Origin of the sequence: Luteibacter sp. (assembly GCF_009912395.1) — a bacterium.
Lineage (GTDB): Bacteria > Pseudomonadota > Gammaproteobacteria > Xanthomonadales > Rhodanobacteraceae > Luteibacter.
This window is the reverse complement of record NZ_WNDO01000005.1, coordinates 55,814-110,103: the sequence shown is the minus strand read 5'-3', so window position 1 is coordinate 110,103 and position 54,290 is coordinate 55,814. Positions and strand designations below refer to the sequence as shown.

At 66.1% G+C, this 54,290-nt stretch carries 61 protein-coding genes and 1 tRNA gene (2 of these 62 running past the window's edge); 19 read left to right on the top strand and 43 right to left on the bottom strand.

Annotated features, from left to right (window positions below; translation table 11 throughout):
• Positions 1-415, top strand: partial view of a DUF1456 family protein gene (locus GAK28_RS07175; protein ID WP_291776598.1) — the 3' portion only. The gene continues 50 nt to the left of window position 1, outside the view; the window shows 415 of its 465 coding nt (coding positions 51-465); its start codon lies off the left edge, out of view; the stop codon is at positions 413-415.
• A 50-nt stretch (positions 416-465) separates the two neighbouring features.
• Here the strand turns inward: GAK28_RS07175 and GAK28_RS07170 are convergent, their stop codons facing one another.
• From GAK28_RS07170 to GAK28_RS07155, 4 genes are all read right to left on the bottom strand, one after another.
• Complete coding sequence (locus tag GAK28_RS07170; RefSeq protein ID WP_291776597.1) at positions 466-795, bottom strand: hypothetical protein; 330 nt, start codon at positions 793-795, stop codon at positions 466-468.
• Positions 796-798: 3 nt separating this feature from the next.
• Positions 799-2,175 (bottom strand): tryptophan--tRNA ligase, encoded by a 1,377-nt coding sequence (locus tag GAK28_RS07165; RefSeq protein WP_291776596.1) that lies wholly within the window; start codon positions 2,173-2,175, stop codon positions 799-801.
• Positions 2,176-2,362: 187 nt separating this feature from the next.
• Complete coding sequence (gene rocF, locus GAK28_RS07160) at positions 2,363-3,283, bottom strand: arginase (protein WP_291776595.1); 921 nt, start codon at positions 3,281-3,283, stop codon at positions 2,363-2,365.
• Positions 3,284-3,299: 16 nt separating this feature from the next.
• The gene (locus GAK28_RS07155; RefSeq protein WP_291776770.1) at positions 3,300-3,668 is read right to left on the bottom strand and encodes a rhodanese-like domain-containing protein; all 369 of its coding nucleotides are present in this window, start codon (positions 3,666-3,668) and stop codon (positions 3,300-3,302) included.
• A gap of 149 nt (positions 3,669-3,817) precedes the next feature.
• Between GAK28_RS07155 and GAK28_RS07150 the strand changes: the two genes are divergently transcribed.
• Positions 3,818-4,714 (top strand): LysR family transcriptional regulator, encoded by an 897-nt coding sequence (locus GAK28_RS07150; RefSeq protein ID WP_291776594.1) that lies wholly within the window; start codon positions 3,818-3,820, stop codon positions 4,712-4,714.
• Here GAK28_RS07150 and GAK28_RS07145 read toward each other — a convergent pair.
• Positions 4,711-6,153: a serine hydrolase domain-containing protein gene (locus tag GAK28_RS07145; protein ID WP_291776593.1), complete on the bottom strand. Its 1,443-nt coding sequence runs from the start codon at positions 6,151-6,153 to the stop codon at positions 4,711-4,713. The genes GAK28_RS07150 and GAK28_RS07145 overlap by 4 nt on opposite strands.
• A 275-nt stretch (positions 6,154-6,428) precedes the next feature.
• On the opposite strand from GAK28_RS07145, the gene GAK28_RS07140 reads away from it, so the two are divergent.
• Positions 6,429-6,866 carry a helix-turn-helix domain-containing protein gene (locus tag GAK28_RS07140; protein ID WP_291776592.1) on the top strand — a complete coding sequence of 146 codons (438 nt, stop codon included), beginning with the start codon at positions 6,429-6,431 and terminating at the stop codon, positions 6,864-6,866.
• A 21-nt stretch (positions 6,867-6,887) separates the two neighbouring features.
• Here GAK28_RS07140 and GAK28_RS07135 read toward each other — a convergent pair whose 3' ends face one another.
• The 5 genes from GAK28_RS07135 to GAK28_RS07115 form a co-directional block, all read right to left on the bottom strand.
• Positions 6,888-7,298: a DUF6165 family protein gene (locus GAK28_RS07135; RefSeq protein WP_291776591.1), complete on the bottom strand. Its 411-nt coding sequence runs from the start codon at positions 7,296-7,298 to the stop codon at positions 6,888-6,890.
• A gap of 82 nt (positions 7,299-7,380) precedes the next feature.
• Positions 7,381-7,456 (bottom strand) — tRNA-Thr (locus tag GAK28_RS07130).
• 16 nt (positions 7,457-7,472) lie between these two features.
• Positions 7,473-8,252, bottom strand: coding sequence for an SPOR domain-containing protein (locus tag GAK28_RS07125; RefSeq protein ID WP_291776589.1), 780 nt, complete (start codon positions 8,250-8,252; stop codon positions 7,473-7,475).
• Positions 8,253-8,319: 67 nt separating this feature from the next.
• Positions 8,320-9,078 (bottom strand): type III pantothenate kinase, encoded by a 759-nt coding sequence (locus GAK28_RS07120; protein ID WP_291776587.1) that lies wholly within the window; start codon positions 9,076-9,078, stop codon positions 8,320-8,322.
• Positions 9,075-10,055 (bottom strand): biotin--[acetyl-CoA-carboxylase] ligase, encoded by a 981-nt coding sequence (locus GAK28_RS07115; protein ID WP_291776585.1) that lies wholly within the window; start codon positions 10,053-10,055, stop codon positions 9,075-9,077. The genes GAK28_RS07120 and GAK28_RS07115 overlap by 4 nt, the downstream gene beginning before the upstream one ends.
• 206 nt (positions 10,056-10,261) lie before the next feature.
• Between GAK28_RS07115 and GAK28_RS07110 the strand changes: the two genes are divergently transcribed.
• Together GAK28_RS07110 and GAK28_RS07105 are read left to right on the top strand one after the other, a co-directional pair.
• Positions 10,262-10,615 carry a hypothetical protein gene (locus tag GAK28_RS07110; protein ID WP_291776584.1) on the top strand — a complete coding sequence of 118 codons (354 nt, stop codon included), beginning with the start codon at positions 10,262-10,264 and terminating at the stop codon, positions 10,613-10,615.
• A gap of 19 nt (positions 10,616-10,634) precedes the next feature.
• Positions 10,635-11,399 (top strand): M90 family metallopeptidase, encoded by a 765-nt coding sequence (locus GAK28_RS07105; protein ID WP_291776583.1) that lies wholly within the window; start codon positions 10,635-10,637, stop codon positions 11,397-11,399.
• Between the two features lie 68 nt (positions 11,400-11,467).
• On the opposite strand, the gene GAK28_RS07100 is transcribed toward GAK28_RS07105, so the two are convergent.
• The 10 genes from GAK28_RS07100 to GAK28_RS07055 form a co-directional block, all read right to left on the bottom strand.
• The gene (locus GAK28_RS07100; protein ID WP_291776582.1) at positions 11,468-12,853 is read right to left on the bottom strand and encodes an ATP-binding protein; all 1,386 of its coding nucleotides are present in this window, start codon (positions 12,851-12,853) and stop codon (positions 11,468-11,470) included.
• Between the two features lie 55 nt (positions 12,854-12,908).
• Positions 12,909-13,601: a response regulator transcription factor gene (locus tag GAK28_RS07095; RefSeq protein WP_291776581.1), complete on the bottom strand. Its 693-nt coding sequence runs from the start codon at positions 13,599-13,601 to the stop codon at positions 12,909-12,911.
• On the bottom strand, positions 13,601-13,810 hold the full coding sequence (locus GAK28_RS07090) for a hypothetical protein (protein ID WP_291776579.1): 210 nt from the start codon (positions 13,808-13,810) through the stop codon (positions 13,601-13,603). The genes GAK28_RS07095 and GAK28_RS07090 overlap by 1 nt, the downstream gene beginning before the upstream one ends.
• A gap of 158 nt (positions 13,811-13,968) precedes the next feature.
• Positions 13,969-14,949, bottom strand: a complete 981-nt coding sequence (gene dusA / locus GAK28_RS07085) for a tRNA dihydrouridine(20/20a) synthase DusA (protein WP_291776577.1) — start codon at positions 14,947-14,949, stop codon at positions 13,969-13,971.
• A 378-nt stretch (positions 14,950-15,327) separates the two neighbouring features.
• Positions 15,328-16,920 (bottom strand): alpha/beta fold hydrolase, encoded by a 1,593-nt coding sequence (locus GAK28_RS07080; protein ID WP_291776576.1) that lies wholly within the window; start codon positions 16,918-16,920, stop codon positions 15,328-15,330.
• Between the two features lie 210 nt (positions 16,921-17,130).
• Positions 17,131-17,430: a hypothetical protein gene (locus GAK28_RS07075; RefSeq protein ID WP_291776574.1), complete on the bottom strand. Its 300-nt coding sequence runs from the start codon at positions 17,428-17,430 to the stop codon at positions 17,131-17,133.
• A gap of 7 nt (positions 17,431-17,437) precedes the next feature.
• Positions 17,438-17,722 (bottom strand): hypothetical protein, encoded by a 285-nt coding sequence (locus tag GAK28_RS07070; protein ID WP_291776572.1) that lies wholly within the window; start codon positions 17,720-17,722, stop codon positions 17,438-17,440.
• A gap of 614 nt (positions 17,723-18,336) precedes the next feature.
• The gene (locus GAK28_RS07065; protein WP_291776570.1) at positions 18,337-18,567 is read right to left on the bottom strand and encodes a hypothetical protein; all 231 of its coding nucleotides are present in this window, start codon (positions 18,565-18,567) and stop codon (positions 18,337-18,339) included.
• Between the two features lie 40 nt (positions 18,568-18,607).
• A complete protein-coding gene (locus GAK28_RS07060) occupies positions 18,608-18,895 on the bottom strand; it encodes a hypothetical protein (protein ID WP_291776568.1) in 288 nt (95 codons plus the stop codon).
• Between the two features lie 70 nt (positions 18,896-18,965).
• Positions 18,966-20,141 (bottom strand): hypothetical protein, encoded by a 1,176-nt coding sequence (locus GAK28_RS07055; RefSeq protein WP_291776566.1) that lies wholly within the window; start codon positions 20,139-20,141, stop codon positions 18,966-18,968.
• Positions 20,142-20,676: 535 nt separating this feature from the next.
• On the opposite strand from GAK28_RS07055, the gene GAK28_RS07050 reads away from it, so the two are divergent.
• Both GAK28_RS07050 and GAK28_RS07045 read left to right on the top strand, forming a co-directional pair.
• Positions 20,677-21,642, top strand: coding sequence for a hypothetical protein (locus GAK28_RS07050; protein WP_291776564.1), 966 nt, complete (start codon positions 20,677-20,679; stop codon positions 21,640-21,642).
• A gap of 195 nt (positions 21,643-21,837) precedes the next feature.
• Positions 21,838-22,512 carry a class I SAM-dependent methyltransferase gene (locus GAK28_RS07045; RefSeq protein WP_291776563.1) on the top strand — a complete coding sequence of 225 codons (675 nt, stop codon included), beginning with the start codon at positions 21,838-21,840 and terminating at the stop codon, positions 22,510-22,512.
• Positions 22,513-22,633: 121 nt separating this feature from the next.
• Here the strand turns inward: GAK28_RS07045 and GAK28_RS07040 are convergent, their stop codons facing one another.
• Complete coding sequence (locus GAK28_RS07040; RefSeq protein ID WP_291776561.1) at positions 22,634-23,530, bottom strand: LysR family transcriptional regulator ArgP; 897 nt, start codon at positions 23,528-23,530, stop codon at positions 22,634-22,636.
• A 110-nt stretch (positions 23,531-23,640) separates the two neighbouring features.
• Between GAK28_RS07040 and lysE the strand changes: the two genes are divergently transcribed.
• Positions 23,641-24,258, top strand: a complete 618-nt coding sequence (gene lysE, locus GAK28_RS07035; protein ID WP_291776559.1) for an L-lysine exporter — start codon at positions 23,641-23,643, stop codon at positions 24,256-24,258.
• Positions 24,259-24,261: 3 nt separating this feature from the next.
• On the opposite strand, the gene GAK28_RS07030 is transcribed toward lysE, so the two are convergent.
• The 8 genes from GAK28_RS07030 to GAK28_RS06995 form a co-directional block, all read right to left on the bottom strand.
• Positions 24,262-24,639, bottom strand: a complete 378-nt coding sequence (locus tag GAK28_RS07030) for a VOC family protein (RefSeq protein WP_291776557.1) — start codon at positions 24,637-24,639, stop codon at positions 24,262-24,264.
• 6 nt (positions 24,640-24,645) lie between these two features.
• Positions 24,646-25,074 carry a DUF1801 domain-containing protein gene (locus GAK28_RS07025; protein WP_291776556.1) on the bottom strand — a complete coding sequence of 143 codons (429 nt, stop codon included), beginning with the start codon at positions 25,072-25,074 and terminating at the stop codon, positions 24,646-24,648.
• Between the two features lie 88 nt (positions 25,075-25,162).
• Positions 25,163-26,962, bottom strand: coding sequence for a peptidoglycan-binding protein (locus GAK28_RS07020; protein ID WP_291776554.1), 1,800 nt, complete (start codon positions 26,960-26,962; stop codon positions 25,163-25,165).
• A gap of 45 nt (positions 26,963-27,007) precedes the next feature.
• Positions 27,008-27,451: a lysozyme inhibitor LprI family protein gene (locus GAK28_RS07015; RefSeq protein ID WP_291776552.1), complete on the bottom strand. Its 444-nt coding sequence runs from the start codon at positions 27,449-27,451 to the stop codon at positions 27,008-27,010.
• 185 nt (positions 27,452-27,636) lie between these two features.
• Complete coding sequence (locus GAK28_RS07010) at positions 27,637-27,951, bottom strand: hypothetical protein (RefSeq protein ID WP_291776550.1); 315 nt, start codon at positions 27,949-27,951, stop codon at positions 27,637-27,639.
• Complete coding sequence (locus GAK28_RS07005) at positions 27,952-28,164, bottom strand: helix-turn-helix transcriptional regulator (protein WP_343161846.1); 213 nt, start codon at positions 28,162-28,164, stop codon at positions 27,952-27,954. It abuts the gene before it with no gap.
• Positions 28,157-28,564 (bottom strand): hypothetical protein, encoded by a 408-nt coding sequence (locus GAK28_RS07000; RefSeq protein WP_291776549.1) that lies wholly within the window; start codon positions 28,562-28,564, stop codon positions 28,157-28,159. The genes GAK28_RS07005 and GAK28_RS07000 overlap by 8 nt, the downstream gene beginning before the upstream one ends.
• Before the next feature lie 89 nt (positions 28,565-28,653).
• Positions 28,654-29,472, bottom strand: a complete 819-nt coding sequence (locus tag GAK28_RS06995) for a DUF5694 domain-containing protein (protein ID WP_291776548.1) — start codon at positions 29,470-29,472, stop codon at positions 28,654-28,656.
• Between the two features lie 214 nt (positions 29,473-29,686).
• On the opposite strand from GAK28_RS06995, the gene GAK28_RS06990 reads away from it, so the two are divergent.
• Complete coding sequence (locus GAK28_RS06990) at positions 29,687-30,076, top strand: hypothetical protein (protein ID WP_291776547.1); 390 nt, start codon at positions 29,687-29,689, stop codon at positions 30,074-30,076.
• Between the two features lie 4 nt (positions 30,077-30,080).
• Here GAK28_RS06990 and GAK28_RS06985 read toward each other — a convergent pair whose 3' ends face one another.
• The 3 genes from GAK28_RS06985 to GAK28_RS06975 are packed head-to-tail and all read right to left on the bottom strand — an operon-like array spanning position 30,081 to position 32,252.
• Complete coding sequence (locus GAK28_RS06985) at positions 30,081-30,695, bottom strand: hypothetical protein (protein WP_291776545.1); 615 nt, start codon at positions 30,693-30,695, stop codon at positions 30,081-30,083.
• Positions 30,692-31,402, bottom strand: a complete 711-nt coding sequence (locus tag GAK28_RS06980; protein ID WP_291776543.1) for a hypothetical protein — start codon at positions 31,400-31,402, stop codon at positions 30,692-30,694. Before GAK28_RS06980 ends, GAK28_RS06985 begins: the two co-directional genes overlap by 4 nt.
• Before the next feature lie 7 nt (positions 31,403-31,409).
• The gene (locus GAK28_RS06975; protein ID WP_291776541.1) at positions 31,410-32,252 is read right to left on the bottom strand and encodes a DUF2167 domain-containing protein; all 843 of its coding nucleotides are present in this window, start codon (positions 32,250-32,252) and stop codon (positions 31,410-31,412) included.
• A 219-nt stretch (positions 32,253-32,471) separates the two neighbouring features.
• Between GAK28_RS06975 and GAK28_RS06970 the strand changes: the two genes are divergently transcribed.
• Both GAK28_RS06970 and GAK28_RS06965 read left to right on the top strand, forming a co-directional pair.
• Positions 32,472-33,293 carry a plasmid replication/partition related protein gene (locus tag GAK28_RS06970; RefSeq protein ID WP_291776539.1) on the top strand — a complete coding sequence of 274 codons (822 nt, stop codon included), beginning with the start codon at positions 32,472-32,474 and terminating at the stop codon, positions 33,291-33,293.
• Positions 33,294-33,395: 102 nt separating this feature from the next.
• Positions 33,396-33,896: a hypothetical protein gene (locus tag GAK28_RS06965; RefSeq protein ID WP_291776537.1), complete on the top strand. Its 501-nt coding sequence runs from the start codon at positions 33,396-33,398 to the stop codon at positions 33,894-33,896.
• A gap of 1 nt (position 33,897) precedes the next feature.
• Here the strand turns inward: GAK28_RS06965 and GAK28_RS06960 are convergent, their stop codons facing one another.
• From GAK28_RS06960 to GAK28_RS06950, 3 genes are read right to left on the bottom strand one after another with little or no spacing between them, the layout of a single operon-like run.
• Positions 33,898-34,731, bottom strand: coding sequence for a class I SAM-dependent methyltransferase (locus GAK28_RS06960; RefSeq protein WP_291776535.1), 834 nt, complete (start codon positions 34,729-34,731; stop codon positions 33,898-33,900).
• On the bottom strand, positions 34,728-35,078 hold the full coding sequence (locus GAK28_RS06955; protein WP_291776533.1) for an AraC family transcriptional regulator: 351 nt from the start codon (positions 35,076-35,078) through the stop codon (positions 34,728-34,730). Before GAK28_RS06955 ends, GAK28_RS06960 begins: the two co-directional genes overlap by 4 nt.
• Before the next feature lie 6 nt (positions 35,079-35,084).
• The gene (locus GAK28_RS06950) at positions 35,085-35,516 is read right to left on the bottom strand and encodes an AraC family ligand binding domain-containing protein (RefSeq protein WP_291776531.1); all 432 of its coding nucleotides are present in this window, start codon (positions 35,514-35,516) and stop codon (positions 35,085-35,087) included.
• Between the two features lie 82 nt (positions 35,517-35,598).
• Here GAK28_RS06950 and GAK28_RS06945 point away from each other — a divergent pair, with 82 nt between their 5' ends.
• A complete protein-coding gene (locus GAK28_RS06945; protein ID WP_291776529.1) occupies positions 35,599-35,859 on the top strand; it encodes a hypothetical protein in 261 nt (86 codons plus the stop codon).
• Positions 35,860-35,862: 3 nt separating this feature from the next.
• Here GAK28_RS06945 and GAK28_RS06940 read toward each other — a convergent pair whose 3' ends face one another.
• The 3 genes from GAK28_RS06940 to GAK28_RS06930 all read right to left on the bottom strand — a co-directional run bounded on the left by GAK28_RS06940 (position 35,863) and on the right by GAK28_RS06930 (position 41,990).
• Positions 35,863-38,895 carry a sensor histidine kinase gene (locus tag GAK28_RS06940; RefSeq protein ID WP_291776526.1) on the bottom strand — a complete coding sequence of 1,011 codons (3,033 nt, stop codon included), beginning with the start codon at positions 38,893-38,895 and terminating at the stop codon, positions 35,863-35,865.
• Between the two features lie 66 nt (positions 38,896-38,961).
• The gene (locus GAK28_RS06935) at positions 38,962-39,819 is read right to left on the bottom strand and encodes an alpha/beta fold hydrolase (RefSeq protein ID WP_291776524.1); all 858 of its coding nucleotides are present in this window, start codon (positions 39,817-39,819) and stop codon (positions 38,962-38,964) included.
• Positions 39,816-41,990: an ATP-binding protein gene (locus tag GAK28_RS06930; RefSeq protein ID WP_291776522.1), complete on the bottom strand. Its 2,175-nt coding sequence runs from the start codon at positions 41,988-41,990 to the stop codon at positions 39,816-39,818. Before GAK28_RS06930 ends, GAK28_RS06935 begins: the two co-directional genes overlap by 4 nt.
• Positions 41,991-42,605: 615 nt before the next feature.
• On the opposite strand from GAK28_RS06930, the gene GAK28_RS06925 reads away from it, so the two are divergent.
• Entirely contained in the window at positions 42,606-45,632 is a 3,027-nt protein-coding gene (locus GAK28_RS06925) for a TonB-dependent receptor (RefSeq protein ID WP_291776520.1), read from the top strand.
• A 100-nt stretch (positions 45,633-45,732) separates the two neighbouring features.
• Here GAK28_RS06925 and GAK28_RS06920 read toward each other — a convergent pair whose 3' ends face one another.
• Positions 45,733-46,242 carry a hypothetical protein gene (locus GAK28_RS06920; RefSeq protein WP_291776518.1) on the bottom strand — a complete coding sequence of 170 codons (510 nt, stop codon included), beginning with the start codon at positions 46,240-46,242 and terminating at the stop codon, positions 45,733-45,735.
• Entirely contained in the window at positions 46,242-46,634 is a 393-nt protein-coding gene (locus GAK28_RS06915) for a hypothetical protein (RefSeq protein WP_291776516.1), read from the bottom strand. The genes GAK28_RS06920 and GAK28_RS06915 overlap by 1 nt, the downstream gene beginning before the upstream one ends.
• Before the next feature lie 233 nt (positions 46,635-46,867).
• On the opposite strand from GAK28_RS06915, the gene GAK28_RS06910 reads away from it, so the two are divergent.
• The gene (locus tag GAK28_RS06910) at positions 46,868-47,644 is read left to right on the top strand and encodes a ferredoxin--NADP reductase (RefSeq protein ID WP_291776514.1); all 777 of its coding nucleotides are present in this window, start codon (positions 46,868-46,870) and stop codon (positions 47,642-47,644) included.
• A 60-nt stretch (positions 47,645-47,704) separates the two neighbouring features.
• Here the strand turns inward: GAK28_RS06910 and GAK28_RS06905 are convergent, their stop codons facing one another.
• On the bottom strand, positions 47,705-48,355 hold the full coding sequence (locus tag GAK28_RS06905; protein WP_291776767.1) for an RIO1 family regulatory kinase/ATPase: 651 nt from the start codon (positions 48,353-48,355) through the stop codon (positions 47,705-47,707).
• A gap of 94 nt (positions 48,356-48,449) precedes the next feature.
• On the opposite strand from GAK28_RS06905, the gene GAK28_RS06900 reads away from it, so the two are divergent.
• The 3 genes from GAK28_RS06900 to GAK28_RS06890 all read left to right on the top strand — a co-directional run bounded on the left by GAK28_RS06900 (position 48,450) and on the right by GAK28_RS06890 (position 51,539).
• Positions 48,450-49,220, top strand: a complete 771-nt coding sequence (locus GAK28_RS06900) for a DUF3298 and DUF4163 domain-containing protein (RefSeq protein ID WP_291776513.1) — start codon at positions 48,450-48,452, stop codon at positions 49,218-49,220.
• Positions 49,220-49,702, top strand: coding sequence for a DUF456 domain-containing protein (locus GAK28_RS06895; protein ID WP_291776512.1), 483 nt, complete (start codon positions 49,220-49,222; stop codon positions 49,700-49,702). The genes GAK28_RS06900 and GAK28_RS06895 overlap by 1 nt, the downstream gene beginning before the upstream one ends.
• Positions 49,703-49,775: 73 nt before the next feature.
• On the top strand, positions 49,776-51,539 hold the full coding sequence (locus GAK28_RS06890; protein WP_291776511.1) for a DUF885 domain-containing protein: 1,764 nt from the start codon (positions 49,776-49,778) through the stop codon (positions 51,537-51,539).
• A 120-nt stretch (positions 51,540-51,659) separates the two neighbouring features.
• On the opposite strand, the gene GAK28_RS06885 is transcribed toward GAK28_RS06890, so the two are convergent.
• A complete protein-coding gene (locus GAK28_RS06885; protein ID WP_291776509.1) occupies positions 51,660-52,325 on the bottom strand; it encodes a hemolysin III family protein in 666 nt (221 codons plus the stop codon).
• Between the two features lie 143 nt (positions 52,326-52,468).
• On the opposite strand from GAK28_RS06885, the gene GAK28_RS06880 reads away from it, so the two are divergent.
• A complete protein-coding gene (locus tag GAK28_RS06880; protein ID WP_291776508.1) occupies positions 52,469-53,296 on the top strand; it encodes a universal stress protein in 828 nt (275 codons plus the stop codon).
• A gap of 229 nt (positions 53,297-53,525) precedes the next feature.
• The gene (locus GAK28_RS06875; protein ID WP_291776506.1) at positions 53,526-54,191 is read left to right on the top strand and encodes an energy transducer TonB; all 666 of its coding nucleotides are present in this window, start codon (positions 53,526-53,528) and stop codon (positions 54,189-54,191) included.
• A 16-nt stretch (positions 54,192-54,207) separates the two neighbouring features.
• Here the strand turns inward: GAK28_RS06875 and GAK28_RS06870 are convergent, their stop codons facing one another.
• Positions 54,208-54,290, bottom strand: the 3' portion of a protein-coding gene (locus GAK28_RS06870; RefSeq protein ID WP_291776504.1) for a hypothetical protein. It continues 208 nt past the right edge of the window; the window shows 83 of its 291 coding nt (coding positions 209-291); the start codon falls outside the window, past its right edge — the gene reads right to left on this strand; the stop codon is at positions 54,208-54,210.

Below are 54,290 nucleotides of genomic sequence, written 5' to 3'. Positions count from 1 at the left end.
CGACGTCCACGTCGTCGATATCCTCGCCCTGGCCGGCTACACGGCCACCCGCGAAGAGGTCGGCACCTGGCTGACCAAGGAAGACGAACCCGGCTTCGTCGCCATGCCGGACATCGCCATGGCGCACTTCCTCGACGGCCTCATCGTGCATCGCCGCGGTCGCGACGACAGCCAGCCGCCCCGCCCGGTCGAGCCGCGGATCAATAACAACGTCGTGCTGAAGAAACTGCGCGTCGCCTTCGAACTGAAGGAAGACGACATCCTCGCGATCATGACCGAGGCAGGTTTTCGCGTGTCCAAGGGCGAGATCAACGCCCTCTTCCGCCAGCCCAAACACAGCAACTTCCGCCTTTGCGGCGACCAGTTCCTGCGCAATTTCCTGAAGGGTATGACAATCCGGCTACGCGGCAAGTGATGCGGCTCTTGTAGGAGCGCGCTTGCGCGCGATCGCGCGCAAGCGCGCTCCTACAAGGGTTTTCTGCGCTTCCAGACGAGCTGGCGCACGATCAACGCCAAAGCCAGCACCGCCACGAACGCACCATAGCCATAGAGCGCCGGCACCACCTGCTGCCAGATTGCGCCGCTTTTCGGCCCGAACTCGTCGGCCGCGGGTAGCTCCACCGCGTCGTACGCCACCAGCGCCGCCTGCACCGACGCCACGACCGCCGCGAGCAGGGCGAGCAGATCGAAGCCCCGACGCGTCGCGTTCTTCAGCAACGACTTCGGATAGGCCCAATACGCCCACCCCAGCACGATCAGCCAGGGCGCCAGCAGCAGGAGCGCGAGGTAGCGCATGCGTCAGTCCTGCGCGGCGGCCAGCGCGTCGAGCGCGGTGCGCAGGCGAAGCACGAAGGCCGCGCGGGACACTTCGTCGGGATGCGATGCACCGTTGGCGACGACCTCGCCATGCACCCGCAACGCCACATGGTCGCCCTGCGATTCGATCACCGCATGGGCGCCACCGAGGGTCGACAGCGTCTGGCGAAGCTTGCCGGCCGCTTTCGGGTCGGCGAACGATGCCGAGAGCAGCAGCTCCTCGCCGTCCGCACCGAACAGGCGGAAACGGAAGCTGCCATCGTCCTCGCGGAAGCTGGCGAAACGCGGCGGCTTGGCCTTGCTGACCGGGGCCGCAGCGGCGGCCGGCTCCGCGATGGACTGGGCCGTGTTGCGGAACGTACGCAGGCCGACGGCCTCGCGCAGGCGCTCCAGCAGCGGCACCGCGATGGCGCGGGCCTTGGCGGCACCGGCCAGGAGGATGTCCTCCATGTCGTCCGGTCGGGACATCAGCGACTCGTAGTGTTCGCGCATCGGCGCCACCTGCGCCTCGATGCGTTCGAACAGCACCTGCTTGGCCTCACCCCAGCCGAGGCCGCCATGCAGCGCGTCGGCGAAGGCGGTGCTTTCCGCCGGCGAGGCGAAGGCCTCGAAGATGGTGAACAGCGCGGAATCCGTGGTGTCCTTCGGCTCGCCCGGCGCGCGCGAATCGGTGACGATCTTCATGATCTGCTCGCGCATGGCCTTGGAGCCACCGTCGAACAGCGGGATCATGTTGTCGTAGCTCTTCGACATCTTGCGACCGTCGAGGCCCGGCAGCGTGGCCACCTGCTCCTCGATGTGCACTTCGGGCAACACGAAGAAATCGCTGCCGTAGACGTGGTTGAAGCGCTGCGCGATATCGCGCGCCATCTCGATGTGCTGGATCTGGTCGCGACCGACCGGCACCTTGTTCGCGTTGAAGGCGAGGATGTCGGCGGCCATCAGCACCGGGTACATGTAGAGGCCGGCGGTGACGCCGGCATCCGGGTCTTCCTGCTGTTCGACGTTGCGGTCCACCGCCGCCTTGTAGGCATGGGCGCGGTTGAGCAGGCCCTTGGCGGTGACGCAGGTGAGCAGCCACATCAGCTCGGGCACCTCGGGGATGTCCGACTGGCGGTAGATGGTGGCGGTGTTCGGGTCCAGGCCGGCGGCCAGCCAGGTGGCGGTGATCTTCATGCGCGAGGCGGCGACGCGGTCGGCGTCGTCGGCCTTGATCAGCGCGTGGTAGTCGGCCATGAAATAGAAGGCGTCGACGTTGGGATCTTTGCTGGCCTGGACGGCCGGGCGGATCGCGCCGGCATAGTTGCCGAGATGCGGCGTGCCGGTGGTGGTGATGCCGGTAAGGACGCGGGTACGCATGGGGACCTTGCTTGCTGGACGGACGGTAACCGGCCGAGTGTAGCCCGCGTGGATGCCTTGTAGCGACCCGCGGAGTGCGGCGACCTGCCGCGCTCCGAAGATCGCGGATGCGATCCGCTCCCACCCCTCCGGCAGGAACGGTCCTACCGAAGGGGTGGGAGCGGACCGTGTCCGCGATGGGCGGATCTCAGCGCATCAGGGTCGACTTGCCGAACAGCGACTCCACGAGGTCCACGGCCAGCTTCGCCGTCTGGTTGCGCTTGTCGAAGGCCGGGTTCAGCTCGACGATGTCCAGCGAGCCCACGCGGCCGGTGTCGGCAATCATCTCCATCACCAGCTGGGCCTCGCGGTAGTTCGGGCCACCGCGCACGGTGGTGCCCACGCCCGGGGCGATCGACGGATCGAGGAAGTCCACGTCGAAGCTCACGTGCAGGTGGGTGTCCTGGTCCACCCCCGCCAGCGCTTCCTCCATCGCGGCCTTAATGCCGATTTCGTCGATGTAGCGCATGTCGTAGATGTCGACGCCGACCTCGTGGACCAGGCGCTTCTCGCCCTCGTCCACCGAGCGAATGCCGATCTGGCGGAACACCTCGGGGGCGGTGGCTGGTACATGGCCGCCGATATGGGTCAGCACGTCGGGGCCGAAACCGCACAGGCAGGCCACCGGCATGCCGTGGATGTTGCCCGACGGAGTGATGTCGCTGGTGTTGAAGTCGGCATGGGCGTCGAGCCAGAGCACGCGCAGCTTTTTCTCAGTCTCGCGGCAATGGCGGGCCACGGCGGAGATGGAGCCGATGGCGAGGCAGTGGTCGCCGCCGAGCATGATCGGCAGGCGGCCGTCGCTCAGCTCGGCGTAGATGGCATCGTGCACGGCCGTGTTCCAGGCGACCACGGCGTCGAGGTGGCGATAGCCTTCCTTCGGCGGCTGCCAGGGGTTCAGCGGGCCGGCCAGGTTGCCGCGATCAACGACATGCATGCCGCGCTTGGTCAGGCGATCGGCCAGGTGGGCGACACGAAGGGCCTCGGGGCCCATGGAGCTGCCGCGGTGGCCGGCGCCGATATCGGTGGGGGCGCCCACGAGGGCGACCGAACGGGTGGTTGGGCTCATCGGGATGGACTCGGGATCAGGGATGTTCGGAAACAAGGGGACGGCCGTCGGCTCGCCACGCGTCGGCGCTGCCTTCCAGCAGGCGCACGTGGGTGTAGCCGAGGGACTCGAGGGTGGCGCGCGCCCGGGCGGCACGCTTGCCGGACTTGCAGTAGACGACCAGTTCGCGATCGCGCGGGACGGCCAGCACGCCATGGCGGGCGGCCACCTCGTCCACCGGCACGTTCAGGGCACCGGCCAGGTGCCCCTCGCGATACTCGGCGGAGGTGCGCACATCGAGGATCGTCGGCGCGTCGTGGGCGGCCATGCGGCTCGCCAGCGCCTCCCGGGAAAGGTCCTGCGCCCACGCGACGGCGGGAAGGAGCAACGACAGGACGAACGACATAGACACGCGGAAGCTGGTCATTCCGCAAGTTTACACTGGGGGATGGAACAGCCACGTTGCAGCGCGTCAGTGGCGCCAGCGTCGCGCCTTGTCGTTCCCCTCGGAAAATGGGGCACCATGGCGCCGTCACCTTCCGTGAAGCGCTGAAAATGATCCGACTGGATGACCTCCAGATCTTCGTGCAGACCGTCGACGCCGGCAGCTTCTCCGCCGCCGCCCGCCTGCTCGACTGCACGCCCGCCATGGCCAGCAGCGCCGTCATGCGCCTGGAAAAGGAGCTGGGCACCCGGCTGTTCGTCCGCTCCACCCGCAGCATGCGCCTGTCCGACGACGGCGAGCGCTACCTGCCCCACGCCCGCGCCACGCTCGACGCGCTGGCCGAAGGTGGCCGCACTCTCGCGGAGGCCAAAGGCGAGATCGCCGGCCCGCTACGGCTGTCGGTACCCTCCGACCTCGGCCGCAGCGTGCTGCTGGGCTGGCTGGATGAATTCCAGCAGGCCCATCCCGGCATCACCCTGCAACTGCACGTCAGCGACCGCGCCGCCGATCTCCTGCGCCATCCCATCGACGCCGCCGTACGCTACGGGCCGCCCCGCGATTCGCGCCTCGTCGCCCAGCCGCTGGCCCCGCTCAATCGCCGCGTCGCCTGCGCGTCGCCCGACTACCTCGCGCGCCATCCACGCCCCACGCATCCGGAGGACCTGCGCCAGCACAACTGCCTCTGCTTCGTCTGGGGCGATCTCGTGCTCGATCGCTGGGCCTTCGACCTGCCCAAGGGCCAGGTCACGGTGAAGGTCAAGGGCAACCGGATCAGCGACGATGGCGACGTGGTGCGTCGCTGGGCACTGGCCGGCAACGGCATCGCCTTCAAGTCGGCGCTCGACATCGCCGCCGACCTCGCCGCCGGACGCCTCGTGGACTTGTTCCCTGGCCAGGGCGAACTGGCACCAGTGAACCTGGTCAGCGCCCATCGTTCGCAGCTCACGCTGGCCCTGCAACGCCTGCGCGACTTCCTCCGGGAACGATTGGCGACCCTGGCACCCTAAGGCAGCTTCCGCGCTTTGAGCGAACCGGAGGTCATGCCGCCTGCGTCGTCGAACACCAGCGGATAGCCGGTGTCCGGCGCCATGAAGGACATCGCACCTGTCGGCACGAGCGGCGTACGCCCCAGGTCTTTCGAGTCGAGAAACCAACGATCACCGTCGTGTACGAGGGTCAACACGCGATCGCCTTCCCACGAGGGATCGTCGATCTCGTAACGCCCTACCCGCTTCGCCATGGCTGTCTCGTCCAGCGCGGCACGCGTGACGACACGCGGCTTCAGATCCGTCCATCCGTAGGCGGTCGCCACCGCCTTGGCGAATTCGTTCATCAGGTACTGGCCGTTGTCGCCATCGGTGAGAACCACCACGCCGTCGCCACTATCGGCGAACATCACGTACTTGCTCTTGAACCCGTCATTGCCGCCTTCGTGCATGAAACGGCGATGCGCTCCCTCGCCAGAGACGAAGATGCCCATGCCGTAGTTGCCAAGGCCTGGCGTCAACAGATCCTTCGCCGCCTTGCGTGACAGGAACGAGGGCTTGCCAAGATCGGCGTCGCGCAACGCGATCAACCAGCGCGCGAGATCCTCCGCCGTCGTCCACAGGCCGGCGGCCGCCAGTTCGGGATAGGTATGCGCATCGCCCGGCACGGCATCGCCGTTCGCGGCGTGTCCCACGGCGTGGGCCAGTCCGGCGGGCAACGGCTGCGCGAACGTGCTGTCGCGCATACCTGCCGGGCGCAGCACGTAACGTTGCATCAGGTCCGCGAACGGTGCCTTCGCGCAATGTGCCATCGCGACTTGCGCGATGGTGTAGCCGCCACCGGAATAATCGAACGTCGCTCCCGGTGTCGTGGCGATCGTCACCGCCGGCGTGTTCGATGGCGGCTGCCCCAGCACGACCTGCTCGGGTGTCGGCACCGGTTCACCGATCGCGTAGCCGGGAAATCCATGCACCGTCGCGCCCGCCGTGTGGTGAAGCAGGTTACGCAACGTGACCGGATGCGTCGCATCCTGCTTGCCCGCGGGCAAGCGCAACGGCGCGAGGCATCCATCCACGGGCGCATCCAGCTTCACGATGCCCTTGTCCGCGAGGATCGCCGCCAGGTTGCCAGCGAATCCCTTGCTCAACGAGGCCGCCTGGTAGCGCTCGTCGCCGGCCGGCATGCGCATCGTGCCATCGCTGCGATAGCGCGCGGACCATGTGATCCGCCCCTTCTCGATCACCGCCACCGACATCGTCGGCACATGGTAACGACGCATGCGCTCGTAGACATTCCAGTGCATCGGTGCGTCGCCTTCGATCTCGACACGCGGCCTAAGGCTGTTCTCCACGAGTTGGCGTTTCGTATCGTCGGCGCATGCGCTGGCGACGACGCCCAGCGATAGGCACACGAACCACCATCGTGTGCGACGTGCCATGGATACCGTGTCGATCGTCATGCCCTCTCCATCTTGTTTGCCCGCGTCTCGGTCGCTGTTGGATGGCGAATGGAGCGGAAACGTTTAAAGGATGACGTGGAAGCCACTGACACCGGGAAGCGCCCACCACCGACCCGAACCACGGGCTTGACCGGCTTCTAGTTGCCTATATTTTTTATAGGTTATAGACTTCCCATCAAACGAGCCAGGCCACATGGCCAAATCACCGATCGCGTCGTTTCGGATGTCCGACGCCGACGCGTTGCGACACCTTCGGATTTCCGGGTCAATTAGCCATGTATCACTTCATCGAATCCGGCCTTCCCCATATCTGGCTGCGCAACGGCTACACCATCGAGGATTCGGCGTACGGTCCCACCGTGTCGTTCGAGGATATCTTCGGCCTGCACCGGGCCATCGCCTACGCCCTGATCGACAAGAGCGGAACCTTGGCCGGGGAGGAAATCCGCTTCCTGCGCCTGCACATGGAGCTGTCCCAGGAATCGCTGGGCCAGCTGATCGGCATCGGCGTGCAATCGGTGGCGCTGTGGGAGAAGAACCGCAGCAGGATCACCCCTACCGCTGAGAAATTGCTGAGGATCATCGTGCGCGGCCACCTCAATGGCCACGCGACGATCCGGCGAGCCATCGATGCACTCAACCAGCTGGACGCCATGGCACACGAGGAAAAGCTGGTGTTCGAAACACAGGACGGCGGCTGGCACGTCGCCTGAATGGCGACGTGAAGGAATGTGTCAGCCGTCGACCTGGTACTGCTTCACTTCCTGCAACTGCGAACCCGACAGCACGTTGATCCGGCTCTTCACCTGCATGCGGTCGCCGTTGTGGCGACCCACGTCGCAGGCAAGGCGAATGAACTCGGCATCGAAACGCTGGGTCCGCTCGCGGTCGCGCAGTTCGTCCTGCACATCCCACATGCGCTCGTTGATCGTCTTGAGTTCGGCGCGCAACGGTTCCAGCTCGGCATGGGCGGCCAGCACCTGCGACCACAGCGGCATCAGGCGATCCAGTTCGATGCGGATGTTCGCGAGCTTCGCCGCATCGGCGATGCGCTCGGACTTGATCTGCAGGATGGTGAGCTTGTCGACCAGCTCGCCCACGGAAACGGGCGTGAGGATGTGGCCGTTGGGGAGGTGGGACGTCATCGGCGGTATCCGTTCGTGGCATGAAAAAGCCCGCGACAAGGCGGGCTGGCGTGTCGTGGCGCGATGCCCTGACAAGGTGTCTTGGTGCCGGCACCCGGATTCGAACTGGGGACCTACCGCTTACAAGGCGGTTGCTCTACCAACTGAGCTATGCCGGCGAAGGCGTGGAGTCTATCAGAAGCAGCCGGTGGTTCGTGCCGTGACGCCCGGTGTGCGGATGCTACGGCGGATGTCGGTGTTGCCCTCGTCCGGCACGACCACGTCGAGCCACCAGACGGGCGTGGTCTCCGTGCGCTCGCTCATGCGGGCCGGGAAGCCGGCGGCGACGACCTCGTCGCGACGCTTGCGGGCGTTCGACGGGTCGTGGAAAAGGCCCAGCGCCACCGAGTTCTGCATCTCGCCCTGGGCGCTGACCACGAAGTAATCCTTGATGCCCTTGGCCTCCAGGCGCTTCGCCTGCGCGATGGCCTGCTCGCGCGTGGACTGCGCCGGCAAGTAGACGCGCCAGCCGTGCGATTCGGTGGTCTGCTCCTGACGCTGGCGGCTACGCACGGTGCGAGAGGCCAGGGCGCTGCGTGCGCTGCGCAGGTCCACTTGGTTGTTGAACGGACCGACCGCGAGGCAGCGATAGCTACGGTGCGGGCTCGTCGGCGCCGTGGCGACCGGCGGAGGTGTCGGCTCGGGCTTCGGCGGTGCCGGGGCGGGAGCGGCGGGCGGCGTGATCTTGGCGAGAGCGGTCGTCGCGGCCGGCGCAGGCGTGGCTTTCGGTGCCGTGGAGGTGGCGGGAGCTGGCGTCGTCGTGGCTGCAGCGGGCGCTTCCGCCAGCAGCTTCAGCGCCGGTACGCCCTTGTCCGCCGGATCGACCGCGTGCGCCCCCGTATCGTCCAGCAGCAGCCAGGCCGCCACGGCGATATTGAGCGCGATCAGCAGGACGAACAGCAAACGCAGCAGCATGGGGGCCTTGAAGGTTCTCGGTTGGGCCTGCTCGCGTTCCCCTGTAAGAACCGGCAGCAGCCGGATTCTAGGGGATATCCGCCCCGTCGGGCTGCGCATCCGCCCACACGGCGAGGCCGCGCAGCACGGCATCCGGCACGATGGTCACCTCGCGTTCGAGCAGTGGCGCCAGGACATCGGCATCGCCGCCGCCCAGTGTCACCGTTGGCGCGCCACCGAGCAGCGGGGCCGAACGGTCGACGAAGCGATCGATCAGCGCCGCCGAGGCCTGCCAGCAACCCGATGCCAAGCCGTCCGCGGTGTTGTCGGCAAGATCGCGCACGGTGCCCGGACGCTCGGGGCGGACTTGCGCGGTGGCACCGAGGATCGACTGCTGCATCAGCACCGGACCCGGCGCGATCCAGCCACCGAGATGGCGACCGTCCGCATCCAGCGCATCGAGGGTGAGCGCGGTGCCGACACTGGCCAGCACGCAGGGCGCGCGACCGGCGGCGTAGGCATCCACCAAGGCAAGGAAGCGATCGACACCAAGGCGGTGCGGCTCGGCGTAGGCGTTGGTGACGCCGCAGGCCTGTGCCGGCGTGCGCACCCAGCGCGGCACGCGACCGAAGGCCTTTTCGGCGGCGACGGCCACGGCCGTCTCCCGCGCCGAGGTGGCGACGGACGCGCCGACGATGCGTTCGGGCGTGGGCCAGTCGGCCCAGAGCGTCGCCAGTTCGTGGGCGATGTCGGCTTCCCAGCCGAAAGCGCCGCGATGGGTGAATTCACCTTCGTGGAGCAACGCGAACTTGAGCCGGGTGTTGCCGAGGTCGAGCAGGAGGATCATGGGGCGCTCCGGCGCACGGACACTTCGGCGCTATCGACGGTGACCAGGCTGCCATCGGCGCGTCGCACGCGCAGGCCACCCCGTTCGTCCACGCCCTCGCCCACCGCCTCGTACTCGCCGCGCGGATCGAGGATGCGCAGCGGCTGCTGAAACAGCAGATCGCGGTCCGCGTAATCGGCCACGAAAGCCTTGAAGCCCTGACGCTCGAAGTCTTGCAGGCCTTCGCACAGCGAAGCGATGACGGCCGCCGCGACGGCATTGCGGTCGGGCGGTTGGCCGCCGGCCATGTCCGCCAGGTCGGTGACGGGCTGGCCCGCCCGCTCGTGCACGCTATCCGGCAGGCGGATGTTCACGCCCACGCCGATGATCGCCGCGCACGGGCCGGAGTATTCGCCCGACAGCTCGACGAGGATGCCGCAGAGCTTCGCGTTGCCGGCCAGCACGTCGTTCGGCCATTTCAGGCCGGCGGTGCGGATGCCCAGCTCGTCGAGCGCGCGGACGACCATCACACCGACGGCCAGCGACAATCCGGACAACGCCGCGAAGCCACTTTCGAAACGCTTGAGCACCGACAGATACAGATTCATGCCAGGCGGCGACAGCCAGGGCCGCCCGCGTCGGCCACGTCCGGCCGACTGGGTCTCGGCCAGCACGAAGGACAGGTCGTCCAGCACCGGATTGCGCCGGGCCAGTTCGCTGGAGGTGGAGTCGATGTCCCAGTGCACTTCCAGCATGCCCAGGCTGGCGCGCGCGGCGGGCGGCAGGGCCTCGCGGATGCGCTTGTCTTCCAGCAACTGGGTGGGCCAGGGCAGGCGATAGCCACCGCCCACCTTGGCCTCGATCGGCACGCCCTTCAGGCGCAGGGACTCGATCTGTTTCCAAACGGCCGCGCGGGTGACGCCGGCCTGGCGGGCCAGGGAGGCACCGGACACGGCGTCGCCGCCGGCAAGGGCTTCTAGAAGGTCGCGTGCAAGCATGGTGTGGCGCCGTCGGGACCGTCAGGCGGCCGCTGTCAGGGGTGTGGGGAACCGGGACATCCGCCGATTCTAGGGCAGCGGGGCGAAATCGCCCACCCGCGTCATCACGGCGTCATCCGACTCCCTTACGGCACTGGCACCTACGTGAAATTTCTGCGAGAATCGGTCGTCCCCCATTGCACCCGGGGATATTGCAGGGTTTACCGATGAACGCCAGACCGTACATCCTCGGATGTCTGTGCCTCGTCGGTGCCACCGGCACCGCCGCCGCTTCCGACATCGACCTGAGCACCCTGCTCTCGCTGGGTGGCGTCGTTTCGTCGTCGTCATCGTTCGAGGGCTCGGCACCCAGCGCCCCGCAGGCGCCGGGCCGCGATCCGTCGGGCGCCATGGATGCCGCCCCGACCCACCGTGCATCGACGAACACGGCCAGCCGCCCTGTCGCCCCTGTGCCGTCGCCGACGTCCACCGATATCGAGAACGGTCCGCACGACGGTCCCTCGCCGGTTCGCTCCTCGTCACCCAGCTGGCAATCGCTGCTGCCGGGCTCGATGCTCTGACGCGGTACGGCGATCGTTCGTGGGCCTGATCGATTCCCTGCTGGCGCGCTTCCGCGCGCCCGCGCCGCCCATCGACGACACCCTCTGGAAGCAAGCCGTTTCCCGCGTACCGCTGGTACGTGCGCTCGACGCGCCGCGTGCCCACTACCTGCGCCGCCTCGCCGCCGACTTCCTCCACACCAAGCGCTTCCATGCCATGGGCGACGCGGCGCTGGACGATTTCTGGCGGCTGGTCATCGCCATGCAGGCCAGCCTGCCTGCCCTGCCCCGTGGGCCGAAGGCGTTTCGCGGATGGACCAACGTCCTCGTCTACCCCGGTGAATTCAACGTGCGCCGCAGCCACTACGACGCCCATAGCGGCGTGGTCACGGACAGCGACGACACGCTGATTGGCGAAGCATGGGATCGCGGCCCGATGGTGCTGTCGCTGGCGGATGTCGCGCTCGACCTCGAAGCGCCCTGGGACGGCTACAACGTGGTCGTCCATGAGATGGCGCACAAGCTCGACATGCTGGCCGCACCGGCCAATGGCGTGCCGCCGCTGCCGTCATCGATCAACCGGCGCGAATGGATCGAAACGATGCAGACCGCGTTCGATCGGCTATCGAAGGCGGTGGATCGCAATCGGCATACGGCGATCGATCCCTATGCCGCCGAAGCGCCGGAAGAATTCTTCGCGGTGACCAGCGAGATGCATTTCTCGCAACCGGCCGAGCTGCGCCAGGCGGAGCCGAAAGTGGCGAAGCTGTTAGCTGACTTCTACGGCCCGCCCCCGATCCTGTAGGAGCGCGCTTGCGCGCGATCGCGCGCAAGCGCGCTCCTACAACGGCCACGTGTGCGTGACCGCGGCAATCAACCCGGCGGAATACTCACCCGGAATCGCGCACCGCCCAGTTCCTCCGAACGATCCACCTGCAACTCGCCCTGATACGCCTTGACGATGTCCTGCACGATGGACAGGCCGATGCCATGGCCCTGCACGCGCTCGTCGCCACGGACGCCGCGCTGGAGGATCTTCTCAATCTTCTCGTCGGGGATGCCGGGGCCGTCGTCCTCGACGATCAGCTCCAGGCCGTTACGCCCCTTGCCGCCGCCCGCGGAACGCGCCGTGAGCAATACCCGATGCGCGGCCCACTTGAAGGCGTTTTCCACGAGGTTGCCCATCAGCTCCAGCAGGTCGCCCTGCTCGCCGGGAAAGGCCACGCCGTCTTCCAGTTCGAACTCGCAGAGCACGTTCTTCGCGGCGTAGACTTTTTCCAGACTCTGCACGAGGTCTTCGGCATGACCGGCGATCGGCTCTTCCGCCGCGATGGTGCGGCGACCCGACGTAGCCGCGCGGGAAAGCTGGTACGCGACAATCTCGTCCATCTTGCGCACCTGGTCGAGGATGTCGCCACGCAACTGGCGCGCGTCGGCGCTGGTTTCCAGCTGCGAGCGGATCACCGCCAGCGGTGTCTTCAGGCTGTGCGCCAGGTCGGCGAGGGTGTCGCGATAACGCGAGCGCTGTTCGCGCTCGCTGTCGATGAAGGCATTGAGGCGACGGGTGAGCACCGTCAGCTCGACGGGATACGGCCCGTCGAGGTGGTCGCGCGAACCGCGCTCGATGTGGGCGAGGTCGCTCGACACGCGACGCAGCGGCAACAGGCTCCAGCGCAGCAGGAACAGCTGCAGCAGCATCAGCATCATGCCGAGCATCGCCAGCCACAGGAACTGCGTGCGCCGGTACGTCGCCACCTGCCGTTCAAACTGGTCTTCGGTCTGCGCCACCGCGAAGGTCAGCGGCACGCTGCGCCGTTCGGTACTGTCCAGCGACACGCCGTAGCTGAAGACGTAGAGCTTGCCGCTACGCGTCTCCACCGGCTCGAAGGCCGTCTCGCCGGGTGACAGCATGCGCACGAAATCGAAGTCGCGACCCAGCGCCGACGACGACTCCCAGCGGAACCCGTCGTTGCCCACGATGATCGCGTACAGGCCCGAACCCGGCCGCGAGAAGTCGGGGTTCGGCTGGCTGTCGGGCACGGTGACCTTGCCGGCGCGGGTGATGTCCGTGCCGGTGATGTACGCGATGGCGTAGTTGTGCAGGCGATCGTGCATCGCCGACAGCTCGGAGGCGTAGTTGGCCTTGTTCTGCGCCAGGCCGGTCAGGCCGAGGAACGCGGCCAGGGCGAAGCCAGTGGCGAGGGCCGCTCGGGCTGCCAGCGACAGGGGCCGGCGTTTGGTCGGTGAAGCAGTTTCCATGCCTCGGGGTCACCTCGCCGGTGGCACGACGCAAGATCGTGCCACCGGGGATCGGTCAGTCTTCGTCCGCTTCGTTGCGCGGGATGGCGAAACGGTAGCCACGGCCACGCACGGTTTCGATCGGCTTGAGCGCGCTTTCCGGGTCGAGCTTGCGACGCAGGCGGCCGATGAACACTTCCAGCACGTTCGAATCGCGGTCGAAGTCCTGCTGGTAGATGTGTTCGGTGAGGTCGGCCTTGGAGACCAGCTCGCCCGCATGCAGCATCAGGTACTCGAGCACCTTGTACTCATAGCTGGTGAGGTCCACCTGGCGACCTTCGACGGTGACCGTCTGGGCCGTGGTGTCCAGCTTGATCGGGCCGCAGGCCAGCACCGGCTTGGACCAGCCGCTGGCGCGACGGACCAGCGCGTTGATGCGCGCGAGCAGTTCCTCGACGTGGAACGGCTTCACCAGGTAGTCGTCGGCGCCGTGCTTCAGACCCTCTACCTTGTCCTGCCAGCTTCCGCGGGCGGTAAGAATGAGGATCGGGTAACGCTGGCCGCGCTCGCGCAGGGCCTTGACCAGATCCATGCCCGACAGCTTGGGCAGGCCGAGGTCGATGATCGCCAGGTCGAAGGGGACCTCGCCTCCCAGGTACAGGCCTTCCTCGCCATCCTGGGCGGCGTCGACAGCAAAACCGTCGCGCTTGAGACGCGCGGCGAGGGTCTCGCGCAGCGGGGCCTCGTCCTCAACGAGCAGGATACGCATCAATGTCTCTCCTTGTTGTCCCCGGCACCGATGTCCAGGGGCTTGGCGGTTTCAGTGCGGACTGGCACCACTTTCACGTGTCCGTCGAGGGTCAGTACCTTGACGCGATATTCGGTGATCCGGCCTCGCTCGACGAGCCGCGTATCCGCCGACAGCACCTTTCCCCCGGTTTCTTTCTGCACCTTGCTCACGGCCTGTTCCAGGGTCATGGGCGACTCCTGGGCCAGGGCGGCCAGTGGAGCGGCCAGGCAAAGTGCGGTGAAAAATAGCGGACGAAACGTGATTTTCATGTCGGGTGCGGGCAACGCGGGCATTCGGCAAGTGGGCCGATCATGCCGAGGCACTCCCCGCCCGAAGCTGAACGAAATCAGGCGGCCTGTCTGAACGGCGCCAGCGCGCTCTCGATGAGCGACCAATCCGCCCCCGGCAGGTGCGCGCCCTCGGACAGCAGTCGGCGGAAGCCGCGCGCGCCGGGCTCGCCCTGGTACAGGCCGAGAATGTGCCGGGTGATGTGCTTGAGCTGGGTACCCCGGGCCAGTTCGGCCTCTATATAAATACGCATGCGTTCGAGCACGTCGGCGCGCTCGGGCAGCGGGGTGCCCCACAGGTCGGCCTCGATACGGGCCAGCACGAAGGGATCGTGGTAGGCCGCGCGGCCCAGCATCACGCCATCCACGTGGGCCAGGTGCTCGCGCACCGCCTCCACGGTGGTGATGCCGCCGTTGATGACGATGGTGAGCTGGGGGAACTCGCGCTTGAGCCGGTAGACGCGCTCGTAGTCCAGCGGCGGAATCTCGCGGTTTTCCTTGGGGCTCAGGCCTTCCAGCCAGGCTTTGCGGGCGTGCACCACGAGGATGTCGACGCCGGCGGCCACCATGGTTTCGGTGAAGCGCTGGAGGTCGGCGTATTCGTCCTGGTCGTCCACGCCGATCCGGCATTTCACCGTCACGGGCACGTCCACCACCTCGGCCATGGCACGCACGCAGTCGCCGACCAGCGCCGGCTCGCGCATGAGGCAGGCACCGAACTTGCCGGACTGCACCCGGTCGGACGGACAGCCGACGTTGAGGTTGATTTCGTCGTAGCCCGCCCGGGCGCCCAGGATCGCGGCCTGGGCTAGTTCCACCGGGTCGCTGCCGCCGAGTTGCAGGGCGACCGGGTGTTCTTCGTGGCTGTGTTCCAGCAGGCGCACCTGGCCCCCGCGCACGAGGGCGGCGCTGGTCACCATCTCGGTATACAGACGGGCGTGCGGGGACAACAGCCGGTGGAAGTACCGGCAGTGGCGGTCCGTCCAGTCCATCATGGGGGCGACGGTGAGGCGGAAGTCGGAGGGGGCGGTAGGCTGCATTTGCCTATTTTAGCTGGTCTGGGGTGGCTCGCCTGCGGCATCGCTCGCGGCGCTCGGGCGTGGCGGGAGGAGCCGTCGGACCGCCGCCGGGGCGCGCCGGCTCCGCCGTCCCTCGGGAAAGGAGGGCCGCTGCGCGGCCCGTGTTTTATGGCTGCGCCCCTTCGGGCCCCGGCGGCGGCCCGACGGCTCTCCGTACGGTAAGGCAACCTTGTGGGAATCGCCGATGCGATCGGCGATGGGTGCTCGCGACCCCGTACACCTGTAGGAGCGCGCTTGCGCGCGATCCGCGAAACGGCAATCTGGCCCGCTGCCGCGGATCGCGCGCAAGCGCGCTCCTACCGTGTGATCAGCGGTGATCCATGCGCGTTCGTCGGCGGCTCACTGTGCATCCTTGAGCCTCTGTTCCGCCGCCGCCTTCAACTGCTGCCGCAAGGATTCATCCAACGACGAATCGGTTCTCAGCAATACCAACTCGCGCTCGGATGCCTCTCGCACCTTATCCGTCTGCCCCAGCGCGCGATACCCATCCGCGAGGCTGTCTTGTGCGTTGGCCGATGTGGGGTGCGACCAGGCGACGAGATCGAAAAGCACCAGGGCAATTTCGGGACGCTTCGCTTTTAATTCATCGTATGCCCGACTATTGAATGCATCCTGATCGATGCACCGGTCCAACGCCTCGTCCGCACAAGCCACCTGATACATCGACTTGATCGTCGTCGCCTTGCCTTGCTGCACCATGGCCACCACGTCCGAGGCGCCAGGAGGCACCGGCAAAGGACTCTCGTGACGAGACGATGCCACGGTCGAGGACGTCAAAAGATTCGCCAGTTGTGCAGCGGCCACAGGGTCTGCCTTGACATGCTCATCGAAGAACGCCAACACGATCCGGGCCGATAGCTCATAGCCTTGCCTGGCCGTCGCCCTGCTCCAGCCACTGCCGTTGTACTCGGCCTTGATAGGCAGGTGCATCGCATCGGCCGTCATGGAGAATGAGGTGAAATCGCTATGGTGCATCGCATTGAGTTGCACGTACGTGCGATCGGCATGACGCATTCCATTGATCGGCGCGAGATTTAGATCGGCCGATTGCATGCCTTGTCGCCGACGCAGGTCGAGCAAGGCATATCGGGATGCCTTCGCGTCGAATCCGTCAGCACCGGTCAGCGCGGATTCGTTGCCCTTGAATGCGTACGTACCATCCATCGCGACCACAGCCATGACATTGCGATGACGCTGCCCCAGCAGCGCGGCCTGCACAGCGCCGAGGCTATGACCTGCCACACCGATATGATCGCAATCGACGTCCTTGGCCTGGCAAAGTGTAGCGATGGCGACCTCGAGGTCCCGCACTCCGGCTTCCGTATTGGCATTAGTCCGCGCGGGCGACATCGCTTCGGCGTCGTGCCCCAGCAGGGATACGCTGGCGACGGCATAGCCGTGGCTGGCGAGGTATTCGGCGAGCACGACATTGACGTTGATATCTGCGCTCAGGCCGCCCGCCAGCAGCACCAGAGGGCGTCGCCCCGACGCAGGCCTGGCATCGAGATGGCCGGCCATCGACATGGCGCGGAGCTGTCTTGTAGCTTCGGGGGGAAACGGTTCGCCAACGCTGTCTCGATTGCGCAACAGCATTTCATGATTCAACGCGGAGAAGGCTTCCGGAGCGCTTTGCTCGACATAGTCTTCCAGGTGCATAGGCGGCGACGCTGTCGGGACCGCCGGGTACCAGAGGTTGATCTGGATGGGTCTGCCGTTCCGGTCTGGCGTGAAGGTGCCGTCCAGCGCACGGGTCTGAATCCAGGTTCGGCTTCGGTCGGCGACAAACATACGGCGAAAGCCGATTACCTCGTGACCGGGAGTCAATGTTCCCCACAGGATCGGCACGCTGGCCGGCCTACTACCGGCCACCGTCGTAGTACAGGTGAATCCCGCGAGAAAAACCGTTAACGCAGCGCGGCAGATCATCCCCATGACCTTCTCCCCGTGAATCGTTACCCTGCTGGCGGCGAAAGTCTTTCACGGCGCTGCCCCCCGTGGACGTGCCGGAAGTCGGTAGGACCAATGGCCTGCTTGAAGGGCTCCGACCTTCGTACCCTGATTGTAGGAGCGCGCTTGCGCGCGATCCGCGAAGCGGCAATCTGGCCCGCTGCCGCGGATCGCGCGCAAGCGCGCTCCTACAGATTAGGTATGCCAGCGGGAGAGGATCCAGAACGCGACTGCGCCGGATGTCGCCAGGCCCATGCCGGTCATCGCGCCGCGAAACAGCAGGAAGGTCGTGTCGTCCGACGGGTGAATCCATACCTGGATCATCAGGTGATCCATCGCCAGCAGCGCGACGAGGGCGCTTGCAAATGCCGCCACCGCGAATCCTCTCGCACCGCGTCGTGCCGCATTCATGCCGTGCTTCTGATCGACGAAGATCATCACGTTGACCACCATCAAACCAATCGCGATGGTGGCCTGAATCAGTTCGATGCCCATGCCGTATTCAACCCTCATGCGAGACGTCTCCGCGTTGCGGGCTATCGAACAGCACCTGCGTATGCGCGCGCTGCACGCAAATGCGGCCCACGGCCATCATCGCGGCGACACCGCCCAGGGCCAGCGACAGTTCGCGGTGATCTCCCTCGCCTTCGTCATCGCGCATCCATTCGGCCAGAAGGCTAGCCGTGCCTTGCGCATAGGCCAGCCATTCGCCCGCCTCGTTGAGTAGCGCGTCGGTAGAGGCGTCGTCGTCCTCCAGAATCCAGCGTTCGTTAGTGTCCTTCATCATGGGCTCCTTGCGTAGGTGCCGCACCTCTCGCCCAGGTGTGGCACGCCATGCGCGCATGGACGTGCCACGGGTAATGCAACGCCAAGTTGACGTTTTGAAACGCATCGCTCCGGGACGACAAGGGGCTCCGGCGTGTCCGTGAGCGGACGCCGGGCGGCTTGATATCGGAAGTAGTGCGGACTCAGAGCCCCGTGAACCGGCGCGCGGCAACACGCCGGGTACTTACGGCTTGAGAAAACTCACGGGGGCGGCCGAGGCCGCCGTTCGTCAACCGCGTTCGGGATAGGCCGGAACGGCCCGGGCACCGGAGGGTGGGCCACCGCGGGGAAGCGACGGGCGGGTGAGTACCGTAGAATGGTCGTTAGCCATTAGGTGGTCCTTTTCAGTGAAGGATGACTCGGTGGTTAGCGTGCCCTGGGGGAGTAGTGATCCCTCGGGGTATGCGCCCTCACCGCCTTGGAGCGAAGGCTGACTGCGACACAGAGAAAGCGACGACGCAGTCAGCGAGCACAAACTAGCAAAACAACCGAAGGTTGTCTGTAGGCGTCGCCCGCGTCATGAGACGTTTCCACATCGACAATGCATGGCGTAACCTGATCCGGCAGCTCAGTCCTTCACTCTCCGGCGCGGCTCTCGAGCCTGATATCTTCCTGCGCGTCGTCTTGGTAATGCACGAGGCCGCCGAAATCCGTATCGATCATGACGCCGGTGCCGAGATAGGCCCAGCCCTCCTCGCCCGGCAAGTAGCTAGCCTCATCCATGGAGGCGAGCACCACACCATGATATCGACCCGCGATCATCACCTTGTCACCAGCGAGTATCGATTTCCCGTCTGCATACGTCATGATGCACCTCGAAACTCGACAGGATCTCCAGACAGGCACTTCATCGCTGTTCCAGATTCCGTTTCCATTGCTTCGCCATATCACAATAGGTGCCACCACCATCCCGGGCAGCTCTACCGTCACGAAGCGCGGCCTCTAGTTCGGCAGGTATCGTCGATAAGTCCATGTGCGAGAGATAGTCGTCGATATGCTTCTGCCATCCTTCTCGGAGGGCTTCCGACTTTTCCGGCGTGTCGCCGGTCCACATGTATCCCTTGTCGTTGTACATGGCCGCGCCACCTAGCAGGTAGATAAGTTCCGCCAGGTTGTCATTCGGTTGGTCGTCCACCCAGTAGCTCCTTACCGGTATCGATGGCCGGAAGGATGCCACAGGCCATCGCGCAGTATGGCCGTGCGTCCTATTTATGCGGGCGAAGCGTGATCGCCATCGTGTGCTTCGGCACGCCGTTTGCGGCGGGTGTTGCCTTGAGGAACGCGAGGGCGGAAGCGTCGCGCTTCAGGTAAGCGTCCAGGAAGGCAAGACTGTACCGAGCGGCCCAGGCGTAGCCGTCGTTCGCGTCGTCAGGACCATAGTCCGCGACCTGGTCTTCCGCGAAGCGTTCGGGACTTTTCCTTCGCCGGAACATGGAGCTGAACTCGCCATGCGACATGCCGATCATGTTCACGGTGACGAGGTCGCCCTGCGTCCAGGCATTGAGAACGTTGGGGCCGACGAGGTTTTCCGCAGGACCGTCCTGGAAGCGCTCGATATCCTCAAGGTAGTTCGGGTATTCGGCGGTGAAGAAGATGAGCGGGATGGTCATGCGCTCGGGATGCACGTCGCCCGCTTTCTTCACCAGCCCGGGGAAGTAGCGCATGCTTCCGTCCAGCGCGACCAGGGCCTTGATGCGCGGATCGCGTGCGGCGGCGAACAGGCTCGATATCCCGCCCCAGCTCCAGCTCGCCACGGCGACGTGGGTCATATCCACGTCGGTGCGTGTTGCGGCATAGGTGATCAGGAAGGCGATGTCGCGGGCTTGCGTGTCGATGCCCGCTCGGTCGTCGGTCATGTCGCGGGTGGATGCGCCCATGGAGGGGCTCGCGATTACGACGTAGCCGTGGCTGGCGAGGTATTCGCACAGATCGGCGTTTTCCCACGATATGGACGAATCGCTGGGTGCGTAAATCACTACCGGGTACCGATGTTTGTCAGGACGCGCATCCTGCACCGCGTGCAGGGGCTCGTCGAACGAGGACTTCAGCTGCACGCGCCATTTGTTGCCGCGCTCATCCGGTGCGTCGAAGCGGACTTCCGTATCCGCCAATTTGGCGTAGTCGCCGACGGTCATCGGATGGCCTTCGCCGTCGTCGGAGGGATACCAGACCAGCGTCTGGATGGGCCGTGCGGACGGCGTCGATGCCTTGGCACCCTCCACGGGAAACGAACGGGAGCGATCGTACTGCTCGACCACCTTCAGCCCTACGGGGTGGGGACCCGGCTTCTCAAGAAAGCGGAACGAGGTCGTCTGCGCGACGACCGGAACGACAACACATGCTGCCAGTACCATCAGGCCACATCGCACCAGGGTCTTCATGAACCCTCCTTGGATCGCAGCTCGGACACTGAAGCCTAGGCAGGACGCGTCCGGACCGCACCTGCTGGAAGTCATCGATATCGGCAAACGCCATGGTTTTCGGCGGCGCCGTAACACCTCCTTCCGTTACCCCGGGGAGCTGGATCCTTGGTCGTAAAGGCCAGGCAATAGCGGATAGACGGCTCGTTCCACGCATGCAACGAACCTGCAACGAAGCGCGTCACGCCACGAGAAACTCCCGGTAACGCGCCGGCGATAGCGTTATGCGGCGCAGCACGAGGCCGGCGCGATCCGGCCGCTCCATGCGCTGGCAGTTAAGTATCGACGCTCGACATGGCCGCCACGCTTGTGTGGCGGGTCAGGCTCAGGCACGCGCGTGAAAAGGGGACGATCCGCGTTCGACGCTATCCGGATGGCTGGGGAAGCCACGCCGCCGGATCACCGACACCATCGTCGATTCGAATCGCATGCCAATGCTGGGACACAGGTTCATGGCGAGCGACTCATGACGCTCACAATCCGATCGAGGTATCCCATGAAGTCCAAGGAAATGACCTTCGCGCGCTGCGCGCTGCCCGTGCTGATGGCGGGCATCGCCCTGCCGGCGGTCGCCGCGTCCAACAACCATGCCTATGTCGCGAACCAGATCGACAACACGGTCTCCGTGATCGACACCACGAGCAACGCGGTGACCGCTACGGTGCACGTCGGCACGAGCCCGAGCGGCATCGCCGTCAGCCCGAATGGCGCCAACGTGTATGTCGCCAACGCCAACGACAATACCGTCTCCGTGATTGACGCGGCCTCCAACGCCGTCGTCGCGTCGGTGCCGGTCGACACCTTCCCCACCAGCGTCTCGGTCAGCACCAACAGCGCCGAGGTGTACGTGACCAACGCCAACGACAACACGGTTTCCGTGATCGATGCCGCGTCACGCACCGTCGCCGCCACCGTGCCGGTCGGCAGCGCGCCGTTCGGCATTGCTTCCAGCCCGCTGGGTCGCATCGTGTACACGGTCAACGCCGGCGACAATACCGTTTCCGTGATCGATACGAAGCGCCGCAAGGTCACTGCGACGCTGCCGGTCGGCAACACGCCGGTAAACGTGGGCGTCGGCCCGCTCGGCCTGCGCGTCTACGTGGTCAACAGCGGCGACAACACCATCTCGGTGCTCGACCTGCTCGACAGCAAGGTGAAGACGCTCACCGCCGGTACCGGCGCCGATGCCGTCACCACCAGCCCGATCGGCTTCCCGGTATACGTGTCCAACGGTGGCGACAATACGGTGTCAGTGCTCGACCCGTTCAAGAACACCTCGCTCGCCACGGTGGCCGTCGGCTCCGCTCCGGGTCCGATCGCGATCGATCGAAAGACCGCCCGCATCTATGTCACCAACAGCGGTTCGAACAGCGTTTCCGTGATCAACCCGCTCACCAACAAGGTGATTGCCACGGTTCCCGTCGGCGCGGGTCCGTCGGCGGTGGCGACCCAACCGCAGTGATGCGTTGATCGTCGTAGCAAAACGGGCGGCCATCCCTATGGGGTGGCCGTCTTTCCATGCGCATTCAGCGTCCCGGTATCGGCTAGGGACCGGAGCCGTAACGCGCGCGTCCGGGCCATCCCAGACCTGCCGCATGGACAAGCCGTAGCCGCATCGAGGTAGCATGAAGGATTCCCCGTGCCGGAGTGCCCCCCTTTGTCCTTCTCCGATCCCAAAGCCGTCGCCCGTTATGCCGAAGGCCCCGTACGACAGGTGCCCGGGTTCCTCGGTCTCCAGCAGATGACCACCCTGCTTCTTGCGGAGAAGGTTCCCGCGGACGGCCATGTGCTTGTCCTGGGTGCCGGCGGAGGCCTGGAACTGAAGGTCTTCGCGAACGCCCATGAAGGCTGGCGCTTCGTCGGTGTCGATCCCTCGGCTGAAATGCTGAAGCTCGCTGGCGACACCCTGGGACCGCTCGGCTCACGGGTCGAACTTGTCGAAGGCTATATCGACACGGCACCGGTGGGACCGTTCGACGGTGCGACCTGCCTGCTGACCCTGCATTTCCTTACCGCCGAGCAGCGCTTGCATACCCTGCGAGAGGTACGTCGACGCCTGAAGCCCGGCGCGCCGTTCGTCGTGGCCCATCACACCGTGCCCCGCGAGGAAGCGGCGAAGCAACGCTGGTTGTCGCGCTACGCGGCATTCGCAGCCGCTTCGGGTGTCCCCGAGGCGGATGCCAAGAACGCGGCGGCAGCCATCAGTGCGCGCTTGCCGCTGCTGTCCCCCGACGAAGAAGCCAGCCTGCTGGTCGAGGCTGGCTTCGAGGGTGTCGAACTGTTCTATGCCGGCTTCACGTTCCGAGGCTGGGTGGCCTACGCCCCGGCGTGATCCGGATCGGCAGCGGACTCAGGGCGTGGCGTGTTTCTTCAGCCACGCCTTGGCGTTCTCGTTGCACGACTGGACATCCCTACTCCCCTCGTTGATTTGGCATCACGACGCTCCACGCGCTTCAGCCATGCAGCGCGCTACGCGCCGCCTTCCTCAGCGCCTCGCCCAGCAGTTGCAGGGTGCCGGAGCGCACCGCCACATAATGCCAGTACAGCGGCACGTCGAACCAGCGATCGGGATCGACCAGGGCGACGCGGCCGTCCTTGAGCGCCGATTCGGCGAGTACGTCGGCCGCCAGGCACCACCCCAGTCCCAGCGCCGCCGCGTCGACGAAGCCGGTGGAGGTGGGCAGGTAGTGGATGGGCGGCGACAACTTCGCGCGCGTCACGCGGCGGATGAAACGCCATTGCAGTTCATCCTTGCGGCTGAACACCAGCAGCGGCGCGCGACCGAACGAGGCTGCGTTCAATCCATCGGCGAAGTAACGTTTCACGAAGGCAGGCGACGCAATGGCGTGATAACGCATACTGCCCAAGGGAAGCACGTTGCATCCCTGCAACGGCGATCGGTCCGCCGAGATCACGCCCAGCACCGTACCTTGCCTCAGGTGTTCGAGGGTGTAGTCCTGGTCGTCCACCCGCACATCGAATAGATAACCGTGACTATCGTGCAGCGCGGCGAGCGCCGGTAGGAACCAGGTGTGCAGCGAGTCGTCATTGACGGCGATGGTGATCGGCCGGGCGTGCGCGGACTTGGCTTCTTCCGGAAGGAAGTCGGCGATGGCCTCGGCTTCCAGCGTCTGCATGGGTCGCACGCGACGCAGCAGGCGTTCACCGGCGGACGTGGGCCGACATGGCGATTGGCGAACGACGAGCACCTGACCGAGGCGATCTTCCAGGGCCTTGAGACGCTGGGAGATGGCCGAGGGCGTCACCGAAAGGCGCCGGGCGGCGTTTTCGAAGCTGCCTTCTTCAAGAACGGCAGCAAAAGCGGCGAGCTGGGGATGGAGGAGATCCATGACGGACCCTCGCTACGGATTAGTTATTCTTAATATGGCGTAGAAAATTTAGTTTGGCTAATGAAAGCGCATTCGGCACCATGCCGCATCCGCTTCACAGGTTCCCCGTCATGTATTTCTCCGCCGCCGTCGCTGGCTTTTTCGCCAGCGCGGGTCTCATCATCGCCATCGGCGCACAGAACGCCTTCATCCTTCGCCAGGGCATCAAGCACCAGCACGTCACGCTGGTGGTCATCATGTGCGCGCTCAGCGATATCGCCCTCATCCTGCTGGGTGTCGCCGGTGTCGGTGCGCTGGTCCAGCAGTATCCGTCCGCCTTGCAGGTGCTTCGCTTCGGTGGTGCCGCCTTCCTGGGTGCCTATGGCCTCATGGCCGCGCGGCGCGCGATCAAGGGTTCAGGCGCGCTGACCGCCTCGGGCGAGGGCCACGAAAGCTGGCGCCGCGCCGCCCTCACCTGCCTGGCCTTCACCTTCCTCAATCCGCACGTGTACCTCGACACCATGGTGCTTCTGGGCAGCATCTCCACGCGCTACCAGGACGACCTGCGCTGGATCTTCGCTGCCGGCGCCTGCACGGCCAGCGTCGTGTGGTTTACCACGCTGGGCTACGGCGCGCGCATGATGCAGCCGGTGTTCCGGAATCCGCGCGCATGGCGCGTGCTCGACGGCTCCATCGCGGTCTTCATGCTGACGCTGTGCGGCCTGTTGCTGGCCCGGCCTTTGGGCTGAACATCAGGAATGCGGCGGCTCGATGTTCTGGCCGATACGCCAGAGCACGCCGGAAGGGTCGGTCAGCGTGAAATCGCGCATGCGCCAGGGTCGATCTTCCGGCGGTGCCGCACGTACGCCATACCGTGCGGCAAGTTCGCCTTCCTTCACCTGCCGCCACCATGCGTCCACGTCGGCCACCAGCAGATGCATCATGAAGTTCTCCGCCAGAGTCGGATCGTAGAAATCCTGTAACAGGAAACTGCATTCGCCGGCTTTCAGATAAGCCACGCCATCGAAGGACGACGCGACCGTGAATCCCAGGTCGGTGTAGAAGCGCTTCGACAGCTCGAAGTCCTTCGAAGGCACAAAGGCCTTGATCTCGATCGTTTCCAGTGTCATGGCGAGTCAGTCGGCCTTGCGTCGGGCGCGGCCCGAGGCGGCTTTCTTGGCGGCGTTGACCGATGCAGCCTCTTGCACTAGCGTCTTGAAGGCCTTTGTGTCGATCGCCTCGCCTTCGGCGATATCGATGGCGCGCCTTACGTTGCCGTCGAGGCTGCTATTGAATAGTTTCTTCGGGTCCTTCAGCGACGCGCCCTTAGCGAAGGTGAGTTTCACTTTCGCCTTGTACGATTCGCCGGTGCAAAGAATGCCGCCGTGAGACCATACTGGCGTCCCCATCCATTTCCATTCCTCGACCACGTCGGGCAGCGCGTCGTGGATGAGTTGGCGCACCTGCGCCAGCGTTTCGCCGCGCCAGTCGCCGAGATCGGCGATGCGTTGGTCGATCAGCGCCGACGCGTCGCCAGCGGCATTGGCCGTCTTCTTCGTCACCATGTTCGAGCACCTCCCCAGGTTGTCCGTGCAAGGCTAGCAAAGAAAGACGCCGGCCAGTGGCCGGCGCCTTTCTTTCAACACGAGGGACTTACCGACCCACAGGCATCGCTTGCTGCTGTTGCTGATCCTGCTGCTGCGCTTGCGACTGCTGCGCGGCCTGTGCCTGCTGCTGACGCTGGTCGGCCTGCGCCCACTGGGCCGAGGTCTGCTCCAGCGGCACGTTGGCCGTGGCGGTCGGCACATGGGTGCGCTGGTCGAAGAGCTGGTCGGTGCGACCGTTCGGGCGCTCCACGGCCCAGAGCGTGTTTCCGTCGGTGCTCAACGCCACCTGGTCGATCCGCTTCAGGCCATCCGCATGGGCGGACACCGCCACGGCCGCGGCCAGGTTGTCACTGCGGCCGTCCGGCGTCCTGCCGAGCTGGCGATCGAGTTCGTACACGCGTTCGCGCGCCTGTGTGTAGATGTCGTACCCCACATGGCCCGGCTGGTCGATGCGACCGGACAGGTTGGCGGGCTCCCGCGTCGGGTGCTCTTTTTCCTGGATCGCCGCCTTCATGGCGTGCAGCGTGGACGGGTCGGCGACGCCCGTCTGGTTGAGCTGGTGGTCTTTCTGGAAGGCCTTGATCGCGGCCTGTGTCGCCTGGCCATAGTCGCCGTCGGGCACGAGGGGCTTGCCGTTGTGCTCGTAGTCGAGCTTGCGCAGGTCGTTCTGCACCGCCACGACATCGGCCTTGATCTGCTCGAGCGACTTCGGGCCGGCCTTGCCGTCTACCGGCTGCATGCCGTGCGCCATCTGCAAACGCTCCAGCGCCTGTCCGGTATGCGCGTCGAAACGACCGTTCGCGGTGATGGGGTTTCCATCGACATCCGTGTAGCCCAGCCCGGCAAGATTGCGCTGCAGCCTGGCCACGTCCTTGCCTTCGCTGCCTTCCTTCAGCACGGCCAAATGACCGCCCGCGGAGTGCGCGTTGCCCTGCACATGCTCCCAGCCACCCAGCTTGGCGAGGCCCTTGAGCTGCGGGTCGTTGAGGATGGCCGGATTGTGGTGATGGTCTTCCAGGTATGTCTTCAGGCCGGTTTCGAGGAAGGTCTTGTCTTCCTGCGAGAGGTTCTTCTTGACCTCGTCGACACCTACGGCGTCCACGATGTTGGAAATACGCCGAAGCACGTCACGCGCGCCGTCGTCCTTCTGGCCGTATTGCGTCTCCAGCTTGTAGCGGATGAGGTCCTCCAGGCCGAGGTCGCCTTGCACGCCGATCGTCGCGCCATCCGATCGACCGGGCATCTTCATCGCCTTGTCGGCGGACGTATGGTCGATGAATTCCTTCAACCCGTTGTTGACGGCAGTGCCGTACTGGTTGGCCGTGTCGAGCACGATCAACTGGCCCACCGGGCTGTTCTTGAGGAACTCGCGATTGGCCGGGTTGCCGACGCCATCGACGATGGCGTTCATCGCCTTCACCTTGGCGTCTACCTTGGGCAGGTAGTCGTCGTTGATCTGCTGGATGCCTTCCTTCGAGGCCAACATGGCGTCGAGCTTGGGCTTCAGGTTGTCGTAGACGGCCTTGTCCGCGGCCGAGTACTGCGCAAAGGGCTTGTAGAGGTGATCCTTCACACTCTTCAGTTCCGCATCGCTGAGATAGCGATGTCCCTGCCCATCCTTCGCGCTGGTGGCGATGGATTCGAGCAGATCGCGACCGTGCTGGTTCGCACCCACGTCGTACTGGAACGGGCCGAAGCTCGGGCCGCTCGCGGCTTTCTGTGCATTGCTGATCTGGTAGGCACCCTCGCCGTTGGCGAGTTCGTTACGCATCATGGCGCGATGCGTGAAGTACTCCATGGTGCCCGGCGTGAGTGTGTCTCCGCCGGTGAACGTCGGTCCGCTCATGGTCTAACTCCTGGTTTCAAGGGCGGCCGCAGCCGCCATGCGTCGTCACTTACGTGGTGAGAGGCTCCCATGCCAGTCTTCCAGCTGCTGCGCACGCAGCGCCGTGCTTTCCATGCGGCACATCGACAAGGTGGCCGGGGCGTCGTTCGAGCCGAACCGGCCCGCGCGAGCCGCGCAATCCTTGTCGAAGAAGGCGAGCCAGGCGCGCTGCGCGTCCTGCGCGGCGTCGCGGGCGATCTTGTCGCTGGCGAGGTCGGCCATCACGGCCTTGTACGCCTTGTTGAGGCGCGCGTCCTGGAACGTGAATTCGGTATCCGCGCATTCGCCCTGGCTGGGCACCTGGCCCTGGGCGGCGGCCATGCAATCGTCGTAGCTCTTGCGGATGCCGAGGTAACGGGGCGATACGTAGGAAAGGCGCTCCACGCCGGGCATGATCGCGATGCCGTTGATGGTCTCCGATGCGCCTTTCGCGGGGGGAGTGGCGGCCACACTCGCATCGGTTACGCCAAGGCACAGCAGAACCGCGCACGCGGCAAGCCTGATCCGGATCATCTGTCCTTCCCCTCGCTCCATCGGAAAATATTGCGAGGATATCGTGGGCAGGTGATGAAAATGTTCACGGGCACGTTACCGGCATCACGGTTTCGGCCATTGGCCGAAAATCGCCATGTCGGTCACCAGAGTCCAGCCAGCAGCAGTCCCAGCATCGGAATCGATACGGCCAGACCAACGAACGCGCTACGCCATGGCGCCACGGCGAAACCTCGACCGGACAGCCACAAGGCCGCCATCAGGCAGGCCATGCCCGCAAGGATCGCCGATAGCCCCCGGTGATGGATGGCGTCGAGTTCGTCCTTCGATACCCACGGCGCAGGGTCGCCCATCTGGGACAGCGAGCCGTATATCGCAAGTAGCCAGCCGATGGCTCCCAGCAACAAGGCCAGGTTCGCGCAGCGACCTGCCGTCAGGACGAAAGGCTTTCGCGCCATTCAACGCTCCCAGTGAAAGACATCTTCCAGCGGCTTGCCGAACACTTCGGCGATACGAAACGCGCATTCGAGCGTGGGCGAGTATTTGCCGGCCTCGATCGCCGCGATGGTCTGTCGCGTCACGCCGACACGTTGCCCCAGGTCGGCCTGGGGCATCTCGCCCGCCAGGAAACGTAGCGTACGTATCTCGTTGGTGAGTTGCCGATCAGCCACGCCAGCCCCTGCGATACCCGAGGATGATCATGCCGTGGTGGACCACCTCGGACAGCGCGATGGAAAGCAACGCGGCATGGACGATACGCCAGCCACTCGCACTGAACGGCATGACGCATCCGACGAGGATCATGCAGGTCATCAACACGCCATAGGCGGCCGTGGACGACCGGCGTTCGATGAGCAGATCGCGCTCGTCGATGTTCTCGGCCCCGCGTTTGCCGAACAACCAGGTGCCCAGCGCGACGACGCCTAGAGCCGACAGGGCCACGGCCAGCGTGCCGATGCGGACTTGGGGTGACGGATCGCCATCCTGCGCCGCGACCACCATGAAGTAGATGGCGAAGATCACCACCAGCGAGCCCACCCATACCCAGGCGAAACGTTCTTTCGGCTGCATTCCCATCCCCTCCCGTGGCGATGGGATGCAATGTCAAACAAAATAGACCTCATGTCAAATATTTTTGACATGAGGTCTCGACCTGTCGCTCAAGGCAGGTAGTCGTTCGGCTCCACCAGGTGAAATCCCGGTGTCTCGCTCACGCACTGGCGCAGCAGATAGGCGTGGCCTGCGCCGTAGACCACCACGATGCGGTCACCCGGCTTCGCCAGCTGGATCAGGTGGGCGCAGATGGCGAGATTGCGGCGGTACCAGCCGGCCAACACGTCCACGCCCGGCTGCTCGTTCTTCGAACCGACGCGCAGGTAGTCCCGGTAGCCGGCTTGGTCCAGGGCAATGTAGGCGGGATCGTTGAGCTTGCGCAGGAAGGCGGACACGCCCTTTTCGTCGAGGATGCGTTGCTCGTCGGCCATGAGCGCCCGCATCTGTCGATCCTTCTGCTCGAGCATTCCGCCGAAGCCGTGGCTCTGGGCATAGGCCTTCCATTCGGCGTAGGGAAAATCACCGTCCTCGTTGATGCCATAGACACCCTTCGCGTTCACGAGCTTCGCCAGGCGGAATCCGATCTGGACCCGCTCACTGCGGGTAGGCGGCAGCGTGCCGTCGAGGTACTTGGGGTAACGCTGGTCCACCGCCTCCGCGGTCCACTCCAGCGCGATCCGGTCCGGCTTGAAGCGGGCGAGGGCCTTCGTCAGCGCCTCGATCTCGGTCTGCCGGCGTGGCGCCAGCATGTCGTCCACCTTCAGGTTGTAGACGTCGTGGCCCGGGTTATCCATATGGAACGAACCCAGGATCATCACCTCAACCGGCGCCGGCGACGTGTCCGCGAATGCCGCAGGTATCGCGCATGCCAGCGCCAGTCCCAGCATCCAGCGTCCCCGCTTCGTCCATCCCCTCTGCTTGCGCATTGCTCGTGCCCCTGTCGTCCGTTGGAAGTCCGGTAGGGATGCCGGCGAAGGGCCAGGGGTTTAGCCGCACCCGCCCTTGTATGCCAGAAGGCATGGGTGTCGACGACCCCGCGATAAATGACGGTGCTCATGGGCTCTTGCGGATGCAAGCTATCTGGACGAAGCTGCCGCCCCTGGATTTTTCCTTTTTCCCTGGCCCGACGACGATGCGCGCATGACTACCCGCCCCTGGCTCATCCACGTGCTCTGGTTCATCGGCGTACTCGTCAGTGGAGGCCTCGGCTATTACCTCGGCGGGCAGACCGTCGGCTCGGTACTTGGGCGCCTCTATATGCAGAACCGGCGCACTTTCCAGTTCTCGGACATCGCGATGACGGTGACGGCGCTGGAAAAATCCGATCCGGCCTTCTCGCGCCGCCGCGACATCGACCGGCTACGCTTTTCGCTACTGAACCTCGCCTACCAGGATGGCGAATGGAAGTGCACCGAGAACGATCGCCGCATCCTCGCGCGGGCGAAGACCTGGCTGGAAGCCAACCCCGACCAGCAGCTCGCGCCGGACAGCCCCGTGCTGGACGGCCTGAAGATCTGCGAGGCGCACTGAGCCTTCAGGCTTCTGCGCGGCGCCACTCCCACCAGGGATAGTGATATTCGCGGTCTTCCACCCGCCAGGCGCTGCCGCAGGTAGGGCAATGGCAGTGATGGACGTCGCCCCAACCACCGGCCTGCGTTCCAGTCTCGTCGATGACGAGGTTGCCGGCCTCGGCTTCCTTTGTCGGGTTGTAGAAAATGTCACTCTCGTAGAGCGCGCAGAGGCATCCCGCGCGATGGCGGACATGCTCAAGCTTGCGCAGGGCGCATTCCAGGTGAACGTTGTTGGATACCACGACGCCGCCCATGTTCACCTTGAGCGTGGCGGCGCGAATGCGATCGAGCTGGCCGACCAGCAGGTTCAGCTGCACCGGGTCGCGTAGCGTGCGAACACCCCAGGAGGCCGCCCAGATGCGATGGCTGTCGCCGGAGAGAAAGTCGTCGAGCAGGCCCATCGCCGCCTCGTGCGACGGGTCGGCATCGTGTTCCAGGCCAAGCGGCGCAGGCGTGGTGTCCGACCGGGCCGGTTTGCCGGCAGCATCCTTTTTCGCGGAGGGCGAGATCAAGGCCGAGGTGTACTTGTAGCCGATCGTCAGGGCGATGGCGATGACCGCGATCTCGGTGAAACTCATGCCAACGCTCCCGCCATGTCGTCCGCATAGTTTCGCAACATGACGTGACGTTCGCTATCGGGCTCTTCGAGGTCCATTTGCCTTTGCAGCCGGGACCGGATCGCTTCGGCCAACCGGCGTCGCTCGTCGGCGTCGAGCAGGGCATGCGCGGTGGAGACCACGTCGAAGCGATCCGCCGCCTTGAGCCCCTGCTTGCGCAGGATGTCGAGCGCGAACGGGGCACAGAGGAGCGCGTCCGACGAGATGGCCAGTGCCTCCTTGCGCGCCAGTCCCGAAACGCGATGCAGGCGCCATAGCTTCGCCACGCCCAGCACGATGCTGGCATACAGGGCGACGAGCCAGGCCAGCAGGATGAGTCCGTTCGCCTGCATCGCCGCGGGCATGGCCGCAAAGAGCATGGCGATCGCCAGTGTCCTCGGCACCATGGCGCGCATCGCGACCCGCCACGCGCGCAGACCACGCAAGGCGACGGCGACACCGGGCGGGACGCGGGTCGACCAGCGCAGGCGCAAGATCGCGCCGGTCGGGGAAAACAGCGGCGGCACATAGACGTGCCGGCCGCCGAGTTCGAAATCGGAACCGATCGAGAACGACCAGCGTCCGCCGCGTTCGTAGAACACCACCTCGTTGTGGAACAGCAGCAGCACGGCGTCGTAGAGATACATCCCTACGACACCGCACAGCAGCCACCACGCATGCTCCGCCATGGTCGTCTCAGCTGCGGCGGCTGAAGATGCGTCGGAAGAATCCGCCCAGCGCGGCCAGGCCGATCAGGATGAACTTCCACGCGACAAGGAAGAACTTGCCGATCACGGCGAACAGTCCCTTCTTCGCCGCCACGGCCGCCGCGCCACCCACGATGAGCGCGCCCAGGCCGTACTCGGCCACGCGGTCGCCCGTGCGGAAGTCGGCATAGGTCTGGCCTGGCTTGAAGGCGAAGCCGTCGGCCTTCTTCTTGAAATCCGCCACGGCAGCTTCGAGGTCTTCGGAGCCGGCCACCAGCAGCACGCGCATCACGCCGGTGCGGCCAAGCAGTCGCGTGTTGTAGTTGACGATGTCCTCCTTGGAGCCGTCCTCGCGACCGAGGATCGACCATGCCAGCGTCTTGAACTGCGTGTCGTAGACCGGGCTGTTCTTCCAGCCGACCACGTGGATCGCTTCCCAGCCGCGCTTGCGACGCTCTTCGTTCGCCTCTTCCGTGCCATCCTTGAAGGACTTCAGCAAGGCGTCGGCGTCGATCTTCTCGTCGTCCTTCACGTAGCCGGTATCGTCATAGGCGAAGTACGCCAGCCACGAACCGTCGCTGGGCGCGAACGTGTAGGTGGATTCATCGTCCGGCGGGTTGTGCAGCAGCTCTTCGAGCTTGCGCGTGCCGTCCGGGCCCAGGAAGGAATACCCCTTGGGCACCTCCAGCGTCGCATTGGCGCCGACGTCCACCTTGATCGGGCCGTCCTGCCACGGCAGCTTGCGGAAGGCGTCGCCCTCGTCCGCATGCGCCACGACGGCGCAGAGCGACAGCGCGAGCGCCATCGCCAGGTTCCTGAATGCGTTGATCATCGAATGCGGGTCCTCGTCATGCGCCGAGCGCAAGCGCGTTCAGGACGCGCCCCTCGCGCGCCCTGGTGTCCTTGTGGAATCGTGGAAGCCCCTGCCACGACAGGTAAAATTTTGCGATGCCGCGTCCCGAGCGTCAAGGCAAGTCGCCCCGACACCTGCACGGAAACCCCACACCCACTAGAATGCCGCCCCCCGCCCGGTCACACCTCGCAGCGTCCCATGCATATCGTCGTCAACGAAGAACTCAAGGCCTACATCGACCCGCTCACCGCGGACGAATACGAGGCGCTGGAGCGCAGCCTGCTCACCGAAGGCTGCCGCGACGCGCTGGTGCTGTGGGGCGATACGCTGGTGGATGGACACAATCGCTACGGCATCTGCCGCAAGCACGATATCCCGTTCAAGACGGTGCAGAACGAGCGTTTCCAGTCCATCGACGACGTTCACCTGTGGATGATCGAACAGCATCTGGGCCGACGCAGCGTCTCCGATTTCCAGCGTGGCGTGCTGGCCCTGCGCAAGCGCGAGATCCTCGCCACGCGCCGTGCCACCGATGCCGTCGAACCCACCGCGAACGACGACGTGCCCTTCGACACCACCGGCGCGGAGCCCGCAAGGCCGAAGTCGCCCCGCGCGAACCCCACGGAAAGCCGCAAGGAAATCGCGCGCGAGGCCCGCATCAGCGCCAACCAGGTCGGCATGATCGAAAAGATCCGCAAGGAAGCCGCGCCGGAAGTGGTGGCTGCGGTGAAGTCGGGCTCGTTGTCGATCAGCGCGGCGGCCGCCGTCGCCAGCCTGCCGGAGGACGAGCAACGCGCTGCAGCCACGGCGGGCGACAGCGAACTCAAGCAGGCCGCCAAGCGCGTACGCGAGTCGCGCCGCAAGCCGCGCGAAAAGCCCACCGACGAGGTGAAGGCCCTGCGCGAGCAGGTCGAGGAACTGGAAGCGGAGAACCGCAACCTTCGCCGCGAAATCGAGACGCTCAAGGCCCGGCTCGGCGAAAGCTCGCCGGAAGACGCCGAAGAGATGCTGGCGGAGTAAGGTGTCAGGGGCGGCCGGGAACTTGGGCCGTCCTTCGGCGATCCAAGCCCGGTACACCGGACGCGCCTTCGAGCGTTCGAAGGCCTATCCGTGGAGCATCCCATGAAGTCGATCCTCGTCCTCGCCCTATTCGTCGCCACCACCGCCAGCGCCTGGGCCCAGGACGCCAAGCCCCTGAACCTCAAGCTGCCGCCGAACTACGTGCCGGCCCCAGCCTCGTCGACCGCCACGCCGGCCAACGGCACGACCGCCCAGCCCGCACCCGCCGGTTCGGACGCGCGCCCCGGTGAGAGCGTGGCCGTCACGCCATCGCGGCCGAAGGACCCACCCGGCACCTACTACGGCGACACGACCGGCCGCATGGCCAACGTCGTGGAAGCCGACGACCGGCCCCGCTGTGACGACGCCACGTACAACCAGCCGCAGGTACACGGCAGCGTCAGCACGGGCGTGGTCAGCGGAAGCCATGGCTTCGGCGGCAACTACCAGTCGGGCACGGTGAGCGTCAGCCAGGCCTTCGGCAGCTGCGACCACCCCACCGGCGGCGTCAGCATCTCCGTCGGCGGTGGCACCGGCCACTTCAACGGCGGCCGCATTCGCTGAATCAGGCGCCACGCGTCCGAAACACCGCCACCCGATCGGTGGCGGTCGTTCCATCCGCCTCAAGCCACGGCAGGCGCGCGAAGGTCCGGGTGCAGGGCCCCAGCGTGACGATGCGCAACGGACGCCGTGCAGCCGCCCGCTCCAGCATCGCCACCACCTCGGCCAACACGCGGCCAATGAACGGCGTGAACAGGTAGACCACGTCCACGTCGTCGAATGATGCCTCGCGTGCGTCCGCGTGGACGAAACGAACGCCCTCCAAGCCCAGCGCGTCGGCCGCCCGCATGGCGGCAGCCACGTAGGCCGGTTCGCGCTCCACGCCGGTCACGCGCGCGCCGGTAAGGATGTTCACCAGCATCGGCACGTGCCCCAGCCCCGAGCCCAGGTCGAGCACCGCATCGCCGGCGCCGATGCCGGCGCGACGGACGCAATCGACGATGTGGCGGGCTGGCGTCGGCTGGTAGAACACCATGTCCGGCGGCGGCACCGGATCGTCCGACACCGGGTCTTCCAGCGCCAGCACCCCAACGAGCAAGGCATCGAACGCGTCGTAGTGCTGTCCACGCGGCTCGTCGACGACCCGCCACGGCGCCAGCGCCACCTTTCCTCGGCCGGCCCTCACCTCATCGCGCAGACGCGCGAACAGCGCGTCGTCGAGCCTGGCGATGGTGTCCAGGATGCGCTGTGCCCGCGCCTCGACGGCAGGATCGTCCACCCCCACCAGCCACAGGTCGAGCCGGTCGGCGAGTTCCGCGCGCACGTCAAAGGCGTCAACGCGACGCCATCCGTCGTCCGCCTCGATATCTGCCAGCGCTTCCGACAGCGGCCCGCTCATGTGACCGCACGTGCATAGGCCGACGGTGGTTGGCCCACGTGCCGGCGGAACGCGGCCGCGAAGGCGCTGAGGCTGTCGTAACCCGCGTCCACGGCGACGTTCGACACCGGCACCCCAGCCGCCAGCCGCTCCTGCGCCCAACGCAGGCGCGCACGCTGTCGCCAGCGGGAGAAATCCATCCCGGTGTCGGCCTGGAAGTGACGCACGAAGCTGCGCGTGGACATCGTCGCCAGCGCCGCCCAGGCTTCCTGCGGACGACGGTCGGCGGGTTCGGCCAGCAGCGCGTCGCAGACGCGCCGCAGGCGGGGATCGCCCGGCATGGGCAAGGCCAGCGTGGAGCGCGGCAAGTCCGTTCATTCGTCCCAGCACGTGGCGGCCAGGCGTTCGCGCCGCACCGTCCATTCGCCTTCGCCGCCCCACTGGGCGATCCGCTCGACGAGGGTGAGGAACAACGGCGAGACCTCGGCGAGGAAAGTCTCGCCAGGCAGCTCGCGCCCTTCGCCGGGCAGCACGTAGAGGCTGAATCCGGTCAGCTCGCCATGCGAGTAGGCCGCATGCGCCACGCCGGGAGGAAGCCAGATGGCCTGCCCCGGCCCAATCAGCCAGCGGGCGGCTTGCGTGGCCACGCTCAGCAGGCCGCGCGTGGTGCCGAACACCTGTCCGTGGGGATGCGCGTGCATGCCGGTGTCGCGCATCTGCGGCACGACGCTCCACCACGCGCTCAGCCAGTGACCGCCCGCGGCATCGGGAAGCGTCATGAGCGGCGGGGGCGGATTGGCGTGCACGCGACGAAGTCTGGCGCGAACACGGGCGCGAGCCAAGCGTGCCCGCGTCACGCTATGTCCACCCCACCGGAGATTCCCCACCATGAAACCCCAGGACATCCTTCCCGACGACGTGAACAGCTTCGAGCTCGCCGGCGTCACCGTACGCAAGGGCACGATCGGTGCCTTCATCGTGAACGCGCGGGTGCTCACCGACCCGGCCAGCGACGCCGCCGCGCGCGCTGCTGCGCTGGAAGACGCGCTCGCGCTGGTGCCCGCGATGGAACAACTCGGCGTCTTCGAGGTCTTCCGGATCGCCGATACCGACCTCGCGGAGGTGGTGGCCGCATCGCGCGGCCGCTGAACTTCAGGGTTCGCGCCGCCGGAAACGGCGGCGCAGCCAGTGGCCGCGACCCGGGAAGGCGCGCTCCATCGGCACGCGTATCGTCACCACCGTGCCGCCCGCCAGGCGCGAGGTGATCGAGGGCACGGCGCCCATGGTGACCGCGCGCTCGCGAATACCTCGCAAGCCCCAGTGGCCATCGCGCCCTTCGCGCAACATCGTCTCGTCCATGCCGCGCCCATCATCGCAGACATGCAAGGCGAGATCGCGCCCCTCGACACCGAGCACCACGTCGATACGACTGGCGTCCGCATGCGCGACGGCGTTGTGCAGCGCTTCGCGGGCGATGCCATAGAGTTCGTCGCGCACGGCGTGATCCATACCCGAGGTATCGATGCGCGCATCGACGGCGATCGGCACCGTGTGTTCCTCCGCGTACGCGGAGGCCAGCTCGCGCAACGCGATCGTGAGGCCACGCGAATCCACCGCATGCGCGCGCAGTCCGCGAACGCGGTCGCGCGCCTCCACCAGTACGTCCTCCGCGCGATCCAGCGCCTGCTCCATCGCGTTGCGCAACACATCGCCTTCCGGCACGCGATTGGCGATGGCCTGGAAGCGCATGGACAGGCCCTGGATGCTTTGCAGCAAGGTGTCATGCAGGTCGCGGGCAATCCGTTCGCGTTCGGCGTGACGCTCTTGCAGGCGTTCGCGAAGGCTCGCCTTGATCCGCTGCACGCGTGCGAGGTAGGCGACGGCGAGCGCCGCCACGGCGGCGATAACGCACAACAGCGCGAACCACCACGCTTCGTAGAACGCTGGCGCGATGTCGATGGGCAGTTCGGCGCCCTGCTCGTTCCATACGCCATCCTCGTTGGCGGCCGTCACCCGGAACACGTAGTGTCCCGGCGGCGGATCGGTGTAGATCGCCTCGCGCTCCGTCCCTGCGTCACGCCAGCGCGTATCCAGCCCTTCCAGCCGGTAGCGGAAGCGCACGCGCTCGGGCATGCCCAGGCTTGTCGCGGTATAGGCGATGCGAAGACGCTCGGTGCGTGGCGGCAGGTGGACGGGCACCATCGTGGGCCAGGTGCCCATGTCGGTCGACACGGACTGGATATGCACCGGCGGCGGCAAGGTGTTGTGCGGCACGTCGGTGGGATCGATCGACACGATACCGCTGGTCGTCGCGAACCAGAGCCTGCCGTCGTCGGCGACGACGGCGCTGGGCAACGGCCGGAATTGCGACGGCGTACCGGGTAGGCCATCGAGCCAGTCGAACAGCTCCACGGGGGGGCGGTACGACGGCTCGCGGACCGCGCGACGCATGTCGGCGCCCGCGATGCGGCCCACGCCCTGTGCGCTGTTCAGCCAGATATCGCCGCGACCGTCCCGGACGATGCCGGTGATCCCGCGCAGCGGTTCGCTATCGGTATGCAGGTCGCGCACGTCCTGGCCGACCACCGCGGCAAGGCCCAGTTCGCCACCCAGCAACATGGCGCCATGGTCTTCCAGCATGGCGGTGACGTTGCCGATCGCCACGCCGTTGGCCGGGCCGAGCAGGCGATCGTGCGCCCCGTCGCGTACGAGCAGCGTGTTGCGCGCGAAGCCCATCCACAGGCGGTCCGCGCCGTCGCGGTGCAGGACCAGGGGCGATGGGTCGTTAGCCAGGGCAGGCAAGGTATCGAAGGTCCAGCGTCCACCGGTGTAGTGGTAAAGGCCGGGGCGGTTGATGGACAACCACACGCCGCCGTGCCCATCGCTCTCGATCGCCTGCACGCCGGTGTACTGCGGCGATGGCAGGTCGGCGAACGGCACCGGATCGGCGTCGGTGATCCGCCATACGCCTTCCGGTCCCGCCAGCCAGATGCCATCCGCATCGCGCGACGTGGCGGTGATCGCGCTGGTGAACGTGCTGGCTTGCAGGTGCGATGGCTCGATACGGGCCAGGGGCCGGTTCTTCGTGCCGGCCCAGATGCCATGCCCCTTCGCGGCGACGATCGCGAAATCCGAGGCGCCCGGTACCGTGGGTGCGGGCTCGAGGCGACTGACCCGAAACCGATCGAGACCACCCGTGCCGCCAATCCAGATGTTGCCCTCGCGATCCTGGATCACCGCATCCGCGGCATCCGACGACAGGCCATCGTGCTCGACGAAGCGTTGCGCCACGGTGCCGCTGGCATCGATGACCTGGCGAGGCAGGTCGCGCACGTAAGGCACGCGCCGGATCCCGTCACCGAGTGTCGGCATCCACAAGGCGCCGTCGCGATCGAACAGCAAGCCTGCCGACGACAGGCGCAGCACCGGTCCCATGTCGTCGGGGTTGCGATCGCCGGCCCAGGCCGGACGCACGCCGCCATCCGCTTCCGCCACCCAGATCGTGCCATCGGGTGCCTCGGCAATGCGATTGATCCGCCCGACATCCGTCGTGGCGACGATGAAATGCTGGCCGCCGTTGGGCAGCCACTCCAGCGCCCGTTCGGTGGCCACCCACAGGCGGCCCTCGCGATCCACGGCAAGGTTGCGGGCACGCGCGCCATGCAGGCCCATGACGGGGCTGACGGTATGCCAGCGGCCATGATCCAGTTGCACCAGGCCGCTGAACGTGGCGGCCCAGATACGCCCATCCGGCGTACCGGCGATGCCGTAGACCGTGGCGGTGGGCAGCCCCGACCCGGCGGCGTAGTGCGTCGCGCGTCCATCGGGCGCGACGTAGGAGATCACGCCATAGCGGAAGCCGATCCAGAGGCCACCCGATGGAGGGGCGTACAGCGTGGAAATGGCCGAGGCGAGAAAGTCGCTGCCATGCGGGCGGTAGCGCTCGAAGCGCACGCCGTCGAAGCGATACAGGCCGCTGAGGGTGCCCAGCCAGAGATAGCCGTCGGTCGACTGGGCCAGCGCCGTGACCTGCCCGGGTGCCCCTTCGCGCACCGTCCATGCCGTATGGAAGAACTGGTCGATAGTGCGCTCACGGCTGTCGGACGCCCACGCGGACACCAGCCAGCCCCACAATGCTAGCCCGACGATCCCTGACCTGGCCATCGCGCGCAGCAGGTGACGCATGTCCTTTCCCATACGGTGTGGCCCAACGATAACCCGCCGGACGCCCGGCGTCGCGGCTAAAAATGCTCAGCCGGCAAGGTCTATCCTGCGCAGGAACGCGAGCGTATCGGCCAGTACCCGTCCGGCGGCCGGCGATCGTTGCGGCGACGCCAGCACATGCGCCGCATGGTCGTAGGCGACCAGCACACGCTCTTGCGCTGGCGTGCCCAGCCACGCGAAGGCCTCGCGCATCGCGAGCACCGAGGTCAGCGTGTCGCGATCGCCCTCGCCGCCGTCCCACACGCCCATGAAGACAGGGCCGGCGATCCGGGCCAGGCGCTCGCGACGCATGCGCTCTTCGAACAAGTGGGCGATGGCTCGATAGCCATCGGTATGGATCATCGACGACCAGTAGCGCCGCTGGAAGTCGCTGCGCTCGCCCTGCGCCGGCACCGCGCCCTGGAGCGTGGTCGCCATGCGCAACTGGTCGGGATCGTGCACGCGGATACCCGGTGACCAGACGATGGTCGCGGCCACCGCGTCACCATGCGTTGCCGCCAGGTCGAGCGCGAGCGAGGCGCCCATCGAGGTGCCGACCAGCACCACGCGCTCGCCGAGCCGCAGGCCGATGGCCATCGCGGCCGCGGCATCGTTGCGCCAGCGCGCTGCCGTGATGCCCGCCATGGCCTGTGGATCGTCGCTGCCGTGGCCGTGCAGGCGGGCAAGGTAGAGGTGGGCGTCGCAGGCATCCGCGATGGCACGATGGGCCGGCGCGCCTTCCGCCTGGCTTGCCGTGAACCCATGCAGGTAGACGACGGCAAGGGGGCGGCGACGATGGGGCAAAGCGCCCTGGAAGACGACGCGGGCCTCGTTGTCGGGCTTGAGCGTGGCGACCTGTCGCTCGCCGGCATCGATAGCGGCGGCGAGGTCGTCCAGCCCGTTCAAGCGCCCGCACCCTCCGCCGAGCGCGTACGCATGGCTTGCAGGTCCGCGAAGCGATAGACCGAACGCGAGAGCGTATCCAGCTCCAGGTGGGCGGCATGCATGTCGCCGCCGGCGTCCACCAGCACCGACAGGTCATCGCAGACCCGCGAACCGCCCGGCAGACCAAGGTTGCCCAACACGTTGCGCAGGGAGTGAATGGCCTCGGAGGCGGCCGTGATGTCGTGGCAGAACATGGCGCTACGCAAGGCGTCGATGTGCGTGCCCGTGGCGCGCACGCACAGGTCGACGAAGCTGGCGAACTCCTCGTCGCTGGCCAGCACGCGCATTTCGTCCAGCGGCGAAGGTGCCTGGGCCTCGGCGGTGCGCACTTCGGGCACGGTCTGCCAGGCCCGCGCGGTGTCTTCCAGCCGGCGTTCCTCGGCGATCGACTCGATGACGTCCAGCAGGCGCTGGGCCGCGATGGGCTTGGTGAGGTAGGCCCGCGCGCCCGCCTTGAAGGCGATGCGCACGGCATCGTGGCTGGAGTCCGCACTGAGCATCACGATGGGCGGGACGACTTCCGTGCGCCGTGCGGCGTCGATGCGACCCAACACGTCCCAACCGGAACTGCCCGGCATGTGCAGATCCATGAAGATCAGGTCGAAATCCTGCGCGGCGAGGCAGGCCAGGGCCTCGTCGCCGCTGGCGCTGAACGTGGTCTGGTGGCCGGCGCGCTGGAGGATGCGGCCGACGATCTCGCGATTGGCCGCGTTGTCGTCCACGACGAGGCAACGCTGCGACGCGACGCGGCCCCGATGGTCGTCGAGCAGGTCCACCAGGGGCATGTCCGCCACACTGCGCGCGCCCTCGGCGGCGCGCGGCAGGGTGAAGCGCCAGGTGAACACGGTGCCGCCCAGCGGATTGTCGGCCACGTCGAGATGGCCCTGCATCTGCTCGGAGACGTTGCGCACGATGTAGAGGCCCAGGCCCACACCTTCCTGGCGTCGGCTCTCGCCCGCGCTGATCTGGTGGAACGGATCGAAGATGCGGGCCTTGTCCGCATCGGCGATGCCGATGCCGGTGTCGCTCACCGTGCAGGTGATGGTCGGATCGCGGCCCCCGATGCCTTCGCTGAGCTCGATCCGCACATCGACCGAACCGCCCGGCGGCGTGAACTTGACCGCGTTGGACGCCAGATTGGACAACACCTGTTCGATTCGCCCGGGATCGCCGCTGAACACGCCTTCCACCGACGCGTCGCGGGACAGCGTGAAGGCAAGGCGCTTCTCGGCCGCATGCGGACGGCAGACCGCGCCCACGGTCTCCAGCACCTCGTCGAAGCCGAACGGCTGGTGGCGCAGGTTGAACCGCCCGCCGGCGAACGAGGCAACATCCAGCACGGCGTTCACGCGATGCAGGAGGGCGTTGGCGTTGGACGCCAGCAGCGCGACCAAGCGGCGCTGATCGTCATTCATCACCGATGTGTCGATCAGCGACGCGGAATGGATCACCGTGCTGAGCGGCGTACGCATCTCGTGACTCATCATCGAGATGAAGCGATGCTGCGCCTCTCGCGAGGCGATCGCTTCGGACGACACCTCGCGCAGCGCATCCATCAGGCGATACAGCGTCATCGGTAGCACGACCACGAGGGCCAGGGCGTACAGCGCGTATGCCGGGCGCGACAGCCAATACCCATCGGGCGCGCTGATCGCCAGCACGGCCACCGAGGCGACGACGCTCGCAGCAAACGCCTTGCGGCTGTAGCGGACACCGACCGTGACCGAAAGGAAGGGCAGCACCGCGGTCAGGGTGATGACCAACATGAAGGCTGCCTTGAGCAGCACCCCGACGATGACGTAATTGGCCACCGAGCCGATGGCGTCCACGACCTGGCTGCGGCGCAATTGCGGCGCCGCGTGCATGCAGAGCATCCACAGGGTGGCCGTGAGGAACAGGCCGCCAGCGAGGGGGAACACCCTGTGGGCTTCCAGCGCCATGGGCTCCGGACCATGCAACCACGCCGCCGTCCACACCACGATGAAACCGAGGATCACGGCACGCATCAGCGAAACGCGATACTCGCGGAAGCTCGCCACGATACGGTCGATCCGCGGATTGCGCAGGCGTTCGGCGGCTTCGCTGAGCATCACCGGTTCGGCGCGCTTACCGCTACCGCCATCGATCTTCATGCCCGCCTGTTCCGCCCCCTACGCGATAATCGCCTAGTCTAGGGTCTTGACGTGCGCTGGCAAGCCCGGATTTCGCCAACATGGCGGCCATTTGGGCTAAGGCCCGGTTTCCCAATGGGATTCCCCGTCTCGTTCAGCATTGCGACGAGTCGTCGCAGTGTCTCCGTCCCTTATCGACGATCGCCGGATAGGTCCTACCCCTGCGGCCGACCTACCTGGACATGGCACGAGACTTGCCTCGATCCAAACCACGTCACAAAAACGCCACCTCGACGTGCTTCGTCGACATCCCGGGACAGCGCATCGGACGGTCTCTTTCAAGCCAGGCCATTTGCTGCGGCCGAGGCCATCAATAGCCGAAAATACCCATAGTTACGCGGTTTTCTGCTGCATCGCGACATCGACAACTTTCAATTGGACGTCCATATGGGGGCCTTCATCGAGGTCTGGACATCGCCCGAGTGCTCATGTAAATCGTTGGGGAGATCGATTTGGATCGAGGCAAATGGACAGGTGACGAACGACGGGGGACGGGGCTCGCCGCGGATGGCGAAGGGCCTTCGTCGCACGTCACCGCTTGCGTCTTTTTGTGGCACCGACATTCCTGGGGAGCACATGAACAAGCAGCGTCATACGCGGAGGAGCGCACTCGCGCTCGCCATCTGTACCTGTCTGGCCGGCGCAAGCGCCGTGCACGCACAGTCCACCACCGGTGGCCTCAATGGCAGCGTGCCTGCCGGGGACAACCAGAGCATCGTCATCGAGAGCGGCAGCGGCTTCCGCCGCGAGGTACCGGTCGATGCACGCGGCCGTTATGCGGTATCGCAGCTTCCGCTGGGCACCTACACCGTGAGCCTCGTCCGCGACGGCGCCACGGTGGATACCCGGAAGAACATCGACCTGCGCGTCGGCACGAGCACCGACGTGTCCTTCGCGGCCCCCGCCGCGAGCGCCGGCAACGCGACGAGCCTGACGGGCGTCACGGTCACGGGCACCGCGCTGCCCAGCATCGATGTCACCAGCGTCGACTCGCGCACCGTCATCACGTCGCAGCAGCTCGCCAAGCTGCCCCTGGGCCGCAGCGCCGAAGCGATCGCGCGACTGGCGCCTGGCGTGGTGAACAACGGCGCGAACTTCCAGAGCGACACCGGCCGCTCGGTGGCGAGCTTCGGCGGCGCGGCGGCGAATGAGAACGCCTACTACGTCAACGGCTTCAACACGACCGACCCACTCAACGCCCTGGGTGGCCTGCAGCTGCCCTACGGCGCGATCGACCAGCAGGAGGTCTACACCGGCGGCTACAGCGCCCAGTACGGCCGCTCCGACGGCGGCGTGATCAACCAGGTGGGCAAGCGCGGCAGCAACGAATGGCACTTCGGCGCACAGGTGCTCTGGGAGCCGGCCTTCGCTCGCTCGCATTACTCCGACCTGCATTACTACGCCACGCCGGGCTCCGCGCCCGCTGGCGATCTGTACCAGCCCAAGAGCGAAAACCGTCAGTGGACGACGACGGTCAGCGCATACGCAGGCGGCCCGTTGATCAAGGACAAGCTGTTCTTCTTCGTCGCGGGTGAGTTCGAAAAGGTGGGCCTGCGCAACGTCAACAGCGTGGGTTCCAATCCACCGGCATCCACCAACAACTACGAATCGCCCCGCTGGTACGGCAAGATCGACTGGAACATTACCGATAGCAACATCCTCGAACTGACCGGTGCCGGCGACAAACGCGAGGGCTCGGGGACACGATACAACTACGACTACGTCAATCGGTTGCGGACCGATCGGATCGGCGACGCCAATAACACCAAGACAGGCGGCAACCTCTACGTCGCCAAGTACACCGGCTACATCACCGATAACCTCACCATCAGTGCCATGTACGGCAAGATGGATTCGACGAACTACGACCAGGCCACCAACTACGATCCGACGCTGGCCCGTATCGACGATGCTCCCAAGCAGAATCCGGCGCTCAACGGCGGTCATTACATCAGCAACAACCAGGTGGGCAATATCAGTTCGCCAGGCCGGGGAAACACGTCCAACAACTTCCGCTTCGACGTGTCCTATGTCGCGGGTAACCACACGATTTCGGTAGGCATCGACAATGTCGTGTCCCGCGTCAAGGACTTCGGCGACATGAGCCCAGGCCCGGGTTACTCCTGGGATTACGGACACACGGATCATCCCGACCAGCCGATCTCCAAGGATGCCGGACGCAATTTCGTACCGGCGCCAGCTGACTTCCCGAACGGCCAGAACGGTTACTACGTCTACCGGCATGTGGTGGGCAACCGGGTCAACGTACGTTCGACCCAGCGCGCGCAGTACATCGAGGACAAATGGCAGCTCACCGATCAGTGGCTGCTCTCGATCGGCTTGCGCAACGACCAGTTCACCGACTACAACCAGTTTGGCAAGCCGTTCATCAAGCAGACCAAGCCCCAATGGGCGCCGCGCCTTGGTGCCTCATGGGACGTCAACGGTGACGGTTCGTTCAAGGTGTTCGCCAACGCCGGCCGCTATTACCTCGGTCTCCCGCTCAACCCTGCGACCGGCGCTGCGGCGGGCTACACCGACACCCAGCAGTACTACACATACTCAGGCATCGATGCCGCCACGGGCGCACCGACTGGACTCACCCAGATCAGCGGCCCGGTATCGGGCAACAACTCCTACGGTATCCCGCCGGATCCACGCACCGTGGCTGGCAAGAATCTCAAGGCGGAACACCAGGACGAGTTCATCCTCGGCTTCGACAAGTCGTTCGGCGATCACTGGGTATATGGCGCGAAGGCAACCCAGCGCATCCTGCGCAGCGTGATCGACGACTTCTGCGACGTGGGGCTGGTGACTGACAAGGCGACCGCCCTTGGGCATACCATCGGCAGCAGCAACAGCTGTTATCTCATCAACGGCGGTGCAGCCAACACCTTCACCCTCATCGATAACAACGGACAGGCCTTCTCCGTGCCATTGAGCCGCGAAGAAATGGGCTTCCCGGCCGTCAAGCGCAGGTATTACAGCCTCGAAGGATTCCTGGAACACACCTTCGACGGTGTCTGGTACGGCAAGATCGACTATGTTTTCTCACGCTCGTACGGTGACTCGGAAGGGCAGGCGCGTACCGATACGCGCCAGTCGGGCGCGGCCGGAAGCGTGGACTGGGACAACCGCTACGTCATGGATTACTCCAATGGCGTACTCGGTAACGACCACACACACCAGCTCAAGATGTACGGCTACTGGCAGTTCGCTCCGGAATGGCAACTCTCCGGCAACTTCCAGGCGATATCGGGCTCGCCGAAGGTCTGCCTCAGCTACTACGGCGAAGACCATAGCAACCCGGAGAGCTACGGAAGCACATACCACTTCTGCAATGGCCAACCTGCACCGCCAGGATCGCAGGGTCGCCTGCCCTGGACGTTCCAGCTCGACCTCGGGTTGACCTATCGCCCGAACTGGGCGGAACAGAAACTGGCGTTCTCGGCCAACGTGTTCAACGTGCTCAATCAGCAACGCGCCACGTACCGCTGGCCGTCGAGCGAGGACGCACCGCAAACACCGAATCCGATCTTCGGCGTCCCCATCTACGTGCAGACCCCTCGCTACGCGCGCCTGGCCGTCACTTACGACTTCTGACGTCCCGGCACGACCACCCCATCCCTGTGTGACTTGCGCCCCCTTACGACGCATCCGGCCCCTCCCCGGCCGAATGCGTCGAAGCCGGGCGCTCTTTTTTTCAGCGGTCCGACGAAACGGTCGGCACGCCGTCCTTCAGTTCGAAATGAAAGGCGTAGTCGAGGCTGAAGGGGACCGTATGACGCGTCTGGGTGATCTGGCCGTTGGGGCCTTCGTGATCCTGAACGATGGTCATCGGCGTATATGTCCAGCGCAACGCAGCCTCGCGGCAGGCGGCCAGAAACGCTTCATGATGGGCATCGCCTTGCGGATCGAGGTCACGCACTTCGGAGACCTTCCCGTCGCCATCGACGATCACCTTCGCACGGATCGTGGCTGGCGGTAGGTTCTCGGCGACCAGGCCCGGAGGATAGATCGGCGGGTTCCTGGACATGATCTGCGCGCCGAAACTGCTCTGGTTCGCTTCGATCTTGTACCTGCCTTCCGCGCCTGCCGGCAACGCCTCGTAGCTCACCTGCCCGTCCTTGGACGCCTCCGTTTTCGGAACGGGCGGCGTGTGGGCGCACGCGGTCAGCAGCAAACAGAAGGCCACAACGAACAAGCGGCCCATCAATGCGCTTCCCCGGAAGCGGCCACGACCTGCTCGATGTAGCCGAGGATCTTCTCGGCAGGGATATCGAAGACTCCGGCGTCACCGTTGTCGTAAGCCTGCCGCCAGACGGCGTAGCCGTCCTTCCAGGCTTCGTCGGCATCGGCTTCGCCGATCATCTCCACGACGCTTTCATTCAGCGCTGCGCGAGTCATGACCGCATGGTGCATCGCCGGCTGGAGCCCACCAGGTACCCGGTGGTTGCGGAGCTTCACGCCCAGGAGGGAGACATGGAAGATCTCGCCGTCTTCCGGCTCGATGTCGATCCGACGGATCATCAGTCGGGAGGCGTCCTCCCCGGGACGCGCGTGGTAGGTCCAGGCTTGGTTGAGGGCGTACTCGGGTCGGGGCATGCGGTCGCCGTCCTTGAAGTGGGTGTCAGCCGATCTTAGACCACCGCGAGACGCCACGTCCGGCCGCGGGACACGCCTGGTGGTATCCTTGGCGCTATCCGCCCGCGTCCCTACAGGGGGTGCGGCGCGACGCGCGAGGCAGCGCGGCCCACGGGCCGCTTCCCCAGCCGACCACGAGGCCAGCGCGTCGCGCGATGGCCCAACCCTTTTCGTATCCGAGGTTCAAGCAAACCATGGTGGCACTGGCGACCGAGCACGTCATCGACGTGCACCACTGGAACGACACGCTCTTCAGCTTCCGCACCACCCGCGATCCCGGCTTCCGCTTCGAGAGCGGCCACTTCGTCATGATCGGCCTGGAAGTCGACGGACGCCCACTCATGCGCGCCTATTCCATCGCCAGCGCGCATTACGAGGAGCACCTGGAGTTCTTCAGCATCAAGGTGCAGGACGGCCCGCTCACCTCGCGGTTGCAGCACCTCAAGCCCGGCGACCCGGTCATCGTCAGCCGCAAGCCTACCGGCACGCTGGTGCTCAACGACCTCAAGCCCGGCAAGCGTCTTTACCTGCTGGGCACCGGCACGGGCCTGGCGCCCTTCATGTCGATCATCCGCGATCCGGAAACCTACGAGCGCTTCGACACCATCGTGCTCGCCCACGGCGTGCGCCACGTCAACGACCTGGCCTACTCCGACTACATCGAGAACGAGCTGCCGAACCACGAGTACCTGGGCGACCTGGTGCGCGAGAAGCTCGTCTACTACCCGACGGTGACCCGCGAACCGTTCCGCAATCGTGGCCGCATCACCGATGCCATCGCCGACGGCGAGATGGCCCGCGCCACCGGCCTGCCGCAGATCAACCCGGCGGAAGACCGCGTGATGCTGTGCGGCAGCCCCTCGATGCTCGAGGACATCTGCGTGCTGCTCGATGGCGAAGGCTTCCAGGCCTCGCCGCGCACGCGTGAGCCGGGCGATTACGTGATCGAGCGAGCGTTCGTCGAGAAATGAGACTGTAGGAGCGCGCTTGCGCGCGATCGCGCGCAAGCGCGCTCCTACAGAAACCGCGTGTCAGCGGCGTATGCGGCCCTGCCCCTCGTTGTCCCAGTACCCGAATATCTTCCGCGCGATCAGCTTGTAAAGGCGCTTGCCCGTCGCGCGCCACAGGCGCGAATGCGGCGCGGGCTGCGCGAGGATGGCCTTTTGCCGCATCGAGAGCCTGTCGGCGATGTACGTGCGCTTGTGCTTGAGCAGGTGGCGGAGGTCTTCGCGCGCCAGCAGGCGAAACAGGGCGCCACGCCGGCCGCGCGTCCAGGCAATCTGGAAATCCACCAGGCCCGGGGAGCCGTCTTCGCGTACGAGCCAGTTGGGCTCCTTGGCGAGGTCGTTGTGCACGATGCCCCGGCGATGCAGCGTCGCGAGCAGGCGCAGGGCATCGCGGTAGTAGGCCGCATCGCGCGGCTGGCCCTGCTGCATGGGCAGGCCGGCCATGTAGCTGCGCTCCAGCACGCGTCCGTTCCAGGCCAGCAGGCGCGGCACGCCGTCGATGCCATCGAGACGGGCCAGGGCCCGCGCTTCGCGGGCCGCGGCACGTCGCGCGAAACCACGCGCCCACCAGCGGGCCGCGGCGATATCGCGGCGAATCACCACCTGGCCGTCGCGCTCCACGCGTTCGATCCGACCGAGTTCGTCGGCCTTGAGCAGGGTGACGGTTTCCGTCATCGCGTCGTACACGGTGTTCCTTCGTTTCGTTGACATCCTCTCCGCTGCGCGACGGCTACGCTAAGATGCCGACCTTGCAGGAAGATAAGTCGAAATGCTGGTGCGACACATCCTGTCGCTGGTCTTTGCCACCGCCGGGCTTGCCGCCTGCCGCGATGGTGCCGACCGGACGAACGGCGCTGATACGCCACCGTCCACCCGGACGAGTGTCGACAAGGATACCCAATCGAGCCATGAAGGCCTCTATACCGTGGAAGTGACGCTTCCCCAGTTGCCCGAGCGGGCCGCGCCCCTGCGCACGGCGATCGACCGGTACGTGGACGGACAAAAGCGCAGCTTCCTCGCCAGCCTCGACCAGCCCGGCGCGCACGAGCGTGCCCGCGAGCTGCCCTGGGACCTCAACCTGGACATCGCCGTCGCCTCGCGCACGGACCGCTTCATCAACGTGCAGGTGGACGGCTCGGCCTTCACCGGCGGCGCGCACCCGGCGCCTATCGTGGACAGCTTCACGTTCGACCTCGACGAGCAGCGCGTGGTGCACCTGCGCGATCTCTTCACCGACCCCGACGCCGCCGAGGGCGCCTTCGCCACCGAGGCCCGCCGCCAACTCATCGGCGCACTGGACGACGAGGACGAACCCCTGGCGTCGGACAGCCAGCAGATCGACCAGGGCACGACACCCGGCAAGGATCATTTCCGGGTCTTCAGCCTGCTGACAGGCCCCGACGACAAGGCCCACGGCGTCACGCTGATCTTCCCGCCCTACCAGGTGGCGGCCTATTCGGCCGGGCCGCAGGCGGTGGACGTGCCCAGTGACGCGTTTTCCGCGTACCTCAAGCCCGAGTACCGAGAGGCCTTCCGCTGATGGAGATCGCCCTCTACCTGCTCTCGGCGGTGTTGGTCATCGGCGGTGTCGCGGGTGCGATCCTGCCGGTCCTGCCGGGTATTCCCATGATCTTCGGGGGTATCTGGCTCGCCGCGGCGGTGGACGAATACCGGCACCTGGGCTGGGGCTGGCTGGTGGCGATCGGCGTCGCGGGCGCGATCGGCGTCGGCCTGGATTTCGTCTCGGCCTCGCTGGGCGCCAAGCGCATCGGCGCCAGTCCGCGCGCGCTGTGGGGCGCTGGCGCGGGGACGGTGGTGGGCATGTTCTTCGGCATCCCCGGCCTGCTCCTCGGCCCGTTCATCGGCGCGATGGTGGGCGAGCTGTGGTCCGGGCAAAGCGTCCTGCGCTCCGCCCACGTCGGCGTGAGCACCTGGATCGGCATGCTGCTGGGGATCATCGCCAAGGTCGTGATCTCCTTCCTCATGATCGGCATGGCCTGCGTGGCGCTGCTTTTCAGCTGATCCCCCGGAAGGACCATTGGCGGCAGCGTGCCGCTGGGGCTAGTCTCCCTGCGATTCCACCGGGGAGACCTCCATGTTCCGACGACTCACCCTTGCCGCCGCCGTGACCTTCGCGGTCGGCAGCCTTCACGCCGCGCCCGCGCAGCCGGCCTGGATCGCCCGCAGCAACGCTGACGCGCAGATACTGCTGGACATCACCGCGCGATTCAGCCCCGAATCGGCGACCGACATCGGCATCAAGGGTTACGACGAGAAGATCGCCGACCTCAGCGCCGACGCCGAAAAGCGCCAGCGTGCCGCGCTGGTCGACGCGAAGCAGAAGCTCTCCGCGCGCCTGGCCGAGGAAAAGGACCCCAACGTCCACCAGGACCTGCAGATTCTGATCAAGCAGATCGACGGCAACATCAAGGGGATCGACCTCAACGACAAGTATCTCCTGCCCTGGTTCGACGCCGGCCAGATCGTCTTCAGCGGCGAATTCTCCCTGCTGAATGCCGAGAGCACGCCGGAACAGAACAAGGCCGCGCTCGGCCGCCTGCAGTGCTACACCGGCATCACCCCGGGCTGCACCGCCCTGGTGGACCAGGCCCGCGCGCGTACCACCGCCGCCCTGGGCGACAAGGCGCTGCTGGGCCCGGTCAAAGCCGACGTGGAACAGAAGCTCGGCAACACGCAGCGCTATGTCGACGGTATCCGCAAGCTGTTCGCGGACAAGAAGGTCGCCGGCAGCGACGCTGCGATGGCCAAGCTCGACCAGCAGCTCAAGGACTACAATGCCTGGGTGAAGCAGACCGTACTGCCCCGCGCGCGCACCGACTTCCGCCTGCCGGAACCGCTCTACGCGTACAACCTGGAGCAGGTGGGCCTGGATATCTCGCCGCGTGACCTGATCGGCCGCGCGCAGCTCGAATTCATGGAGACCACCTACGCTCTGCAATCGCTCGCTCCCGTGGTGGCGAAGGCCGAAGGCCTGCCGGACGGCGACTACCGCGACGTGCTCAAGGCGTTGAAGAAGAAACAGCTGCCCAAGGACAAGGTCGAGCCGACCTACCACACGGTGATCGGCAAGATCGAGGACATCATCCGCAAGCAGCGCATCGTCGAGCTGCCCAAGCGCCAGCTCGCGATGCGCCTGGCCTCGGAAGCGGAGAACGCCCGCACGCCCGCGCCGCACATGGATCCGCCGCCCTTCATCAACAACACGGGGCAGCGCGGCACCTTCGTGCTGACCACGGGTAATCCGCCGGCCAACGGCGACACGTCGCAGATGTACGACGACTTCACCTTCGAGGCCGCGGCGTGGACGCTCACCGCGCACGAGGGACGCCCGGGCCACGAACTGCAATTCGCGGCGATGGTGGAGCAAGGCGTGTCGCTCACCCGCAGCCTGTTCGCCTTCAACAGCGTGAACGTCGAAGGCTGGGCGCTCTACGCCGAGACGGAAATGGTGCCGTACGAGCCGCCGGCCGGCCAGTTCATCGCCTTGCAGTTGCACCTGCTGCGCGCCGCCCGTGCCTTCCTCGACCCGATGCTCAACCTGGGCATGGTCACCCGCGAGCGAGCGCACGACATCCTCGTGCACGACGTCGGCCTGTCCGAGCCGATGGCCCGCCAGGAACTGGATCGCTACACGTTGAACTCGCCGGGCCAGGCCACGTCGTACTTCTACGGGTACTCGCGCATCCTGCAGCTGCGCGCGGAAACCCAGACCAAGCTTGGCGACAAGTTCGACCGCAAGGCCTTCAACGATTTCCTGATCGCCCAGGGCCTGTTGCCGCCGGACCTGCTAGCCGAAGCGGTGCGCACACGCTTCATACCCGAGCAACAAAAGAAATGATCCTGTAGGAGCGCGCTTGCGCGCGATGGGGCTTGCGTCAGCCTGGCATCGCGCGCAAGCGCGCTCCTACAAAAAAAAGGGTTGCCGCGATCCATGGCGTTCGCGCCGTCGCCATGGAGCTCAATGCGACGGCGCGTCAGGAATGACGTAAAGCAAGATCGCCAGGTAATGCAGCACGCTGCCCGCCAGCACGAACAAATGCCAGATCGCGTGGCCGAACGGCAGCTTCTTCGCCACGTAGAACGGCACGCCCGCCGTATAGGCCACGCCACCGGCGAACAGCAGCACCAGGCCGCCGGTCTCCACGTTCTCGCGTAGCGGCTGGATCGCCACCACGGCGACCCAGCCCATCAGCACGTACATCACCACCGCCGCCTTGCGGTAGCGCTTGAGCATGCCCAGCTCCGCGGCGCTGCCGACGATGGCCAGCGTCCAGATCGTGCCGAACAGCCCCCAGCCCCATGCGCCGGGCAGCGCCAGCAAGGTGAACGGCGTATAGGTGCCCGCGATAAGCAGGAAGATGGCGATATGGTCGAGCGTGCGCAGCACGCGCTTGGGCATCTCGCCCGGGACCGAGTGATAGAGCGTCGAGGCGGTGTACAGCAGGATCAGGGTGCTGCCGAAGACCGAACTGGCGACCACCGTGCGGACATTCCCGTACATCGCCGAGAAGGCGACCAGCACGGCGAGTCCGGCGATGCTGAGCACCACGCCGATGCCGTGGATCACGCTGCTGGCGACTTCTTCGGCAAAGGGGTAGCGCGGCCGGGCGCTGTCGAGGGTCATGGAAGGTTCCAGCGGAGCGAAGAGGGAGTATCCGAGGGTACCGCAGGGGGCCGCTTGTCGAGAACCGCTCTCATCGGGCAATTTTTGCCTGTCGTCACGGAACGGCCATTGACCTTGCCTGTCTGGCGGTGTTCCATGCCGTCATGACCCTCGAACTGCTGCTGCATATCGCACGTCTCCCGCCCCAGGGCGCCGGCCTGCGCGCCGCATTGGCCATGGCCTCGCGCATCGGCGCACGGCTGGACGCCCTCCACGTGGTCGACCTGCCGGCGACGGCCTTCACCGTTCCCGAAGCGGTGCCGATGCAGTTGGACGCGGTGCGCCAGCGCACCACTGACGCCAAGGCGATCTCCGATGACTGGTCCGCCCTGGTCACCTCGCGTGGTCTCAAGGGCAACTGGCGCGTCGGCACGGGCGACACGGTGACGTTGCTGGCACACGCGTCCGCGGGCTACGACCTGGTGGTGATGGAGCGCTCGTCCACCATGCGTGGCGACGCGCCCGTAGGCTTCGGCGTGGTCTCGCGCACCGTGTTCGCGTCCAGCCGGGGCGTGCTGGTAGTGCCGGACAACGCGCCCGTCGACACTCTCGGCGAGCACGTGCTGGTGGCTTGGAGCGGCAGTCGCGAGTCCGCGCTCGCCGTACGCTCCGCCCTTCCCCTGATGCGCAAGGCCTCCCGTGTGACCGTCATCGACGGCAGCCGCGACGAAGACACCGGCACCTGCGCCCTGCCCGACACCGACATCTGTGGCTGGCTCGATACCCACGGGGTCAAGGCCGAGGTACGCCGCCTCGACGATGCGTCCCTGTCGTCGCCCGGCCCCGCCTTGCTCGACATCGCCCACCGGGAAGGCGCCGACCTCATCGTCATGGGCGCCTGGGGCCGCTCGCGCCTCTCCGAGATGGTGCTCGGCGGCACCACCCGCTACCTATTCATGCAGTCCGACGTGCCAATGCTCGTCGCCCATTGACGAACGAATGCGCGCTGTGGGAGCCGCTTCAGCGGCGATCCCGCGGCAGCGGGCCTACGGATAAGCCGAGGCCGTCATCGCAACATCGATTCGCCCCGCGAATCCTATTGCAAGATCCTGCGCACTGAGCCTAATCTGAAACCGGACCTGAACACGATCCCCGCCGGCCCCCACCCGGCCGTGTTCCCGACCGCGCATCACCTTCCCCTCACGTCGCAGGAGGTGGCTCATGTCGTTCGCTCGTCCGCAGTCCCTGGCCGGGGTTCACCCGGATACCGTCCGTATCGTCGCGATGAGCGCGGCGATCGCCCTCAACGCTGCCGCCCTGATCGCCGTGATGCGGCCCATGGTGGCGCATATCGAAACCGCCCCGCTGATCGCACCGGTGATCCGTCTCGTGGACCATCCGACGGAACCCAAGGTCGTGCCACCGCCGCCGATCGACCTCAAACCGGTGCCCGTCGTGCGCCATGACGTGGCACCGCCCGTGGTGACCAGGCCACAACCCGTAGCGCCGCCCCAGGCAACACCCACCGAGGAAGGCAGTGCGCCGATGACGCCCGCCCCAACGGCCGATGCCGCACCCACGACCCCGGCCGTGGTGTCGGCACCGGTGGAGGCCCACCTAGCTTATGTGTCGGCGCCCGCACCGGCCTACCCGAGGGCGGCGATCTCGCGGCGCATGGAAGGCACGGTGACCTTGCGGGTGCTTGTCGACGAGACGGGCAAGCCCGTGCAGGTCGAGATCGAAAAAAGCAGCGGGCACTCGATCCTGGACATCACCGCACGCGACCAGGTGCTCGCCGCGTGGCGCTTCCAGCCCGCCACGGCCGACGGCAAGGCGGTGCGCGCCTGGGCGCGCATCCCCGTGTCGTTCGATCTGAGACAACTCTGAAGCAAGGGCGCCGGCGTCAGCGCGACGCCGGCGTCACCACCACGTCCGGCTTGCGGGTGGCCCGGGCGATGCCCCACACCAGCAGCACCAGCAGGCCCA

Excerpts from the sequence above, each read along its gene's own strand:
- GAK28_RS07000 (WP_291776549.1), bottom strand. The coding sequence starts at position 28,564 with ATGCAGCCGAAAGAACGTTTCGCCTGGGTATGGGTGGGCTCGCTGGTG.
- GAK28_RS07075 (WP_291776574.1), bottom strand. The coding sequence starts at position 17,430 with ATGGGCATCGAACTGATTCAGGCCACCATCGCGATTGGTTTGATGGTG.
- GAK28_RS07150 (WP_291776594.1), top strand. The coding sequence starts at position 3,818 with ATGATCCGACTGGATGACCTCCAGATCTTCGTGCAGACCGTCGACGCC.
- GAK28_RS06945 (WP_291776529.1), top strand. The coding sequence starts at position 35,599 with ATGAAACCCCAGGACATCCTTCCCGACGACGTGAACAGCTTCGAGCTC.
- GAK28_RS07025 (WP_291776556.1), bottom strand. The coding sequence starts at position 25,074 with ATGGTGACGAAGAAGACGGCCAATGCCGCTGGCGACGCGTCGGCGCTG.
- GAK28_RS06960 (WP_291776535.1), bottom strand. The coding sequence starts at position 34,731 with ATGAGCGGGCCGCTGTCGGAAGCGCTGGCAGATATCGAGGCGGACGAC.
- GAK28_RS06925 (WP_291776520.1), top strand. The coding sequence starts at position 42,606 with ATGAACAAGCAGCGTCATACGCGGAGGAGCGCACTCGCGCTCGCCATC.
- GAK28_RS07080 (WP_291776576.1), bottom strand. The coding sequence starts at position 16,920 with ATGGGGATGATCTGCCGCGCTGCGTTAACGGTTTTTCTCGCGGGATTC.
- GAK28_RS07125 (WP_291776589.1), bottom strand. The coding sequence starts at position 8,252 with ATGCTGCTGCGTTTGCTGTTCGTCCTGCTGATCGCGCTCAATATCGCC.
- GAK28_RS06995 (WP_291776548.1), bottom strand. The coding sequence starts at position 29,472 with ATGCGCAAGCAGAGGGGATGGACGAAGCGGGGACGCTGGATGCTGGGA.
- GAK28_RS07055 (WP_291776566.1), bottom strand. The coding sequence starts at position 20,141 with ATGAAGACCCTGGTGCGATGTGGCCTGATGGTACTGGCAGCATGTGTT.
- GAK28_RS07120 (WP_291776587.1), bottom strand. The coding sequence starts at position 9,078 with ATGATCCTCCTGCTCGACCTCGGCAACACCCGGCTCAAGTTCGCGTTG.
- GAK28_RS06970 (WP_291776539.1), top strand. The coding sequence starts at position 32,472 with ATGCATATCGTCGTCAACGAAGAACTCAAGGCCTACATCGACCCGCTC.
- GAK28_RS06975 (WP_291776541.1), bottom strand. The coding sequence starts at position 32,252 with ATGATCAACGCATTCAGGAACCTGGCGATGGCGCTCGCGCTGTCGCTC.
- GAK28_RS06910 (WP_291776514.1), top strand. The coding sequence starts at position 46,868 with ATGGTGGCACTGGCGACCGAGCACGTCATCGACGTGCACCACTGGAAC.
- GAK28_RS06915 (WP_291776516.1), bottom strand. The coding sequence starts at position 46,634 with ATGCCCCGACCCGAGTACGCCCTCAACCAAGCCTGGACCTACCACGCG.
- GAK28_RS06980 (WP_291776543.1), bottom strand. The coding sequence starts at position 31,402 with ATGGCGGAGCATGCGTGGTGGCTGCTGTGCGGTGTCGTAGGGATGTAT.
- GAK28_RS07095 (WP_291776581.1), bottom strand. The coding sequence starts at position 13,601 with ATGCGTATCCTGCTCGTTGAGGACGAGGCCCCGCTGCGCGAGACCCTC.
- GAK28_RS07145 (WP_291776593.1), bottom strand. The coding sequence starts at position 6,153 with ATGACGATCGACACGGTATCCATGGCACGTCGCACACGATGGTGGTTC.
- GAK28_RS06875 (WP_291776506.1), top strand. The coding sequence starts at position 53,526 with ATGTCGTTCGCTCGTCCGCAGTCCCTGGCCGGGGTTCACCCGGATACC.
- GAK28_RS07020 (WP_291776554.1), bottom strand. The coding sequence starts at position 26,962 with ATGAGCGGACCGACGTTCACCGGCGGAGACACACTCACGCCGGGCACC.
- GAK28_RS07135 (WP_291776591.1), bottom strand. The coding sequence starts at position 7,298 with ATGACGTCCCACCTCCCCAACGGCCACATCCTCACGCCCGTTTCCGTG.
- GAK28_RS07115 (WP_291776585.1), bottom strand. The coding sequence starts at position 10,055 with ATGCTTGCACGCGACCTTCTAGAAGCCCTTGCCGGCGGCGACGCCGTG.
- GAK28_RS07170 (WP_291776597.1), bottom strand. The coding sequence starts at position 795 with ATGCGCTACCTCGCGCTCCTGCTGCTGGCGCCCTGGCTGATCGTGCTG.
- GAK28_RS06940 (WP_291776526.1), bottom strand. The coding sequence starts at position 38,895 with ATGCGTCACCTGCTGCGCGCGATGGCCAGGTCAGGGATCGTCGGGCTA.
- rocF (WP_291776595.1), bottom strand. The coding sequence starts at position 3,283 with ATGAGCCCAACCACCCGTTCGGTCGCCCTCGTGGGCGCCCCCACCGAT.
- GAK28_RS06930 (WP_291776522.1), bottom strand. The coding sequence starts at position 41,990 with ATGAAGATCGATGGCGGTAGCGGTAAGCGCGCCGAACCGGTGATGCTC.
- lysE (WP_291776559.1), top strand. The coding sequence starts at position 23,641 with ATGTATTTCTCCGCCGCCGTCGCTGGCTTTTTCGCCAGCGCGGGTCTC.
- GAK28_RS07140 (WP_291776592.1), top strand. The coding sequence starts at position 6,429 with ATGTATCACTTCATCGAATCCGGCCTTCCCCATATCTGGCTGCGCAAC.
- GAK28_RS07040 (WP_291776561.1), bottom strand. The coding sequence starts at position 23,530 with ATGGATCTCCTCCATCCCCAGCTCGCCGCTTTTGCTGCCGTTCTTGAA.
- GAK28_RS06895 (WP_291776512.1), top strand. The coding sequence starts at position 49,220 with ATGGAGATCGCCCTCTACCTGCTCTCGGCGGTGTTGGTCATCGGCGGT.
- GAK28_RS07070 (WP_291776572.1), bottom strand. The coding sequence starts at position 17,722 with ATGATGAAGGACACTAACGAACGCTGGATTCTGGAGGACGACGACGCC.
- GAK28_RS06965 (WP_291776537.1), top strand. The coding sequence starts at position 33,396 with ATGAAGTCGATCCTCGTCCTCGCCCTATTCGTCGCCACCACCGCCAGC.
- GAK28_RS07165 (WP_291776596.1), bottom strand. The coding sequence starts at position 2,175 with ATGCGTACCCGCGTCCTTACCGGCATCACCACCACCGGCACGCCGCAT.
- GAK28_RS06885 (WP_291776509.1), bottom strand. The coding sequence starts at position 52,325 with ATGACCCTCGACAGCGCCCGGCCGCGCTACCCCTTTGCCGAAGAAGTC.
- GAK28_RS06920 (WP_291776518.1), bottom strand. The coding sequence starts at position 46,242 with ATGGGCCGCTTGTTCGTTGTGGCCTTCTGTTTGCTGCTGACCGCGTGC.
- GAK28_RS06890 (WP_291776511.1), top strand. The coding sequence starts at position 49,776 with ATGTTCCGACGACTCACCCTTGCCGCCGCCGTGACCTTCGCGGTCGGC.
- GAK28_RS06880 (WP_291776508.1), top strand. The coding sequence starts at position 52,469 with ATGACCCTCGAACTGCTGCTGCATATCGCACGTCTCCCGCCCCAGGGC.
- GAK28_RS07030 (WP_291776557.1), bottom strand. The coding sequence starts at position 24,639 with ATGACACTGGAAACGATCGAGATCAAGGCCTTTGTGCCTTCGAAGGAC.
- GAK28_RS07050 (WP_291776564.1), top strand. The coding sequence starts at position 20,677 with ATGAAGTCCAAGGAAATGACCTTCGCGCGCTGCGCGCTGCCCGTGCTG.
- GAK28_RS06905 (WP_291776767.1), bottom strand. The coding sequence starts at position 48,355 with ATGACGGAAACCGTCACCCTGCTCAAGGCCGACGAACTCGGTCGGATC.
- GAK28_RS07065 (WP_291776570.1), bottom strand. The coding sequence starts at position 18,567 with ATGACGTATGCAGACGGGAAATCGATACTCGCTGGTGACAAGGTGATG.
- GAK28_RS07155 (WP_291776770.1), bottom strand. The coding sequence starts at position 3,668 with ATGTCGTTCGTCCTGTCGTTGCTCCTTCCCGCCGTCGCGTGGGCGCAG.
- GAK28_RS06900 (WP_291776513.1), top strand. The coding sequence starts at position 48,450 with ATGCTGGTGCGACACATCCTGTCGCTGGTCTTTGCCACCGCCGGGCTT.
- dusA (WP_291776577.1), bottom strand. The coding sequence starts at position 14,949 with ATGCAGCCTACCGCCCCCTCCGACTTCCGCCTCACCGTCGCCCCCATG.
- GAK28_RS07100 (WP_291776582.1), bottom strand. The coding sequence starts at position 12,853 with ATGGAAACTGCTTCACCGACCAAACGCCGGCCCCTGTCGCTGGCAGCC.
- GAK28_RS06985 (WP_291776545.1), bottom strand. The coding sequence starts at position 30,695 with ATGAGTTTCACCGAGATCGCGGTCATCGCCATCGCCCTGACGATCGGC.
- GAK28_RS07090 (WP_291776579.1), bottom strand. The coding sequence starts at position 13,810 with ATGACCCTGGAACAGGCCGTGAGCAAGGTGCAGAAAGAAACCGGGGGA.
- GAK28_RS06990 (WP_291776547.1), top strand. The coding sequence starts at position 29,687 with ATGACTACCCGCCCCTGGCTCATCCACGTGCTCTGGTTCATCGGCGTA.
- GAK28_RS07010 (WP_291776550.1), bottom strand. The coding sequence starts at position 27,951 with ATGGCGCGAAAGCCTTTCGTCCTGACGGCAGGTCGCTGCGCGAACCTG.
- GAK28_RS07110 (WP_291776584.1), top strand. The coding sequence starts at position 10,262 with ATGAACGCCAGACCGTACATCCTCGGATGTCTGTGCCTCGTCGGTGCC.